31 protein-coding genes, 1 tRNA gene and 4 pseudogenes are annotated in these 47,947 nt (G+C 65.7%); 16 read left to right on the top strand and 20 right to left on the bottom strand.

Annotated elements, in window-relative coordinates; all coding sequences use genetic code 11:
* Window positions 1-148, top strand: a pseudogene (locus tag A7D16_RS22550) (IS110 family transposase); the annotation flags it as partial.
* Window positions 149-394: 246 nt separating this feature from the next.
* Here A7D16_RS22550 and hppD read toward each other — a convergent pair.
* Complete coding sequence (gene hppD, locus A7D16_RS12505; protein WP_064633174.1) at window positions 395-1,510, bottom strand: 4-hydroxyphenylpyruvate dioxygenase; 1,116 nt, start codon at window positions 1,508-1,510, stop codon at window positions 395-397.
* Window positions 1,511-1,632: 122 nt separating this feature from the next.
* On the opposite strand from hppD, the gene A7D16_RS12500 reads away from it, so the two are divergent.
* Window positions 1,633-2,121, top strand: coding sequence for a MarR family winged helix-turn-helix transcriptional regulator (locus A7D16_RS12500; RefSeq protein ID WP_064633172.1), 489 nt, complete (start codon window positions 1,633-1,635; stop codon window positions 2,119-2,121).
* Window positions 2,122-2,410: 289 nt separating this feature from the next.
* Here A7D16_RS12500 and A7D16_RS12495 read toward each other — a convergent pair whose 3' ends face one another.
* The 3 genes from A7D16_RS12495 to A7D16_RS12485 all read right to left on the bottom strand — a co-directional run bounded on the left by A7D16_RS12495 (window position 2,411) and on the right by A7D16_RS12485 (window position 5,982).
* Window positions 2,411-3,001, bottom strand: coding sequence for a thioredoxin family protein (locus tag A7D16_RS12495; RefSeq protein ID WP_064633171.1), 591 nt, complete (start codon window positions 2,999-3,001; stop codon window positions 2,411-2,413).
* An 11-nt stretch (window positions 3,002-3,012) separates the two neighbouring features.
* Entirely contained in the window at window positions 3,013-4,533 is a 1,521-nt protein-coding gene (locus tag A7D16_RS12490; RefSeq protein WP_064633168.1) for a peptide MFS transporter, read from the bottom strand.
* 552 nt (window positions 4,534-5,085) lie between these two features.
* On the bottom strand, window positions 5,086-5,982 hold the full coding sequence (locus tag A7D16_RS12485; RefSeq protein WP_064633166.1) for a tryptophan 2,3-dioxygenase: 897 nt from the start codon (window positions 5,980-5,982) through the stop codon (window positions 5,086-5,088).
* Window positions 5,983-6,469: 487 nt separating this feature from the next.
* On the opposite strand from A7D16_RS12485, the pseudogene A7D16_RS12480 reads away from it, so the two are divergent.
* From A7D16_RS12480 to A7D16_RS12455, 6 genes and pseudogenes are all read left to right on the top strand, one after another.
* A pseudogene (locus tag A7D16_RS12480) lies at window positions 6,470-10,056 on the top strand (lamin tail domain-containing protein).
* A 176-nt stretch (window positions 10,057-10,232) separates the two neighbouring features.
* On the top strand, window positions 10,233-11,321 hold the full coding sequence (pdhA, locus tag A7D16_RS12475; RefSeq protein WP_064633164.1) for a pyruvate dehydrogenase (acetyl-transferring) E1 component subunit alpha: 1,089 nt from the start codon (window positions 10,233-10,235) through the stop codon (window positions 11,319-11,321).
* A complete protein-coding gene (locus A7D16_RS12470) occupies window positions 11,314-12,384 on the top strand; it encodes an alpha-ketoacid dehydrogenase subunit beta (protein WP_064633163.1) in 1,071 nt (356 codons plus the stop codon). Before pdhA ends, A7D16_RS12470 begins: the two co-directional genes overlap by 8 nt.
* Window position 12,385: 1 nt before the next feature.
* Window positions 12,386-12,769: an SH3 domain-containing protein gene (locus A7D16_RS12465; protein ID WP_064633161.1), complete on the top strand. Its 384-nt coding sequence runs from the start codon at window positions 12,386-12,388 to the stop codon at window positions 12,767-12,769.
* Window positions 12,766-14,292, top strand: coding sequence for a dihydrolipoamide acetyltransferase family protein (locus A7D16_RS12460; RefSeq protein ID WP_064633159.1), 1,527 nt, complete (start codon window positions 12,766-12,768; stop codon window positions 14,290-14,292). Before A7D16_RS12465 ends, A7D16_RS12460 begins: the two co-directional genes overlap by 4 nt.
* A 240-nt stretch (window positions 14,293-14,532) precedes the next feature.
* The gene (locus A7D16_RS12455) at window positions 14,533-15,516 is read left to right on the top strand and encodes an IS5 family transposase (protein ID WP_064633156.1); all 984 of its coding nucleotides are present in this window, start codon (window positions 14,533-14,535) and stop codon (window positions 15,514-15,516) included.
* Between the two features lie 389 nt (window positions 15,517-15,905).
* Here A7D16_RS12455 and xopJ read toward each other — a convergent pair whose 3' ends face one another.
* The gene (gene xopJ, locus A7D16_RS21605) at window positions 15,906-17,015 is read right to left on the bottom strand and encodes a YopJ family type III secretion system effector XopJ (protein WP_116905867.1); all 1,110 of its coding nucleotides are present in this window, start codon (window positions 17,013-17,015) and stop codon (window positions 15,906-15,908) included.
* Between the two features lie 346 nt (window positions 17,016-17,361).
* Between xopJ and A7D16_RS12445 the strand changes: the two genes are divergently transcribed.
* Window positions 17,362-18,663, top strand: a complete 1,302-nt coding sequence (locus tag A7D16_RS12445) for a DEAD/DEAH box helicase (protein WP_064633152.1) — start codon at window positions 17,362-17,364, stop codon at window positions 18,661-18,663.
* Between the two features lie 134 nt (window positions 18,664-18,797).
* On the opposite strand, the gene A7D16_RS12440 is transcribed toward A7D16_RS12445, so the two are convergent.
* Together A7D16_RS12440 and A7D16_RS12435 are read right to left on the bottom strand one after the other, a co-directional pair.
* On the bottom strand, window positions 18,798-19,133 hold the full coding sequence (locus A7D16_RS12440; protein WP_064633151.1) for a DUF6172 family protein: 336 nt from the start codon (window positions 19,131-19,133) through the stop codon (window positions 18,798-18,800).
* A gap of 78 nt (window positions 19,134-19,211) precedes the next feature.
* A complete protein-coding gene (locus A7D16_RS12435) occupies window positions 19,212-19,733 on the bottom strand; it encodes a winged helix-turn-helix transcriptional regulator (RefSeq protein WP_239686995.1) in 522 nt (173 codons plus the stop codon).
* A gap of 156 nt (window positions 19,734-19,889) precedes the next feature.
* On the opposite strand from A7D16_RS12435, the gene A7D16_RS12430 reads away from it, so the two are divergent.
* On the top strand, window positions 19,890-20,165 hold the full coding sequence (locus A7D16_RS12430; protein WP_239686994.1) for an SDR family oxidoreductase: 276 nt from the start codon (window positions 19,890-19,892) through the stop codon (window positions 20,163-20,165).
* A 180-nt stretch (window positions 20,166-20,345) separates the two neighbouring features.
* Here A7D16_RS12430 and A7D16_RS21595 read toward each other — a convergent pair.
* A pseudogene (locus tag A7D16_RS21595) lies at window positions 20,346-20,676 on the bottom strand (VirK family protein); the annotation flags it as partial.
* A 623-nt stretch (window positions 20,677-21,299) separates the two neighbouring features.
* Here A7D16_RS21595 and A7D16_RS12415 point away from each other — a divergent pair.
* Window positions 21,300-22,058: an SDR family NAD(P)-dependent oxidoreductase gene (locus A7D16_RS12415; RefSeq protein ID WP_064633144.1), complete on the top strand. Its 759-nt coding sequence runs from the start codon at window positions 21,300-21,302 to the stop codon at window positions 22,056-22,058.
* 113 nt (window positions 22,059-22,171) lie between these two features.
* Here A7D16_RS12415 and A7D16_RS12410 read toward each other — a convergent pair whose 3' ends face one another.
* The 8 genes from A7D16_RS12410 to glgA all read right to left on the bottom strand — a co-directional run bounded on the left by A7D16_RS12410 (window position 22,172) and on the right by glgA (window position 35,420).
* Complete coding sequence (locus A7D16_RS12410; protein ID WP_064633177.1) at window positions 22,172-22,801, bottom strand: NAD(P)H-binding protein; 630 nt, start codon at window positions 22,799-22,801, stop codon at window positions 22,172-22,174.
* 16 nt (window positions 22,802-22,817) lie between these two features.
* Window positions 22,818-24,980, bottom strand: coding sequence for a glycogen debranching protein GlgX (glgX, locus tag A7D16_RS12405; protein WP_064633142.1), 2,163 nt, complete (start codon window positions 24,978-24,980; stop codon window positions 22,818-22,820).
* Between the two features lie 110 nt (window positions 24,981-25,090).
* Complete coding sequence (locus A7D16_RS12400; RefSeq protein WP_064633140.1) at window positions 25,091-25,276, bottom strand: DUF2934 domain-containing protein; 186 nt, start codon at window positions 25,274-25,276, stop codon at window positions 25,091-25,093.
* Window positions 25,277-25,302: 26 nt separating this feature from the next.
* Entirely contained in the window at window positions 25,303-27,906 is a 2,604-nt protein-coding gene (gene treY / locus A7D16_RS12395; RefSeq protein WP_064633138.1) for a malto-oligosyltrehalose synthase, read from the bottom strand.
* The gene (locus A7D16_RS12390; protein ID WP_064633136.1) at window positions 27,903-29,852 is read right to left on the bottom strand and encodes a 4-alpha-glucanotransferase; all 1,950 of its coding nucleotides are present in this window, start codon (window positions 29,850-29,852) and stop codon (window positions 27,903-27,905) included. The genes treY and A7D16_RS12390 overlap by 4 nt, the downstream gene beginning before the upstream one ends.
* On the bottom strand, window positions 29,849-31,606 hold the full coding sequence (gene treZ, locus A7D16_RS12385) for a malto-oligosyltrehalose trehalohydrolase (protein WP_064633134.1): 1,758 nt from the start codon (window positions 31,604-31,606) through the stop codon (window positions 29,849-29,851). Before treZ ends, A7D16_RS12390 begins: the two co-directional genes overlap by 4 nt.
* Window positions 31,607-31,608: 2 nt before the next feature.
* Window positions 31,609-33,840, bottom strand: a complete 2,232-nt coding sequence (locus tag A7D16_RS12380; RefSeq protein WP_064633132.1) for a 1,4-alpha-glucan branching enzyme — start codon at window positions 33,838-33,840, stop codon at window positions 31,609-31,611.
* Complete coding sequence (gene glgA, locus A7D16_RS12375) at window positions 33,837-35,420, bottom strand: glycogen synthase GlgA (RefSeq protein WP_064633131.1); 1,584 nt, start codon at window positions 35,418-35,420, stop codon at window positions 33,837-33,839. The genes A7D16_RS12380 and glgA overlap by 4 nt, the downstream gene beginning before the upstream one ends.
* Before the next feature lie 488 nt (window positions 35,421-35,908).
* Between glgA and A7D16_RS12370 the strand changes: the two genes are divergently transcribed.
* On the top strand, window positions 35,909-37,537 hold the full coding sequence (locus A7D16_RS12370) for a GGDEF domain-containing protein (RefSeq protein ID WP_064633129.1): 1,629 nt from the start codon (window positions 35,909-35,911) through the stop codon (window positions 37,535-37,537).
* A 135-nt stretch (window positions 37,538-37,672) separates the two neighbouring features.
* Here A7D16_RS12370 and A7D16_RS12365 read toward each other — a convergent pair whose 3' ends face one another.
* Window positions 37,673-38,614, bottom strand: coding sequence for a DUF808 domain-containing protein (locus A7D16_RS12365; protein ID WP_064633127.1), 942 nt, complete (start codon window positions 38,612-38,614; stop codon window positions 37,673-37,675).
* 321 nt (window positions 38,615-38,935) lie between these two features.
* On the opposite strand from A7D16_RS12365, the gene A7D16_RS12360 reads away from it, so the two are divergent.
* Window positions 38,936-40,582, top strand: coding sequence for an ABC1 kinase family protein (locus A7D16_RS12360; protein WP_239686996.1), 1,647 nt, complete (start codon window positions 38,936-38,938; stop codon window positions 40,580-40,582).
* 380 nt (window positions 40,583-40,962) lie between these two features.
* A complete protein-coding gene (locus A7D16_RS12355) occupies window positions 40,963-43,071 on the top strand; it encodes a phosphoglycerol transferase I (RefSeq protein ID WP_064633123.1) in 2,109 nt (702 codons plus the stop codon).
* 127 nt (window positions 43,072-43,198) lie between these two features.
* On the opposite strand, the gene A7D16_RS12350 is transcribed toward A7D16_RS12355, so the two are convergent.
* Window positions 43,199-45,646: a DUF3772 domain-containing protein gene (locus tag A7D16_RS12350; RefSeq protein WP_239686993.1), complete on the bottom strand. Its 2,448-nt coding sequence runs from the start codon at window positions 45,644-45,646 to the stop codon at window positions 43,199-43,201.
* Between the two features lie 263 nt (window positions 45,647-45,909).
* Between A7D16_RS12350 and A7D16_RS12345 the strand changes: the two genes are divergently transcribed.
* A complete protein-coding gene (locus tag A7D16_RS12345) occupies window positions 45,910-46,251 on the top strand; it encodes an HPF/RaiA family ribosome-associated protein (RefSeq protein WP_064633121.1) in 342 nt (113 codons plus the stop codon).
* Window positions 46,252-46,416: 165 nt separating this feature from the next.
* On the opposite strand, the gene A7D16_RS12340 is transcribed toward A7D16_RS12345, so the two are convergent.
* A tRNA-Arg gene (locus A7D16_RS12340) sits at window positions 46,417-46,493 on the bottom strand.
* A gap of 170 nt (window positions 46,494-46,663) precedes the next feature.
* Between A7D16_RS12340 and ubiA the strand changes: the two genes are divergently transcribed.
* Window positions 46,664-47,563: a 4-hydroxybenzoate octaprenyltransferase gene (gene ubiA, locus A7D16_RS12335; RefSeq protein ID WP_064633120.1), complete on the top strand. Its 900-nt coding sequence runs from the start codon at window positions 46,664-46,666 to the stop codon at window positions 47,561-47,563.
* 236 nt (window positions 47,564-47,799) lie between these two features.
* Here ubiA and A7D16_RS22545 read toward each other — a convergent pair.
* Window positions 47,800-47,947 (bottom strand): annotated as a pseudogene (locus A7D16_RS22545) (IS110 family transposase); the annotation flags it as partial.

The raw sequence follows: 47,947 nt of genomic DNA, 5'->3' as shown, positions 1-47,947 counted from the left end.
CTTCAACCCGGCCCTGCGCGAGTTTTACCAGCGGCTACGCACGCAGGGCAAAGCGGGCAAGGTCGCCCTCGTGGCGGCGATGCGCAAATTATTGGTCATCCTCAACGCCAAGATGCGAGATCAACTGGCGGCTAGCGCCGCCAGTTGATCAAGACAGTTGCTCTCCCATCGGGAGAGGGGCTTAAACACCTGCATTTTTGTCCCGCCGCGCTGTCAGAAAACTAGGTACTTGGTGCGTACTTGGCGATGCTCTCTCACTTCGCTTGATCGGGAGCGTCGCCACATCTGACCTTCCGGGAGCAGCGCTCGGTATCGCGGCGAAACGCACCACTCGCATACGTAACAACGCGGTTACTGACCCGAATCCCGAATCACCAATATCCAATCCCAGCCCTCAAAGCACCCCACGCTTGATCTGGTCGCGCTCGATGCTTTCGAACAACGCCTGGAAATTGCCTTCGCCAAAGCCTTCATTGCCCTTGCGCTGGATGATCTCGAAGAAGATCGGGCCGATGCAGTTGGTGGTGAAGATCTGCAGCAGCTTGCGCTGTTTGGTGTCCACGTCGGCGTCGATCAGGATCTTGTTGCGACGCAGGCGCTCGACGTCTTCGCCGTGGTCGGGGATGCGCAGGTCCACCACGTCGAAATAGGTGTCCGGCGTATCCAGGAAGCTCACGCCGGCAGCGCGCATCTTTTCCACGCTGGCGTAGATGTCGTCGGTGAAGCAGGCGATGTGCTGAATGCCTTCGCCCTGATAGGCGTCCAGATACTCGTTGATCTGGCTCTTGGGGTCGGACGATTCGTTGAGCGGGATGCGCACGATGCCGTCCGGGGCGGTCATCGCCTTGGACACCAGGCCGGTCTTGGCGCCCTTGATGTCGAAGTAGCGGATCTCGCGGAAGTTGAACAAGCGCTCGTAGTAATCCGACCAGCGCTGCATGTTGCCGAAATACAGGTTGTGGGTAAGGTGGTCGATGAAGGTCAGCCCGAACCCGGCCGGGTGCTGGTCGGCGCCTTCGATCGGCTCGAAGTCGGCATCGTAGATGCTGCCCGCATCGCCGTAGCGGTCCACCAGGTACAGCATGCAGTCGCCGATGCCCTTGACCACCGGCGCCGGCACAGCGCGGGTGTCGGCCTTGTCCTGCACCGCTGCGCCGCCATTGCCCAGCACCGTCTGCAGCACGGTCTCGGCCGGGGTACGGAAGCGGATCGCGAAGCCGCAGGCGCAGGGGCCGTGCGCGGCGGCGAAATCGGCAGCGAACGCATCGGGGTCTTCGTTGAGCAGGAAGTTGACCCCGCCCTGGCGATAGACGGTAATGGGGCGGCTGCGGTGACGCAGCACCGCGCTGAAGCCCATCTTGCGGAAATAATCGTGCAGTTGCGCCGCCTGGCCGGCCGGTGCGGCGAACTCGACGAATTCGAAGCCGTCGATGCCCATCGGATTGTCGAAGGTGGTGACCTGCATACCCGGATCCGGGCGCGCTGCGGTGGTGTTCGGTTGTGCACTCATCGTCGTTTCTCCACGCTGGGGGGGCCGCAGGGCTATGCGGAGTAGCAGAAGACCCGCGAGAATGCGCAGGCCACCCTCGGTTTGTAGTTGCAAATGAAACCAAAATCAAGACACAGTGCAACATGAGCGATCTCGACGCCCCCCATCCGCCGCAACATCCCGTGCTGCTCAACCTTGAGCAGTTCCTGCCGTATCGCCTCAGCGTGCTGTCCAACCGCATCAGCAGCAACATCGCCAAGGTCTACGGCGATCGTTACGGCATGGCGATTCCCGAGTGGCGGGTGATCACCATCCTGGCGCTGTATCCGGGTTCTTCGGCCAGTGAGGTGTCCGACCGCACCGCGATGGACAAGGTTGCCGTCAGCCGTGCGGTTGCGCGGCTGCTGGAGCGCGGCTTCATCCGCCGCGAAACCCATGGCGACGACCGCCGCCGTTCGATGCTGGCGCTGTCGCCGGCCGGGCGCCAGGTCTACGAGACCGTCGCCCCGCTGGTCAACGAGATGGAACAACGGCTGATGTCGGTGTTCAGCGCCGAAGAACAGCAGATCCTGGAAAAGCTGATCGACCGGCTGGCCAAGGACGGACTGCCGCGCATGGCGGGTAAGGACTGAGCAGCGCTGCGCGGTGAGCTGCTGCGTGCAGCCTTTGCAATGCGCGGTGGCTGATCCAGGTGCAGAGGTGTGAGACGCCGGCACAACGCTGGCGTCGATGCTGGACCCGCGGCGCCGTGGCAGCAGCACGTCTGCTGCCGTTTACGCTGCCACCGCCAGCGATGCGTCATCGGGTGATGTGGAAGCCAGCGCGCGTGGCAGCCCCTGCGCATGTGCAATGTGCGCCGGCACTCTGCAAACAAAACCCCCGCAGCAGTGCGGGGGTTTTGTTTGAGGCGTCCGCGGGACGTCAGGCCTGCGGCGGCGCCCACTGCTTGAGGAAGTCGAACAGCTTCCTGCGGTCGAAGCCCTCGCCCTTGCGCAGCTCAGGACCGGCCTGGGTGGTCAGCAGCTTGCCGTCGCTGTCCAGCACCAACAGCGACGGATAGTCGTTGAGCTGGGCGAACGCCGACAGGAATGCGGCATTTTCATTGGCCGCATCGCGGTTGACCTTGACCACCACGAAGTGCGCGTCGCGGAAGCTGCGCAGCTCGGCATCGCCGCCCATCAGCTCGTCCAGCGCCTTGCATGGCTCGCAGGCCGCGTTGCCCACGTTGAGCACGATGCGCTTGCCACCGCGCTTGGCCTCGACCTTGGCGGTCTCCAGATCGGCGGCCGGATCGCGCGAAGGGTCGTATTGCGCATTGAGCGCGGCAGCCGCGGCAATGTCCGCAGCGGTGGGCGTGTTGCCCGAGGACACCGGCTGGCTGGGATCGGCGCTGGGCGGCTTCTGCATCGACGTATCCAACGGCCGTGGCGCTTCCTGCTGGCTGCTGGTCTGCCCGCAGGCACTCAGCACGCCGGTCAGCAACAGGCCGCAGACAAGGGGTTTGATCGACATCGCTGTTCTCCTCACTTCACACCATGCATCAATTTGTTGATCAGCGGCGCGATCAGGAACAGCAACGCGCCGGCGCCCATCAGCGCCCAGAATCCGAAGGTATATCCGCCCAGCGCCGAGGACACGCTCATGCCTTCGTTCCCGCTGACATGGCCGGCGAAAATGCCCGACAGGTTGTTGCCGATGCCGGTGGACAAAAACCAGCCACCCATGCCGAAGCCGACCAGCCGCACCGGGGCCAGCTTGGTCACCATCGACAAGCCGATCGGCGACAGGCACAGCTCGCCGATCGACTGGATGACGTAGACCATGAACAAGGTCCAGAACGGGATCTTGCCGGCGTCGTTGACCAGGCTGGACAGCGCGAACATCAGCAGCAGGAACGCCAGGCCGTTGAACAGCAGGCCCAGGCCGAACTTGCGCGGAATCGACGGATTGAAGCGGCCGGACTTGACCCAGATCCAGGCGATGATCGGTGCCAGCGCGATGATGGCGATGGAGTTCACCGACTGGAACCACGCAGTCGGGAAGGTCCAGCTGCCGAAGTTGCGGTTGACGATATTGTCGGCCAGGAAGGTGAACGAGCTGCCGGCCTGTTCGAAGAACATCCAGAACAGCACGTTGAAGGCAAAGATGATCAGCATCGCGATCACCTTGTCGCGCTGCACCTTGCCCTCGCGGATGCCTTCGACCAGCAACATCACCGACAGGCCGACGAACAGCACGGTCAGCACGATCTGCAGCACGTCCGCACCCACGGCGAGCAGGAAGTACACCACCGGAATCGCCAGCACGCAGCCCACCAGCACCATCAGCACGCGGCCGATGCCTTGCGCATGCGGTGCCGGTGCGCCGATGCCCTTGAGCTGGGCGCGGCCGATCCAGAACCACACCAGGCTGATCAGCATGCCCACGCCGGAAGCCATGAACACCATCTTGTAGGACGGCATGGCCTCGGTGCCGAACACCTTTTCGGCCAGCAACTGCGTCAATACCGGCGAGATCATCGCGCCCAGGTTGATGCCCATGTAGAAGATGGTGAAGCCGCTGTCGCGGCGCGGATCAGCCACCGAATACAGCTTGCCGACCATGGTGGAGATGTTCGGCTTGAACAGCCCGTTGCCCACCACCACGGTGGCCAGGCCGATCTCGAACATGGTGTGGTCGGGAATGGCGATCAGGAACAGGCCGGTGGCCATCACCGCTGCGCCCACCAGGATCGAGCGTTGGTAGCCGAGCACCCGGTCGGCCACGTAGCCGCCGAAGATCGCCGCCGCGTAGACCAGCGCCAGATAGGCGCCGTAGGTGCGCCCCGCTGGCGCCTGGCCGGTGGCATCGCCATTGAAGAACTGCGCCACGATGTACAGCACCAGCGCCCAGCGAATGCCGTAGAACGCAAAGCGTTCCCAGAATTCGGTCATGAACAGCATCCACAGCGGCCGGGGGTGGCCGAGCAACGTGGGGAACTCGGGAGGCGCCGGCGGCTGCGGCGGAGTGGAAGCGGATGTCGGCGCAGTTGCGTCAACGCTCATGTGGTGTCCCTTGCGTATTCAGTAATGGCTGGGTGCACCAGGGCCGAACCCTGGGCGACGCGCGAGGATCACTTAGACGTCATGTTCGCGTCAAATTCGTCGGCGTCGGCAGCCTGATGGCGCAGGGTGGGAGGTGCAGGATCGAATAGGTACGCCAGTGGTCGTCATGTTGCTCAGATGCGCACGCCTCCCCTTCTCCCACCGGGAGAAGGTGCCCGCAGGGCGGATGAGGGTGCGGTGCCGCTGAGTGGTGGCGATTGCGGGACTCGCCTCGGCTCTGGCTATCCATAGGGATGAAGCCCGTACCCTCACCCCAACCCCTCTCCCGAGGGGAGAGGGGCTTTCAGAACCATGGCGGCCATGCCCGCCTCCCTTCTCCCACCGGGAGAAGGGAGGCGGGCATGGCGGATGAGGGTGAGGTGCCGCTGGGTGGTGGCGATTGCGGGACTCGCCTAGGCTCTGGCTGATCCATAGGGATGAAGCCCGTACCCTCACCCCAACCCCTCTCACGAGGGGAGAGGGGCTTCAGCGCGCTCCAACTTACCTCCCTGCTCAGTCGTTCCCAGCGTCCGCACTGCCCTGCGGTGGGCGGCTGTCCACGCCCACCGACGTGCGCACATCGAACAGTTCCGGGAAGAACGTCAGTGCCAAGGCCTGCTGCAGAAATCCCACGCCGCTGGAACCACCGGTGCCGCGCTTGAAGCCGATGATGCGCATCACCGTGCGCATGTGGCGGAAGCGCCACAGCTGGAATTGGGTTTCCACATCCACCAGGTCTTCGCACAGCGAATACTCGCGCCAGTAGCGGTCGGTGTTTTCGTAGATGCGCTCGAACACCGGGCGCAGGCTGTCGTCGACCACGTGCGCGGCGGTCCAGTCGCGGGCCTGGTACTGCTGCGGAATTGCGTGCCCGAAGCGCGCCAGATAGCGCAGGAATTCTTCGTACAGACTCGGCGCTCCCAGCACTTCGCGCAGCCGCGCCTGGCCCTGCGGGTCGTAGGCGAATACCTGCAGCATCTGCGGGTTCTTGTTGCCCAGCAGGAACTCGATGTAGCGGTATTGCAGCGATTGAAAGCCCGACGACGGGCCAAGCACATCGCGGAAGCCCATGTATTCGCTAGGCGTGAGCGTCTCCAGCACCGACCACTGTTCGGTGAGCTGGCGCAGCACCTGTTTGCTGCGCGCCAGCACCTTGCGGCATTGCCAGACCTCGTCGCGCTGCAGATGCACGATGGCCGCGCGCAGTTCGTGCGCCAGCAGCTTCAGCCACAGCTCGGAGGTCTGGTGCTGGATGATGAACAGCATTTCGTCGTGATGCGCCGGCTCGGACAGGGGCTGCTGCGCAGATAGCAACTGGTCCAGCCGCAGATAACCACCGTAGGTCAGCCGCCCCTCCAGATCGGTGTGGATGCCGGGTTCCAGGTCACGCAGGTTCTTGTCGACGGGCATGGCGCAGCGCTGAAGATCGGGCCACGCAGGGTAGCGCAGCGGCCGGGATTCGGGATTCGGGATTCGGGATTCGGGATTCGGGATTCGGGATTCGGGAATGACGGATGGCGGATGGCGGATGGCGGATGGCGGATGGCGGATGGCGGATGGCGAAGCGTATTCGGCCACGGCCATGGCCGGCCTTGGCTGGCTGCTTGCAGCCCCGGCGGGATTCTTTGAGGTGATCGGGCCAGCGCTACCTGCGCAGGTGCCTTGCAGGCAGCCCATACGCACGATTCACACACCCAGCCCTCCGCGTCGAGACCGCTTCTTTTCACCTTTGAACCACCCAGCACGGGTCCGGCGCGGTCGCAGCCACTGCGCCGCTGTCACCGTATCGTCAACCTAGGTCTGCAAATTCATGCAGAATCGAACGGCGCTGCCGGCCAGGGACGTGGCCGGACCAGGGGAGCGTTTCACGTCTCAAGGATCAGGGGACTCTCATCTCATGCATGTGTTGCAGCGTCGTGCAGCCGTAGTTTTGTGTGCGCTGGCCTTTGCCGGCCACGCCAATGCCCAGGTCGTCATCAGCCAGGTTTACGGCGGTGGCGGCAATAGCGGCGCCACCCTCCGCAGCGATTTCATCGAGCTTCACAATATCGGCAGCACCACGGTCAGCCTGGATGGCTGGTCGGTGCAGTACGCCTCGGCTGCCGGCAGCAGCTGGCAGGTCACCCCGTTGGCCGGCACGGTGCCGGCCGGCGGCTATTACCTGATCAAGCAGGCCGATGGCAGCGGCGGCAGCGTGGCGCTGCCCACCCCCGATGCCACCGGCACGCTGGCCATGAGCGGCACCGCCGGCAAGGTGGCGCTGAGCAATAGCGCCTCCGCGCTGAGCGGCACCTGCCCCACCGGCAATGCCGATCTGGTCGGCTACGGCAGCACGGCCAGCTGCGCCGAAGGCAACGCGCCCACACCGGCCCCCAGCAACACGCTGGCGGTGCTGCGCGGCAATGAAGGGTGCACCGACACCGACAACAACGCGGCCGACTTCGCCACCGGCGCGCCGGTCCCGCGCAATGCCGCCAGCCCCGCGCGCCTGTGCAGCGGCGGCGGCCAACCGATCGCCACGCTGGCCGATGTCAGCCAGGCCGAAGGCAATACCGGCACCCGCAGCCTTGTGTTCACGCTGAGCCTGAGCCAGCCGGCCGGCGCGGGCGGGGTGAGCTTCACCGCCGCCACCGTCGATGGCACCGCCACCGCCGGCAGCGACTATGTCGCCCTGCCCGCCACTGCCCTGCGCATCGCCGCTGGCGAACGCACGGCCAGCATTGCGGTGGACGTGGTAGGCGACACCATCGCCGAGCCGGATGAGAGCTTCCGCTTGCAGATCAGCGGGGTCACCGGCGCGCTGCCAGCCACGCTCAGTGCCACCGGCACCATCGTCAACGACGATTTCAGCCTGCTGCCGATCCACGCCATCCAGGGCAAGGGCGCCCGCTCGCCGCTGGACGGCCAGGTCGTCGCCACCTCGGGCATCGTCACTGCACGCCGCAGCGCCGGGTTCTTCCTGCAGGTGCCGGATACCGAAGCCGACGCCGACCCGTCCACCTCCGAAGGCGTCTACGTCTACACCGGCAGCGCCCCGCCGGACGCGGCCGCCATCGGCAACCGGGTGCGCGTGCAGGGCACGGTGATCGAATACGTGCCCACCGCCGACCCGACCCAGCCACCGCTGACCGAGATCGGCGGCAGTGTCACCGTGCTGGCCGATTCCACCGGCAACCCGTTGCCATCGCCGGTGATGCTGCGTGCGGACTTCCCCAACCCCAACGGCGCCTATGACCAGCTCGAAGCGCTGGAAGGCATGCGCGTGGCCGCCGCCAGCCTCACCGTCAATGCGCCCACCGGCGGCAGCGTCAACGAGACCAATGCCACGGCCACCAGCAATGGCGTGTTCCATGCGGTGGTCACCGGCGTGCCGCGCGCCTTCCGCGAGCCGGGCGTGCAGTTGCCCGACCCGCTGCCGGCCGGCTCGCCAGCCGGGGTGCCGCGCTGGAATACCAACCCGGAAGTGATCGCGGTCGGCAGTGCCGGCGTGGGCGGCGAGCGGTTGGATCTGGCCTCCGGCTGCATGGTGTTCGATGTGGCCGGCCCGCTGGATTACAGCTTCCGCCGCTACACGCTGTACCCGGAACGTACCCCGCAGGTGAGTTGCAACGGTGCCGACCAACCGCGCCAGGCACCGCTGCCGCAGGCCGACGATGTGGCCGTGGCGACCTACAACATGGAGCGCTTCTTCGACGACCAGAACGACCCGGCGATCGGCGAACCGGTGCTCACCCCGGCCGCGTTCCAGGCTCGCCTCAACAAGGCCTCGCTGGCAATCCGAAACTATCTGCACACGCCCGACATCCTGGGCACGGTGGAAGTGGAAAACATCAGCGTGTTGCAGACCCTGGCCGCGCGCATCAATGCCGATGCGGTGGCCGGCGGGCAGCCCAACCCGCAGTACGTGGCGTATCTGCAGGAAGGCAACGACGTCGGCGGCATCGACGTCGGTTTCCTGGTCAAGACCGCCTGGGTCGCCGGCGGCGTGCCGCGGGTGGAAGTGCTCTCCATCGCCCAGGAAGGCAAGACCGCCACCTGGACCGAACCGGCCGGCGGCGTGAGCCTGCTCAATGACCGCCCGCCGTTGGTGCTCACCGCCAACGTGCGTCAGGCCGATGGCCGCACGCTGCCGCTGACCGCCATCGTGGTGCATCAGCGCTCGCTCAATGGCGCCGACACCGACGATGCCGCCGGCACCCGCATCCGCGCCAAACGCCAGGCCCAGGCCGAATATCTGGCGCGCCTGCTGCAGACGCGTCAGCAACTGAACCCCGACGAGAAAGTGCTGGTGATGGGCGACTTCAACGCCTTCGAGTTCAACGACGGCTACGTGGATGGGATGGGCACGGTCACCGGCCGGCCGGCGCCGGATGCGCAGACGGTGGTGGGCGGCGATGGCGCCGATCTGGTCAACCCGGACTACACCGACCTGACCTGGTTCAACACGCCCGACCAGAGCTACTCGTACGCCTTCGACGGCAACGTGCAGTCGCTGGATCACATCCTGGCCAACGAGGCGCTGATGCGCGCACCCGGCATCGCCTCGCTCTCGGTCGGCCATGCACGCATCAATGCCGACTTCCCCGGCACCGCGCGCAACGAAGCCAATACGCCCACGCGCTTGTCCGATCACGATCCCACGGTGGTGCTGTTGCGCATGACCAAACAGGTCAATGCCGACCTGGGCGTGGCAGTCACGGCCGCAAGCGCGCAGGTCACCGAAGGCGAGCGCATCGACTACACCGTGGATGTGGAAACCGCGGGCCGGATCGGGCACCGTTCACCGCGCTGGCGCTGGTGTTCGACCTGCCGGTGCGGGCACGTGTCACAGCGCCGACGGGCTGGATCTGCCAGAACCAGACCAATGCCACGCAGACCACGTTTACCTGCAATCTGCCCGCATTGAATCCTGGCGCCATGCAGAGCTTTGCGGTGCAACTGGATACTGGCTCGGAACTGGCAGGCCGCACCTTGACCCTGGCTGCATCCGTGGCCTCGCAATCGCCTGATCCGCAACCCGACAACAACACCGACACTGCGGCCGTTACGGTGCAGGCACGGCCGCAACCCCGCAGCGACCTGGCGGTGCGTTTCGACGGCCCTACCAGCCTGCCGACCACCGCCTTCAATGCGAGCTACCGCGTGCTGGTGAGCAACATCGGCGCCGCACCGGCCACCGGTGCCAGCCTGGTGATCGAAGGCAACACGGTGTCGGCGTTGTCGCAGCTAGCGGCCCCGCAGGGCTGGCGTTGCGACAAGCAGGTGCAGTCGCTGCGCAGCGCCCGCTTCGTGTGCAGCACGGCAACGGTGGTATTGCCCGGCGCCCAGGCAGCCTTCCAGCTCACCGTCGCGGCCAAGCCGATCCCGGCCGAACGCGCGGTGCGGGTGCAGGCCACTGCCACTTCCAGCTCGCCCGATGCCAATCCGACCAACAACGCTGCGCTGATCGTCACCCCGATCAGCGGAGGTGACGGGCGTCGCTGATCGCAGTGCAACACGTCGCAGTTCTCAACTGCGACAAAGGCGCGGCCTGGTCCGCGCCCTTTTTTTTGTGCAAGCCAGCATCATTGTGTGCTGCGGTGCAGGACAGCGTTTTGCTTCGCCGTCCTTAACATGGCAACTCATATCATTTGAAACTTCTTGGTGAAGGTGTCGTCGCAATGAGCGTAGCCGCGCAGTTCGAGATCGACTATCTGCAATACATGGACGCGGACGGCCACTGGGTCCGCGACGACCTTCCGGCCGACGCCGCCAACCCGCAAACCCTGCTCGCCCTGTTCAAGCGCATGTTGTTCGTGCGTACCTTCGACACCAAGTCGGTGGCCCTGCAGCGCACCGGCAAGCTGGGCACCTACGCCGCCTGCATCGGCCATGAGGCCACGCACGTGGGCATTGGCGCATCGATGCGCAGCGGCGATGTGTTCGCGCCCAGCTACCGCGAGTACGGCACCATGTTCGAACGTGGCGTGCGCCCGCGCGATGTGCTGCTGTACTGGGGCGGCGACGAGCGCGGCAGCGATTATCCGCGCGATGCCGATGCGGCAATCGACTTCCCGATCTGCGTGCCGATCTCCACCCAGTGCCTGCACGCAGCCGGCTCGGCGCTGTCGTTCAAATTGCAGAACAAGCCGCACGTCGCGGTGGCCTGTTGCGGCGACGGCGGCAGCTCCAAGACCGACTTCTACGCCGCGCTCAATTCGGCCGGCGCCTACAAGCTGCCGCTGATCCTGTGCGTGATCAACAACGGCTGGGCGATTTCGGTGCCGCGTTCGGCGCAGACCGGCGCGCAGACGCTTGCGCAGAAGGGCCTGGCCGGCGGGCTGCATTGCCTGCAGGTGGACGGCAACGACCTGGTTGCCGTACTCGAAGCGATGCGTCAGGCACGCGTGCGTGCACTGGCCGGCGATGGCGGCACGGTGATCGAATTCCTCACCTATCGCCTCTCCGACCACACCACCGCCGACGATGCGCGGCGCTACCGCGGCGAAGAAGAGGTCAAGCAGGGCTGGGCGCGCGAGCCGCTGCTGCGCCTGCGCCGTTATCTCACCGCGCAGGGCCTGTGGGACGAGGCGCAGGAAACCGCCTGGAAGGCCGAATGCGGCGCGCGCGTGGATGAAGAGGTCAACGCCTACCTCAACACGCCGGTACAGCCGGTGGAAGCGATGTTCGATTACCTCTACGGCGACCCGCCGGCCGAGTTGCTGGCACAGCGCGCCGAAGTGATGGCGCTGGAGACGCGTCATGGATGAACTCACCCATGTGCACGCAGAAACCTCCCAGCACGCCAGTGCCCCTTACAACGCTGCAGCAACGCGCGGAGAGAGTGCCATGAGTTCGCCCATCACCCTGATCGAAGCCATCACCCAGGCGCTGGCCTGGGAGCTGGAACACGACCCCGCGGTGCTGGTGCTGGGCGAGGATGTCGGCGTCAACGGCGGCGTATTCCGCGCCACCGCCGGCCTGCAACAACGCTTCGGCAGCGCGCGCGTGCTGGATACCCCGCTGGACGAAACCACCATTGCCGGCCTGAGCGTCGGGCTGGCTGCGCAAGGCATGAAGCCGGTGGCCGAAGCGCAGTTCGACGGCTTCGTGTATCCCATGGTCGATCACCTGATCTGCCATGCCGCACGCCTGCGCAACCGCACCCGCGGCCGCCTGCACTGCCCGATGGTGCTGCGCGTGCCGTGGGGCGGCGGCATCCGCGCACCGGAACATCACAGCGAAGCCAACGAAGCCATCTTCACCAACGTGCCCGGTTTGCGCGTGGTGTTGCCGTCGTCGCCGCAGCGTGCGTACGGCCTGTTGCTGGCGGCGATCCGCGACCCGGACCCGGTGATCTACATGGAGCCCAAGCGCATCTATCGCCAGTACAAGGAAGTGGTCGCCAACGATGGCGAAGCGCTGCCGCTGGATGTGTGCTTCGTGCTGCGCGACGGCACCGATGTCACCCTGGTCACCTGGGGCGCGCAGGTCAAGGAAGCGCTGGAAGCGGCCGACAAACTCGCCGGCGAAGGCATCAGTGCCGAAGTCATCGACGTGGCCACGCTGCGCCCGCTGGACTTCGACACCATTGCCGAATCGGTTGCAAAGACCGGCCGCTGCGTGATCGTGCAGGAAGCCCCGCGCACTGCCGGCTTCGGCGCGGAAATCGCTGCGCAGCTAGCTGAAAAATCCATGTACGACCTGGTGGCTCCGGTGGAACGCGTCACCGGTTACGACACGCATATCCCGCTGTTCCGGCTGGAAATGAAATACCTGCCGAGCGTGGAGCGCATCGTGACCGCGGCGCGGCGCGCGGTGGCTGCCGGCTGACATGCGCGCCCGTCTGCTTTGCCAGCACCGCGCCGCTTACGCCAACCCGGTCCGCTTCCAGGCAGGCCAGCAGGTGAGCGTCGGCGTACGCGACGAAGAATGGCCGGCGTTTGCCTGGGTCACCACCGACGGTGGCCGTGCCGGCTGGGCGCCGCTGGCCTGGCTGCGCCCGCTGGGCGACGGCCTGGCCGAAGCCCTGCGCGATTACGACGCACGCGAACTCGATGCCCAGGCAGGCGAGGACGTGTTGCTGCATCACGAACACGGTGGCTGGTGGTGGTCCGAGCGTGCCGACAGCACGCAGGGCTGGCTGCCGGCCGCCGACCTCGAACTCCTCGACGACACCACGCCGCAGCTGCCTGCCGCGCAAGAGAATCTGCCATGAGCGACAACAAGAATTTTCACCTGCCCGACCTGGGCGAAGGCCTGCCCGACGCCACTATCGTCGAATGGTTCGTCAAGGAAGGCGACAACGTGCGCCTGGACGACCCGCTGGTCTCGATGGAGACCGCCAAGGCGGTGGTCGAGGTGCCCTCGCCGTTCTCCGGCACGGTGGTCAAGCTGGCCGGTGCGGCCGGCGACATCATCGTCACCGGTGCGGTGCTGGCGCAGTTCGCGCTGGACCCCTCGCAGCCGCAACGGGCCGATGGCCAGGACACCGGGCACGGACATGGTCACGGCGGCAGCGCGCAGGCGGCAACGCCGAGCACCGGCCAGAGCGCGGCCGGTCCCACCGCGCGGGTGGTTGCCTCCGACAACGGCGGCGAAATTGCCGATGCGGATGCCGATGCCGCTGCGGATCCCGGCGCTGGCGAGCGCGACGACGCCGGCACCGTGGTGGGTGCCATGCAGAGCTCCAACACCGTGCAGAGCGAACAGGCGATCGCCGTCGGCGGCGTGCGCGCGATGCCGGTGGTGCGGGCGCTCGCACGCAAGCTGCGCGTGGATCTGGCGCAGGTGCGTGCCACCGGACCGGACGGCACGGTCACGCTTGCAGACGTAAAGCAGGCAGCGGCCGCCGGCACCGCGCAGCCCTCACCGGGCGCGCATGGCGCGCCGACCTTTCCCGCAAGCGGGAGAGGTGGTCCGATCGGTGGCGGTGGGAGAGCCGCTGCGATCATTGTCGACGGCAGGGATCGACCAGCAACGGCGACCCTTCTCCCGCCCGCGGGAGAAGGTGCCCGCAGGGCGGATGAGGGCAGCACTACCCGCTCGCCGCTCTCAGCCAGCGGCAAGCCGATGCGCACCCAATCGCCCGGCATCAGCGCCAAGGGCCAGCCGGAGCAGCTCAAGGGCGTGCGCCGCAACATGGCGCGCGTGATGGCCGATGCGCATACCAAGGTGGTGCCGACCACGCTCAACGACGATGCCGACCTGCACGCCTGGCAGCCCGGCAACGATGTCACCGTGCGCCTGGTGCGCGGCATCGTGCGCGCCTGCCAGGCGGTGCCTGCGCTCAACGCCTGGTTCGACGGCGACGCACTCAGCCGCACCCTGCACCACCAGGTCGATATCGGCATTGCCGTGGATACCGAAGAAGGCTTGTTCGTGCCGGCATTGCGCAACGCCGACATGCTGGACGCACACGGCATCCGCGAAGGCGTCAACCGGCTGCGCCAGCAGGTGGAAACCCGCAGCATTGCCGCCTCCGAGTTGAGCGGCTACACCATCTCGCTGTCCAACTTCGGCATGTTCGCCGGCCGCTACGCCACCCCGGTGGTGGTGCCGCCGTGCGTGGCGATCGTGGCTGCCGGCCGCGCGCGCTACCAGCTCGTGCCGGTGATGGGCGGTGTGGAGACCCACAAGGTGATGCCGCTGTCGCTGACCTTCGACCACCGCGCCGCCACTGGCGGCGACGCCGCACGTTTCCTGCGCGCGCTGCTGGACGATCTGGCGTTGGCCAACTGAGCACGTGCGCGGCGGGCCTTGCCGGCTCGCCGCGCAGGATTGAAGACGCTCTGTCAGAAACCACGAACGTAGGTACAAGCAGGCGCGCGCGCACGTGCCGGGTGAACGAGCGCAATGCAGCCGCTGACTCCCAACATCAATGGCGCCTGTAGCCGTGCAACGTTTCGGTGTGCTAAGGAAGCTCTGAACAAAGCAGCATGATCTGCGACAATCGATCAACGAACCGAGCGGACGATTTCGATGCAGCTGAGCTTCGGCGATGCGGAGTACAACGGCAAGCGCAAGCAGACGCGGCGCGAGGTATTTCTGGCCGAGATGGATCAGGTGGTGCCGTGGAAAGACCTGCTGGCGCTGATCGAGCCGCATTATCCAAAGTCGGGGCAGCCGGGGCGACAGCCGTATCGGCTGGAGACGATGCTGCGCATCCACTTTTTGCAGCAGTGGTACGCATTGAGCGATCCATCGGCGGAAGAAGCCCTGTACGACACGGTGTCGATGCGGCGTTTTGCAAAGATCGGCGGCCTGGATGAGGTGCCGGACGAGACGACGATACTCAACTTCCGCCACTTGCTGGAGCAACACGATGTGGCGCGCAAGCTGTTCAACCGGGTCAACGCGCACCTGTCGCGCAAGGGGCAGAGCCTGCGCGGCGGGACGATCGTAGACGCCACGATCATTTCAGCGCCCAGTTCGACCAAGAACCAGGACGGCAAGCGCGACCCGCAGATGCACCAGACCAAGAAGGGCAATCAGTATTACTTCGGGATGAAAGCGCACATTGGGGTAGACGATGTGTCCGGCTTGGTGCACCACGTGGAATGCACGGCAGCCAACGTCGCCGATATCACGCAGGCGCACAAGCTGATGCATGTCAAGGAAGACATGCTCAGCGGGGATAGCGGTTACACGGGGCTGGACAAGCGCGCGGAGATGGCACGCAAGCGCATGTTGCGCTACCTGATTGCAGCCAAGCCGTCCAAGCTCAAGCAGATCAAGAGTGCGCGCCAGCTGCAGTGGACCAAGCGCTGGGAGCACACCAAGGCCAGCCTGCGGGCGAAGGTGGAACATCCGTTTCGGGTGATCAAGCGCCAGTTTAGTTACGTCAAGGTGCGCTATCGCGGCCTGGCGAAGAATACCGCGCAGGTGCTGACGCTGTTTGCACTGTCGAACCTTTGGCTGAAGCGAAAGCAGTTGATGCCTGTCGTGGGGACGGTGTGCCTGTAACCCGGGCAACACCCCGCAAACGCGGCGGAAACGGCAAAAAATCGAGGGTCTGAGCGCTATCAGAGTGGCTGATGCGGTTTAGATCATCCTCCGACGTCGTTGATCAGACCATCCCTAAAGAACCTCGATCAAACGCTAGTTCGGTTACACCCTGGTCCGATAGGTGGCATGGCCAAGAACAGGGCGCAATAGATGACATTGCTTGCGCTTTCATATCTGTGATGGTGCGCCCGCAGCTTCTACCACAAGGGGAATAGGTCTGCTTGGCGAAGCTACAGGCCGGCCTTTACGCTTTCCGTCAGGCTCGCCGCTGCAGCATCCCAGGAAAAAGCCCGCCGAGAAGGCGGGCTTTGTATGCCAAGCAGCATAAATAATATTTAATAATTGTCTCAGGACTCTAAAGCATGGCGGATCTTTCTGGCTCTGGATGCTTCGATTGACATGCTGTAACTTTTATCGCGCTCGACCCGGAACTCCTCCAGTCTACGGCTCAGCGACTCCTTGTACACGGCGGCTCTGCCGGACCTCACATCAGTGGCCGATGCACCAGGCTGATACGCCTCGAGCTCGTCGATGCTGCGCCTGGAATGCGCATGTTTATAAAAATTTGCAGGCAACAATCTGGTTCCTCTAAGCAAATAGACGCCAAGATCGTCAAGGTACTCACTTTCCGGAGTCATTCCCATGATATTTCCCTTCTTTCGCAGATCTTTATGCCACCGGTCGAAAGTGCTTCTTTCTTGGTATGCCGCCAGGGCATAGTCAAGAGAAAATATGACGCATCCACCTATTGACTTAAGCGCTTCCGCTTCGATCACCGAAAAAGAAATTTTCTTTCCGAACTGAGACGTAAGATTTTCTCTAATCTTTACGAAACCGGGCATGTGGTCCGGATTATAAGCAGACGCAGGTTCCAGCGCGATAATCGTCGTGTGACCATTCTCGTGATTGCGCACGTCGAATGCGACGCGATGCCACCTTCGCGGATCTTCGTCCAGTCGCACTACCGCCCTTAATGGCAATCCTGTTTTATGCCAGCGACCCAGTTCATGCAAGAACTCCCCGGGTGTATCGAAGCTGCGCAAATTTAGATTTTTCAATCTATTATCGTATGAGCGAACTAGATGGGGGAGGTTCTCAATATCCATTAGCCGAAGTGACTCGCTGATAGGTTCGTTTCGCCTCAGCTGATCGAGAGTTGCGTTGGCATAAGACACCAAGCTTGATGGAGCTGAATGTCCACGCGACTGCACCGCATCCGACAAGGCCTCGGCCTTCTTGCGAGGTCTGGCTGGGAGAGCGGAAAATGCAGAGTTACTAGGCGGGGAGTCCGGAGGCGGAGAGGACGGAGGCGTAGACGCCTTACTACTGGGTGCTGAGTCAGCCTCTGGAATATGAGGCTGAAAACGACTGCTGCTCGAACCACCCACTCCCAATGATCTGAAAAACTTCTTCATTTTACCACCATCGCTTGTATGGATCTGAATTTGCACTCTCATGGAGTCGCATCTATATTAGAGCGCGTTAATCGTAAACCTTGTTTCCGTTGCGCGAAGATCTAGGCGATAATGCGAACAGCTGAAAATCGCTGAACGACGCATCGCAGATAAGCGGTAATAATCCATGCTGAAGCGTGATCTGTACAACTGATCTCCGGCGATTAACCATCCGCACAAAACCGGGCCACGGCCGAGGGCAAATCGCATTGGATGCATCAGACCTGGGACCGACACAACGATTTTTTGTTGCCGCCGCTTGGCGGCACCATGGATCGGTCTGTGCTGCAAGCGCACCTGCACTTCGTTTCGGCATGCACGTCGTCGACAATGCGTGGATAATCGCGCGATGTCACTGAAAGCAGATTTGCTGTCGCTACAGCTACCGCCCTCGTTCGAGTCCGCGCTCGCCAGGGCCGGTGTGCGCACGCTCACGCCGATCCAGGTCGCCATGATTTCGCCGATGCTGGCCGGACGCGATCTGATTGCGATGGCGCAGACCGGTTCGGGCAAGACCCTGGCCTATGCGTTGCCGTTGCTGCAGCAACGCATGCTGGCACCGGAGACCGCGCCACGCGTGCTGGGTGCGTTGGTGCTGGTGCCCACCCGCGAACTTGCCGCACAGGTGGAGGCCACGTTGCGCCAGCTGGCTGCGCACCTGCCGCGACGGCTCAAGATCGTTGCCGCCACCGGCGGCAGTTCGATCAACCCGCAGCTGCTGGCGCTGCGCGGTGGCGCCGACATCGTGGTGGCCACACCGGGCCGGCTGCTGGATCTGGTCGATCACAACGCACTGCGCCTGAGCGAGGTGGCCACGCTGGTGCTGGACGAAGCCGACCGCCTGCTGGAACTGGGCTTCGGTACCGAACTCGATCGCATCCTTGCGCTATTGCCGGCGCAGCGGCAGAGCGTGCTGGTGTCGGCCACGTTTCCGCCCACCATCGCGTCGCTGGCCAAGCGACGTCTGCGCGATCCCTTGCGCATCACCATCGAGGCCACGCCCGAACAGGCACCGGCGATCGTGCAACAGGCGATCGCGGTGGATACCGCCCAGCGCACCGCGCTGCTGCGTCATCTGCTGCAGGAACACGCATGGCCGCAGCTGCTGGTCTTCGTCGCCAGCCGCCACACCGCCGAGAAGGTCGCCGAAAAATTGAGCAAGACCGGCATCGAGGCGATGCCGCTGCATGGCGAATTGAGCCAGGGCCGCCGCGAACGCACGTTGCGGGCCTTCAAACAGGCGCAAGTGCAGGTGCTGGTGGCCACCGATCTGGCCGGGCGCGGCATCGATATAGACGCCTTGCCTGCGGTACTCAATTACGACCTGCCCCGCTCCACCGTCGACTACACCCACCGCATCGGCCGCACCGCACGCGCCGGTGCCCGCGGCGTGGCGATCAGCTTCGTCACGGCCGAAAGCGCGCAGCAATGGCGGCTGATCGAAAAACGCCAGGGCCTGCGGGTCGCCACGCGCGTTGTCGCCGGGTTCGAACCGACGGCGACGACAGAAACGCCTGCAAACGCCAGGCCTGCGAGTGAAGCACAAGGCGTGGATGCGGCCGCGCCGGAGAACAACGGCGGCATCAAGGGCAAGCGGCCCAGCAAGAAAGACAAGCTGCGCGCGGCGGCGGCGTCCGCAAAACCCGACTGAGCGCGGCGATGTGGTGCTCCCTGGCGCAGCGGCCCTGACGGACCTGCGCACGCATCGCGGCTAGCGATCTGTCGCGATGCTCAACGACGGTAATGCCGCGGTGCGCAGTGAAACTGCCGACGCAGGGTGCGGCCTCAATCCTGCTCGAAATCCAGCTCGCCATCACCGAAGCCGTGGTCGCTCCCTGCGCGCGGCGTGCGCTTGCCCGGCTTGCGCAGGATTTCCACGAAAAACTGCTCGCCACCCTCGCTGGTGAGCGCATTGATCGAACGGATCAGCTCGGCCGGCGGCAACGGCTGCGCGCTGGCCTCATCCACGCCGAAGCGCATGTCGAAGTCCCAGTAATCCGCGCCCTCCGGCAGGTCCTTGCGGCGCTCGCGGCGGATGTACTTGCGGATCTCGTTCTTGCTGGACTCCAGCAGACGATCGCGGTTCTTGCCTTCGAGGTTGAGCTGGTAGGTCTTGCGCATGGCGACATCGGTTGGGAACTGGCCGCCTATTGTGAGGCCACACAGCCGTTGTGGGTGAATCGTCGGCGTTCCGGTGGATCAATCAGCAGGCTCGCAGACTGATCGGGGCAATGAGTCGCCGGGCCGACGCCCCCCATCCAGCAGCACTCCACGTATGGCGCACGACTGAAAATACCGGCCGCTTCCAGGTCGCCGCAGAACTGCAGATGCCGGTTCCAAGGCCGCAGCGGGGGGACTGGCTGCAAACGCCTGCTCGGCTGCAATCACCTCATTGGCGCGGTCCTGGCACCCGTGCAGCAGCGCGATCAGCGGCGCTTCCAGGGTGTCGCCCAACGGCGTGCGCCGGTATTGCACGGCCACCGGCGACGAAGAAATCACTTCCCTGCTGATCAACCCGATCCGTTGCAGCCGCCGCAGCGCTTCGGTCAGCGATTTGTGCGTCACGCCATCCAGTTGCCGTTTGATCCGGTTGAAGCGCATTGGCCCGTTGCATAGCACCGTCATGATCATGACCGACCACTTGTTGGCGATCGGCTCCAGCACCGTGCGGATGTCCGCAAGGCGATAGAGGTCGCAGGGGGCAGCGGTTTCCTCGGCCATATCGAGTTACCCCCAGGTGCGTAATTGAAACCAGGTATAGGATGGACATCATCTCGCTGATACTGACAACCGATTCGACGGGGCCTGGCCGCGTCCAATCCCGTATCGACAACCGACGAGAGACTGTCCAAATCAACGAATGAGTTCCACGGCAAAGTGGCCTTGATTACCGGCGCCTCCAGCGGCATCGGCAACGCAACGGCAAAGAAACCCGCAGCGGCAGGCATGAAGGTCGGCCTTGCGGCGCGGCGCACCGACCGACTGCAGGCGTTGAAGTCGGACATCGAGCAGGCGGGCGGCCAAGCGCTGGTGCTGGAAATGGATGTCGCCAACAAGGACTCGGTCAACGCCGGCGTGGCAGCACTGATCGCGGCGTATGGCGCAATCGATGGGCTGGTCAACAACGCCGGCATCATGCATCTAATGCCATGACCTACAACGCCGCCGATTTCCAGCGTTCGTGCAGGTGATGCTTACATGTTTCTGTTTCTGACCACCAACCGCCACGCGTGGCTACGCCCCGTACCCTCACCCCTCTCCCGCAGGAGAGGGGCTACGGCCGCGCGCACTCCCCTGCACAGCGAAAAGACGTCCCTTCTCCCGCCGGGAGAAGGTGCCCCGCAGGGGCGGATGAGGGTACGTGCGAAGCCTGGATTGCTTGCGCACCTTGTCATTACTGGCCACGGTGAAGTGCGAGCCGGAGAACGCGACCGTGCCGTCCTCGGTGATGCGGTAGGCATCGATGGCCGCCGCCGCGGGTCTGGCTGGCCGGCGTGCCCTGTTCGGGCGTGCAGCGACTGAGATCGGTGGTCAGGCTGACGTCGTAGCCGGCGTCCAGTGCGGCGATGACGTCGGCACGCGAATTGAGCGATGTGCTGGCCATGGCAGGCACGGCACAGGCACACAGCGCAGCGGCAAAGACAGCGGGAGCAAGCCGGGGCAGGGCGAACTCCAGGCAGAGGAGGGAATCAAGCGCTCTGGACATCAGATTGTCCGGGACGATCACCATGACCCAGCCCAGCTCGATGCCGCGCGCCGCACTACGCATCGCGCCGCATGTTTGCGCTGTTCGGCAAAGCGCGTGCTCGGGTGCACAGTTCTGCATATGCCTATCGGCCGTCTGTGCCAGCGCACGCACCAGCGCGGTGCCGCAGAAGCCGGCGCCGATGACGGTGATATGGGTTTCCATGTGCAAATCCCACTGAATGACTCGCACGTTGTGCCCGCAGCGGGGCGCCGGTATGTAAACCTTTGGTTAGCGCCGGGCAAGCAAAAACGGCATGAGCTGATTGCCAGCGGTGATGAGGCGTGTGGCGCAGGCAACGCCGATCGCACATGGCAGCGAGCTGGCAGCGGTCGCCACCGTACGTGGTGGTGTCGCGTGCGTTTGCGCATGCCGGTTTTTGCAGCGCTGCGCAATGCGGCGATGCAGACCGCTGCAATCAACGTGCCGGTGCCACGCAAGCGTGCACAGCGATGGTGGTCCGTGCCTCACTGGCGATACGCGTGGCAACCCGGTCGCGCGCGGCTGTCGGATAATGCCGGTTTCCGAATCGGGCAGTCGCCATGTCAAACACCGCTGTTCGCCCGCAACGCGTGTTGATCGCCGGCGGCAGCCGTGGCATCGGCCTGGCAATCGCCCAGGCATTCGTGCGTCACGGCGCGCAGGTCTCGATCTGCGCACGCAATGCCGCCGGCCTTGCACAGGCTGCGAGCGCATTGGCAACGCATGGCGCGCCGGTGCACACACTGCCCTGCGACCTGGCCGACGCCACCCAGATCGATGCCTATGTACAGGCCGCCGCGCAGGCGCTGGATGGCCTGGACGTGGTGATCAACAACGCCTCCGGCTACGGACATGGCAACGACGATGCAAGTTGGCAGGCCGGACTGGATGTCGACCTGATGGCCGCGGTGCGCTGCAATCGCGCCGCCTTGCCGTATCTACGCAGCAGCGATGCAGCCGTGATCCTCAACATCAGCTCGATCAACGCACAACGCCCAACCCCACGCGCGATCGCCTATTCCACCGCCAAGGCGGCGCTGAATTACTACACCACCACCCTGGCTGCAGAGTTGGCGCGCGAGCGTATCCGCGTCAATGCCATCGCACCGGGGTCCATCGAGTTCCCCGGTGGACTGTGGGACACGCGCAGCCGCGAGGAACCAGAGTTATATGCACGCATCCGCGACAGCATTCCGTTCGGTGGCTTCGGGCAGGTACAACACATTGCCGACGCCGCGTTGTTCCTTGCCTCACCACAGGCGCGCTGGATCACCGGCCAAGTGCTGGCGGTGGATGGTGGGCAGTCGTTGGGCGTGTGAGCAGGTAGCACAATAGCTCTGTCGGAGCGCGCTTGCGCGCGTTGAAGCGTTCCCGATGATGCCTCATCGCGCGCAAGCGCGCTCCTATACAAGCCAAGCAATCGACGCAGCTGCTACACCAGCTCCGCCGCCTCGACACTATGCTCGCCACGCGCCGGGGCCAGCGCTGCAGCCACCATCGCCGCAGCAATCCGTTCGGCCGGATTGATCCGGAAGCGGCGCGGCAGGATCGGGCCGAGCGCGCCCAGCACCAGGCTGCCGAAATGTTCGCCGGTACGGCGCTCCTCGCGTTCGCCGCCGATAAGGCCGGGGCGCACGAAAGTCAGCGAGGGGAAGCCGATGTCGCGCAGATCGCGTTCCAGTTCGCCCTTGACGCGGCTATAGAAGATGCGCGATTGCGCATTGGCACCGGCCGCCGAGTTCAGCACGAAGACCGAGGTGCCTTGCGCACAGGCTGCGCGTGCGATGGCCATCGGGTAATCGTGGTCGATGCGGTAGAACGCCTCGCGCGAGCCGGCCTGTTTCATGGTGCTGCCCAGGGCGCAGATTGCCGCTTCCATGCGCGGTGCCGTCCAGTGATCGAGCCGTTCGAAGTCGATTACCTGATTGCGCAGCTTGGGGTGAATCTGCGTGAGCGGCCGCCGCGTGATCGCCACCACGCCCGTACAGCGCGCGTCGGCCAGCAATTGCTGCAACACCTGCTTGCCGACCAGGCCGGTCGCCCCTGCCAACAAGACATCCATCAGGCCGTCCTCGCCATCAGCGCGCTCCTTCGGAAACGATGCGCGCACTGCTGATGATGCGGTCGCGTTCCACCGCCAACAGTGTCAGCGAGTGCGCCGGCGCCTTCCATTCGCTGCCACCGGCCACCACGCGGCCGCCGTGGCGCGCGGTGTCCACCAGCACGCGCCAATGCTCGTCGTGCATCGATGGCAGGGTAAACGCCACGCTGGTGGAGGCGGCATTGATCAACATCAGCAAGGTCACGTTGGCGGCGATCTCGCGCAGGCCGGTGGTCGGCGAGCGGCCGTCCAGGCGCAGCATCAGCGCGCGCGCTTCCGGGTCGTGCCAGCCGGCTTCGTCCATCTCGTGGCCATCCGGTGCGAGCCAGGTCAAATCCTTCAGGCCCAGCGCTTCGTCGAACTTGCCATCGAAGAAACGCGCGCGATGCAGCAAGGGGTAACGCTGGCGGATGCGGATCAGGCGGCGCACGAACGCGGCTTGATCGGCGGCGGCGGCCTTGGTGGCCGCCGTCCAATCGATCCAGGTCAGCTCGTTGTCCTGGCAATACGCGTTGTTGTTGCCGTTCTGGCTGTGGCCGAATTCATCGCCGGCCAGCAGCATCGGCGTGCCTTGCGATAACAGCAACGTCGCGAGCAGGTTGCGCATCTGCTGGCGACGCAGCTGCTTGATCGCCGCGTCGTTGGTGTCGCCTTCGACGCCGTAATTGGCCGAGATGTTGTGGTCGCTGCCGTCACGGCCATCCTCGCCGTTGGCCATGTTGTGCTTGCCTTCGTAACTGACCAGGTCGCGCAAGGTGAAGCCGTCGTGGGCAGTGACGAAATTGACCGAAGCGGTCGGCCGGCGGCCGCTGTGATTGAACAGATCGGCAGAGCCGGTCAGGCGCGTGGCCAACTCGGCCAATTGACCGCCATCGCCGCGCCAGAACGCGCGTACGTTGTCGCGGAACTTGTCGTTCCACTCCACCCAACCGGGCGGGAAGTTGCCGACCTGGTAGCCACCGGGGCCGATATCCCACGGTTCGGCAATCAGCTTGGTCTGGCTCAGCACCGGGTCCTGGCGCACCGCATCCAGGAAGCTGCCGGAGGGATCGAAGCCATAGCGTTCGCGGCCGAGGATGCTGGCCAGGTCGAAACGGAAGCCGTCCACGTGCATTTCCTGCACCCAGTAACGCAGCGAATCCATCACCATGCGCAGCGCGCCGACGTTGGTCAGGTCGAAGGTGTTACCGGTGCCGGTGTCGTTGATGTAGAAGCGGCGATCGTCGGCCAGGCGGTAGTAGCTGGCGTTGTCGATGCCCTTGAACGAGAGCGTGGGCCCCAGCTCGTTGCCTTCGGCGGTGTGGTTGTAGACCACGTCGAGCAGCACTTCCAGGCCGGCGTGATGCAGCCGCGCCACCATCTGCTTGAACTCGGCCACGGTGCGCGTGGACATGTAACGCGCCTGCGGCGCAAAAAAGCCCAGCGTGTTGTAGCCCCAGTAGTTGCGCAGGCCTTTTTCCAGCAGATATTGGTCGTCGACGAACGCATGCACGGGGAGCAGTTCCACCGCGGTGACGCCGAGCGAGCTGATGTGGTCGATCAATTCGTCGGTCTTCAGCGCCGAGAATGTGCCGCGCTCTTCCGGCGGCACTGCCGGGTGCAGCATGCTCAGGCCGCGCACATGCGCCTCATAGATCACCGTGCGGTTCCACGGCGTCTGCGGCGGGCGGTCCTGGCCCCAGGTGAAGGCCGGGTCGATCACGGCAGACTTGGGCATGAACGCGGCGCTGTCGCGGCGATCGAAGCTCAGGTCCTTGTCGCGGTGGCCGATGGTGTAACCGAACAGGTGCGGTGCCCATTTGAGCTCGCCGACGATCTGCTTGGCATACGGGTCCAGCAGCAATTTATTGTGGTTGAAGCGGTGCCCGGCCTCGGGCGCGTAGGGGCCATGCACGCGGTAGCCGTAGAGCTGGCCCGGGCGGGCATCCGGCAGGTAGCCGTGCCAGACCTCGTCGGTGTATTCGGGCAGTGCGATGCGTTCCTGCTCGCGGCCACGCTCGTCGAACAGGCACAGCTCCACGCGGGTGGCATTGCGCGAGTACAGCGCGAAGTTGACGCCCAAGCCATCCCAGGTGGCACCGAGCGGATTGGGACGGCCTTCGCGGATGCGCGAGCGCTGAGTGAACTTGCGAGTGGCCATCGGTAACTCCTTAGAACGGTGAACTCAAGACGGTGTGCGATTGCGTTTGCAGCGGCAGGTCATCCTGCACGGGCGTGGTACTGCGCCCGTGCAAGGTGACAAAGGCCGCGTTACTGGCGTGCAGTGATGGGCGTGACCGTATGCTCGGCGGCCTGCTCGGCGGCGCGCTCTTCGGCATCCACCAGGCGCTCGGCCATGGCCCAGTGGCGGTCCGCGTGCCCGTCCGGGCGGCCTTCCGCTTCCCAGATCTCCTGTGCCAACTGGGCAAGCCGGGCTTGCCGTTCCATGTCGTTCATTGCGTACGTTTCTCTCGGGGGGTCACTTATTGGGACAACAACACAGCCACCGGCGCGCGTGCAAACACCATCGATAGCGCCAGGCGGCCGCGCTGCGGCTGCAGCGTGCTGCCGTCGAGCACATTACGGTATGTGCCCTCCGCCAAGGCTAACGTTGCCTGACCCCAGGTGGCCGGCGGCACCAGCAACGGCAGGTCGCCCTCGTCCTGCGCGCCGGCACCCAAGCGGATGACTGCAACCACCAACGCCTGCCCGCGGTACTGGCGACGAAACGCCAGCACCTGCGCATCGCCACTGACAGCCACGTTCAACGGCTGATAGTCGCCCTTCGCAAACAGCGCCGGATGTTCGCCACGCAGCTGCAGCAGCAGCGCGGTGAGCCGCGCCTTGACCGCGCCATCGCGCCAGCCGCGCAGCAGGGTATTGAAGTCGCGCGCCTGCGCCAGCCACTGCTGGCGTTGCGCGTAATCGACCGGGCGGCGGTTGTCCGGGTCCACCAGCGACAGATCCCAACCTTCGGTGCCCTGGTATAGATCGGGCACGCCGGGCACGGTCAGGCGCAGCGTGGTTTGCACCAGCCCGTTGCGCGCGCCGGCGGCGGCGATGTGGTTGCTGGCGCGCAGCAAGGCGCGACGCAGCGGCAACCCGGCGCGGCTGCTCAGCACCTGCTCCACCGTTGCCTGCACGGCCTGTTCGTAGGCGGCCGAGCCATCGGTCCAGCTGGTATGCAGCTTGGCTTCGCGCACCGCCTTGAGCAGCCACTGCGCCACGCGCTCGGCGTAGGCGGCCAGCGGCTCGGCCTGGTCGGCGCCCAACCCGACCGGCCATGCGGCCACCAGGGTCTGCCACAGCATCTGCTGGTCGCCACCGGCCAGGGCGGGCGATTCCAGCGCTTCGGCCAGGGCATCGAACTGGGCACTCTGCTCGACCCACCACCGCGGCTGTTCGGACAGCACCGCCAGCCGCATGCGCAGGTCTTCGCCACGCTTGTGATCGTGCGTGGCGGTGGCCAGCAGCGCGCGCGGGTAATGCTTGGCGCGCTCGGCATTCTGCGCGTGGAACTCGGCGGCCTCGTTGGCGAAATGGGTCGGATGGCTACCGACCTCGTTACGCGAGAGCAGCACGCCATGCCGGTAGAACGCGGTGTCTTCCACCGCCTTGGCATTGAGCGGTGCAGACAGCTGCTCCACACGCCGGCGCAGGATGCGGCGCAAGGCGATCTGCGCGCGGTCGGCGCCGGCATCGTCGAGCAGCCAGCGCTCGATGGCATCCACGGCTGCGACGATCGATTCGGGCATGCCGTCGCGTGCCTGCGCAGCGGTGGCGCGCAGGCGCTCGGCTTCGCTGCCGGTCACGCCCTTGGCGCCGGCGTAGGTGCGGTACACCGGGAACCAGCGCAGCAGCACGCATAAACCACGCGCCAGCATCTGCGGGCTGAACTCGCGCGTAGGCGGGTCCAGCCGTGCCAGTGCCGACAGCGCACCGACAGCGCGGTTGAATTCGGTCTGCAGCGGGCCACGCAAAATCTCGTCGCGTGCAGCGCGTTCTTCCTGCGCGAAATCGCCACTGCGTCCGCTCACCCGCTGCCAGGCCCGCGCCAACGGCTTGAAGCCGGCCGCGTCGTGCAGCACGCCGCCCACCTGGTCCATGAAGTCGTAACCGGTGGTGCCATCGCAGGGCCAGTCGGCCGGCAGGTGCTCGCCGGGAGCGAGAATCTTTTCCAGATACAGCCCCAGCGTGCCGGGCTTGAGCCCGCGCGTGCGGCCGGCCGCATCCAGCCGGCTGCGCAGCTTGCGCACATAGCCGGTGGGGTCGGTGAGCCCATCCACGTGGTCGATGCGCAGGCCGTCCAGATGGCCTTCGGCCACCAGCCGCAGCGGCAGCGCATGCACCGCGTCGAACACGGCCGGCAGTTCCACCCGCAGCGCCACCAGCGAGGTGATGTCGAAGAAGCGGCGGTAGTTGAGCATGTCGTTGCCCACACGCCACCAGTTCAGGCGATACGGTTGGCGCTCGATCAACTTGTGCAGGCGGCCATCGCCGCGCTTGGCGCCGTCGTTGTAGTCGCGCAGCCACTGCGCGCGTGCCGCTTTGTCCGGCACCTCCAGCGTCTGCGCGCGGATCGGGTAGCGCTGGTCGTAATGCGCCAGTGCGGCACTGCCGTCGTCTTCGACCACCAGGGTGATCAGACCTTCGGCCAGCGCGGTGGCATACGGGCGGTCCAGCACGGCCAGCCACAACTTCCCATCGCGCCCAGGCGCGCGCCAATCGATGTCGAACCAATCGGCGTGCCTGGCGCTGCGGCCGTTGCGCAACACATCCCACCACCAGGCGTTTTGCGCATGCGTGGCCATGTGGTTGGGCACGATGTCGGCGATCAGGCCCATGCCGTGTTCGCGTGCGGCTTGCGACAACGCGACCAGTGCCTCTTCGCCACCGAGCTCGGGATTGACCACGGTCGGGTCGATATTGTCGTAGCCGTGCGTGGAGCCCGGCACCGCGGTGCCGATCGGCGACAGATATAGATGGCTGATGCCCAGGCCGGCGTAGTACGGCACCTGCGCGAGCGCGTCGTGCAGGGTGAAGCCGGCATGCAGCTGCAGGCGGGCGGTGGCGCGAAGATCGATCATGGGTGCGGTTCCGTAACGGCCGCGACGCGACGCGCCTCGGCAAAGCCCTGCAGCGCCGTGCTCAGGCGCGCATGCGGCAAGGGATCGGGCAGGCGTCGACGCCAGTTTGGATGGACCTCGACGGTACCCGGCAGATTGGGTTGTTCTTCCAGCGCCAGCGCGTCTTCCGCCGGCAGCAAGGCCAGGGGCGACACGCTGGTGGCGGTGAAGCGCAGCGCGCCCAGCAGCGGGTCGCCCGCAGCGGCCAAGCCGGCGTGTTCAACCGCCGCATCCAGCCGCGCGACATCCTTGCTGCGGTCTTTGGTGTCGCCGTCTGCCTGCGCAGGCGCGATCAACTCCAGCTTGCGCCGCCAGGCGATGTCGCGGCCTGCACGCCAACCGGTGAGCGTGGGCAGATCGTGCGTGGTGGTGGTGGCGATGGCATCGGGCCGCCACAACGCCGGCGCGACAAACGCGCCGTCTTCGTCGCGGGTGAACATCAAGACATCGATACCCATGACGCCGCGGCGCGAGAGTTCTTCGCGGATGCCCGGCGGCACCACACCCAGGTCTTCGCCGATGACAATCGCGCGATGCCGCCACGATTCCAGCGCCAGCAGATTGAGCAGATCGTGCAGCGGGTAGGCCAGATACGCGCCCTCGTTGGAGCCGGCGCCATCGGGTACTACCCACAGCCGCATCAGGCCAAGAATATGATCGATGCGGATCCCGCCGCGGTCGCGCAGCACCGCGCGCAGCAGCGCGATATACGGTGCAAAACCACTGCGCCGCAGCGCAGTAGGCGAATACGCACCGATGCCCCAATGCTGGCCATCGGCATTGAAGGCATCCGGCGGCGCGCCCAGCACCAGGCCACGCAACACGGTATCTGCAGCGGCCGCGGCTTCGGCGCCGTTGGGGTCGAAGCCCACCGCCAGATCGGCGATCAAGCCGATCTTCATGCCACGCTCGTGCGCCTCGCGTTGCGCATCGGACCAACTGCGCGCGGCCAGCCACTGGGTAAATACATGCAGCTGCGGGTCGTTGTCGCCGAAATCGCGCGCAGCAAAGCGTGCGAAGCCGTCCAATGCGTCGCCGCCCGCATTGCGGAAGGCGACCAGATCGGCATGGTCCGGTGCCACGCGCGCGTGCAGATGGCGCAGCAATGTCCACTTGGCCTGCGCCGAAGCCGGCCAGTCGATCAAGGTGTTGCCGTGCAGCGTGTCGAAGCGCTGACGCAGGCCGTCGACCTCGGCGATCGCCTCCAGTGCCAGCTCGCCCAGCACGCGCACCGGCGCGGCATGCAAGGGATCGAAGAAGCGCCGGTCGCTGGGCGAATACGGGCTGTAGCCGCCGGTGACCGGGCGCGAGGCATGCACCGGACTCAGTGCCAGTGCATCGGCGCCGGCCAGTGCCGCATACCGCAACCATTCCACCGTGCCGGCGGCATCGCCGATGCCGCCGTCATCGAGACTGCAGGCCGCATACACCTGCAAGGCCATGCCCCAGGCACGCGGCGCCGGCTGGCCACAGGCGTCGGCCACGCTGAAGCAGCATTGCGGCGCGACCGCCACCTGCTGGGTCAACGCGCCGATCTGCAGCGTCCAGTAACCGAAGCGCTGCGGTGCGCGCAGCTGCCCTTGCGCATCGGCACGTGCGTCTTCGCTGGCACCCGCCTCATCGGTCCAGCGGCCGCTCGCGTCGGCGGCAACCCGCAACGCAAGCAGCTCGCCCACCTGCGCCGTGAGCAGCGGCGCCGGCTCGTCGGCCTGCGCCTTGCAGCGGCGCAGGCTGTCTTCGCGCTGCGCTGCGGTAGCGGCGGGCAACTCCAACGCGGTCAGCACCGCATGCACCGATTGCTCGGACACCTGCCGTGGCTGGTCGCTGGCATCCACCCAATCCACCATCACTCCGGCCGCCTCAGCCAGTGTGTGCAGGTCATTGCCGCCCGGCGCGCGCGTACTCACGATTGCGCCTCGTGCCAGGCGATGAAGCCATCCACCGGCAGTTCCTGCGCGTCGGCAGCGACATTTTCAACATGCGCCACGCGTCCGCGCACCGGCGGCAACGGCACCGCCTGGGTTCCGACATTGAAGGCGATATGCCACAGCCCGCCGGGCAACTCCCAACTGGCTGTCAGCGCGCCATCGGCAAGCACACTGGCACGCACGGTGCGCGCCTGCGCCAACCCCGGCACCAACCACTGGCGACGCGCCTGCAGCAGCGCGGTGAACCAGGTTGCCCAGTGCGCGCCCTCGCCTTGCGCTGCGTCCTCGATCGGCGAACGCGACGCCTCGAAGGTGGCATGGCTATTGGGGTCGGGAATGGTGGCGCGCTGCGCCTCGTCGGCGAACGCGGCGAAATGGGCGAACTCCTTGCGGCGGCCTTCGCGCACCGCATCGTCCAGCGGCGGGCCGAAGTCGGTGAAGAACAGGAACGGCTGCGTCGCGCCCCACGGCTCGCCCATGAAGAACAGCGGAATCATCGGCGTCAACGCGGTCAGCGCCAAGGCGGCACGCAACCGTTGTGGCGACACCAGCACGCTCAGCCGTTCGCCGCGGGCGCGGTTGCCGATCTGGTCGTGGTTCTGCGCAAACACCACAAATTTATGCGGCGGCAGCGCACCGCTGGGCTCGCCACGCACATGCCCACGCGGGTCCGGCTCGCCCTGGTAGGCGAAGCCTTCGCCCAGCACGCGCGCAAGATGCGCGGTGGGCTTGTCGGCGAACGCGGCGTAATAGCCTTCTTCTTCGCCAGTCAGCAGCACATGCAAGGCGTTATGGAAGTCGTCGTCCCATTGCGCGGTGTAGCCGCGTTGCAGCTGCGAGGCTTGGTTGGCCTCGTTTTCCAGCACCAGATGCACGTGGCGGCCGGCCGGCAGGCTGGTCTCCACGGTTTCGCGCAAGGTGTCCAGGAATGCGTTCGGCGTGATCGCGTGCACCGCATCCAGGCGCAGTCCGTCGAAGCCGTATTCGTGCAGCCACATCAGTGCGTTGTCGAGGAAGTAGCGCTGCACCTGCGGCTTGCGGAAGTCGATCGCCGCGCCCCACGGGGTGGGCTTGTCTTCGTTGAAGAACGGGCCGGCGTAGCTGTGCAGATAATTGCCGTCCGGGCCGAAGTGGTTGTAGACCACATCCAGCAGCACCATCAGGCCATGCCCGTGCGCGGCATCGATCAGCGCCTTCAGCGCGTCGGGGGTGCCATAGGCCTCGGCAGGTGCGTACGGCAGCACGCCGTCGTAGCCCCAGTTGTGCGCACCGGGGAACGCGCTCACCGGCATCAGCTCGATGGCGGTGATGCCCATTGCCGCCAGCTGCGGCAACTGCGCCTGCACCCCGGCATAGCCACCGCAGGTGCCCACGTGCAACTCATAGATCACCGCTTCGTCCCACCGCCGCCCCTGCCACTGGGTGTTCTGCCAGGCGTAGCCATCGGTTGGCTGGACCGCGCTGGGGCCGTGCACGCCCTCGGGCTGCCAGCGCGAGGCAGGGTCCGGCACCGGCTCGCCGCCGTCGACGCTGTAGCGGTAGCGCGCATCGGGGGCGCAGTCGATCACGGCGCTGAAGAAGCCATCCTGCGCCGCCTGCAGCGCGCCGCGCGTGCCGTCGTCGAAGACCACCTCCACGGTGTTGGCCTGCGGTGCCCAGAGTGCGAAGCGCACCTGTCCCTCACCCGCCGGCCAGGCGCCCCAGGCCGGGGTGATGTCGTTGCGCTGGTTCATGGTTATTTCTCCGCTTGCAGATAGATCGTGGCTAGCGGCGGCAGCGTCAGGCGCAGACGTTGCGCATGCCCGTGCATGCCCATCGGCTCGGTCGCAAGACGACCGCTGTTGCCGAGGTTGCTGCCGCCGTAATGGGCACCGTCGGTGTTGAGGATTTCGCGCCAGTGGCCGGCACGCGGTACCCCCACGCGATAATGGTGAAGCGGTTGCGGGGTGAGGTTGCTCACCGCCAGCAACGGTGCACCGCCATCGGGATCGTGGCGGATGAATGCCAGCACGCTGTTGCGCGCATCGTCGGCCACGCTCCAGTCGAAGCCTTCGGCGCGATGGGTGCCGCGATACAGCGCCGGGGTGCGGCGCAGCGCAGCGTTGAGGTCGCCCACCAGGTGCTGCACGCCACGATGCGGCGCGCCGTCGAGCAGGTGCCAGTCCAGCGACTGATCGTGATTCCAGTCGGCCCATTGGCCGAATTCGGCGCCCATGAACAGCAGTTTGTCGCCCGGGTGCGCCCACATCAGCGCCAGATACGCGCGCAGGTTGGCGAAGCGGCGCCAGTCGTCGCCCGGCATCTGCCCAAGCAGCCCACCGGTGCCGTGCACCACTTCATCGTGCGAGATGGGCAGCACGAAGCGCTCGTCGAACGCGTACACCAGCCCGAAGGTGAGCTGGCTGTGGTGCTGCGCACGTTCGGCCGGATCGCGCTGCATGTAGCTCAGCGTGTCGTGCATCCAGCCCATGTTCCACTTGTGTGTGAAGCCCAGGCCACCATCGCTGATCGCGGCGGTGACGCCCGGCCAGGCGGTGGATTCTTCGGCAATGCTGAGCACGCCGGGAAACTGCGTGGCGATCTCGCGATTGAGCTGGCGCAGGAACGCCACCGCTTCCAGGTTCTCGCGGCCGCCATGCGCATTGGGCACCCACTCGCCTTCGGCACGGCCGTAGTCGCGATACAGCATCGAGGCCACCGCATCCACGCGCAGGCCGTCGAGGTGGTAGTGGTCGATCCACTCCAGCGCGCTGCCGAGCAGGTAGGCGGTCACTTCCGGCCGGCCGTAGTTGTAGATCAGCGTATTCCAGTCGCGATGCATGCCTTCGCGTGGGTCGGCATGCTCGTACAGCGCGGCGCCGTCGAACTGCGCCAGGCCGTGCGCATCGTCGGGGAAGTGTGCGCTGACCCAGTCCAGGATCACGCCGATGCCGGCGCGGTGGCAGGCATCCACAAACTGCGCAAACCCGTCCGGGCTGCCGTGACGCGCGGTGGGCGCATACAGGCCCAGCGGCTGATACCCCCAGGAACCGCCGAAGGGGTGCTCGGTGATCGGCAGCAATTCGATATGGGTGAAGCCGAGCTGCTGCACGTAAGGAATCAGCTGCTCGGCCAGCGTTGGCCAATCCAGCGGCTGGTTGTGGCCATCGCGGCGCCAGGAGGCGGCGTGCACTTCGTAGATCGACAGCGGCGCCGGCACGGCGCTGGGGTCGCGCTTGGCCATCCACGCCGCGTCGGTCCACGCAAAGGTGCCGGTGCCAGGCACCACCGACGCAGTGGCCGGGGGCAATTCGGTCTGCCGCGCGACCGGGTCGGCCTTGAGCAGCACCCGCGCATCGGCCGCAGTGACGGCGTATTTGTAGCGCGTGCCGGCTTCCACGCGCGGCAGGAACAGTTCCCAGAAGCCGCCGGTACGCTGCCGCATCGGGTGGCGCCGCACGTCCCAGCCATTGAAGTCGCCAACCACCGCCACGCGTTGCGCATGCGGCGCCCACACGGCAAAGCGCACGCCCGGCACATCACCGCACTGCACGTGCTGCGCGCCCAGCGCACGGCGCAAGGCCTGGCCGTCGCCGGCAGCGATCTGCAGCAACAACGATTCGTCCAGCGTGGCCGCGAACGCGTAAGGGTCTTCGATCTCCTGCACCACGTCCGGCCACACGATCCGCAGCCGGTATGGCCCTTCGAGGGCAAGCGTGCCTTCGAATACGCCGTCGATCGGGCTGACCTGCATGCGCGCCAGCAACTTGCCGCGCGGATCGATCAACCCCATCGCCTCGGCGCTCGGCGCCAACACGCGCACCTGACGGCGGCCATCGGCCAGCGGGTGCGGCCCAAGCAACGCAAATGCGTCGGCCGGCAATCCATCGGCCAGCGCCTGCAGGGTCTGCGACATTTCAGAGAGCCCTTCCGTGGTCACGCCGTCTGCTTCCGTATCCTGCTCCTGCACGCCCTGCCGTTCGCTCATGACACCGTCGCAAGCGCGGGCGCGGTTGCAGCGGTGCGTTCGTAGAGAGACAGGTATTTCTTGCCGGCCACGTCCCAACCACTGGGCCGCAGCATGGCCGCGCGGCGCATCGCCGACAGCAGGCTGGGCAAGCGGAAGGTGCGGAAGGCGCGCTCCAGGCAGCGGCGCAATGCTTCCACGCTGGCGTGCTGGAACAGGAAGCCGGTGACGCCATCGTCCACGGTGTCGATCAGCCCGCCGGTGGCGTGCGCAATCGGCAGGCAGCCAAAGCGCTGCGCGTACATCTGGCTCAGGCCGCAGGGCTCGAAGCGCGAGGGCATGAGCAGGAAGTCGGCACCGGCGAACATGCGCCGCGCCAGCCCTTCCTCGAAGCCGATGAAAGCGCCGATCTGGCCGGGATAGCGCCGGGTCAGCTCGGCCACCTGGCGCTCGATCTCCGGCTCGCCGCCGCCGATCACTGCGATCTGGCCGCCGGCGGCCACGATCTGCGGGGCAACCTCGCAGATCAGGTCCAGGCCCTTCTGGTGCACCAACCGCGACACCACCGCAAACAGCGGGCCGGTGCTCTCGCGCAGCCCGAACGCCTTGCGCACCTGCGTGGCGTTGGCCTGGCGGCCCTGCCACTGGTTCACGCTGAAGTGCGAATCCAGGTATTCGTCGGTGCGCGGGTCCCAGCTGGCGTCGATGCCGTTGACGATGCCGGTCAGCGCGCCCTTGGCGGCGCGACCGGCCAGCAGCCGGTCCAGGCCGCAGCCCTGGGCCGGGCCGGTGATCTGCTTGGCGTAGCTGACGCTGACGGTGTTGACGTGGTCGGCATTCACAATGCCGCCGCGCAGGAACGACATCTGCCCGTAGAACTCCAGCTCGGCCACGCGCTCGGCGGGGATGCCCAGCGCAGCCGCCATCGAATACGGCACCAGCCCCTGGTAGGCCAGGTTATGGATGGTCAGCAGGCACGGCGTGGTGCCGCCGGACCAGCGCACGTAGCCGGCGGCCAGCGCACACGGCCAGTCGTTCAGGTGCAGCAGGCGCGGCTTCCAGCCCAGCCCGGCATGGCCGGCGGCAATTTCCGCGGCGGCATGCGACAGGGTGGCGAAGCGGATTGCGTTGTCTTCGAACTCCGAACCGCTGGCGCTCACATACGGCGAGCCGTCGCGTTCGAACAGTTCCTTGGACAGCAGGATATAGATGGGCAGCCCGTCGGACTGCACGATGCGGCCGATGTCGCAGGCCGGTAGCGCGGCATGCGCCAACACGCGGCCGACGATTTCCACCTTGCCGGCGCGCTCGAGCACCGCGCGGTAGCCCGGGATCAGTACGCGCACGTCGTAGCGATGGCGCAACGCGCGCGGCAGTGCGGCCGCTACATCGCCCAGACCGCCGGCCTTGATGAAGTCCGCCATCTCCGACACCACGAACAAGGCCCCGCGCGTGTCCGCCAGCGACACCGGCAGGCGCTCGTGGTGACGGATGAAGCGGCCGCGCGCATCACGCGGTCGCCCGCTCTTCTTCAGAGTAGGGAGCATCGTGCTGCGCTCTAAGCGTGCGGTGGTAGCGTGAAGCGGCATCATAGCAACCATCTAAACATCCGTCGTAATGTGGGGTGAGACGGAAAAACGGCGAAGCGGAAACCACCGTCTGCCGATTCAGCCAGACGACTTGCTACGAATGAGGAGCGGGGCCAACGCGCGTACTCCACGGTGTCCTTGCCGACGAATTTACACCCCGACCAAATAAAATATGCGTGAACACGTGCTGACTTTTCTGCGACAGGCTACATTTCTTTGCGCACAGCTGCGCATACGCGCAGGCATAAGCACGTCATTGCAGTGCGATGACATCCCCGTATCGGTGCATACGCAGTGAGATGCACCCGGTGCGGGAGAACTCTGCCGCGTTCGTCGTCACCTGGATAACTTGTTCATCGACGCGTCCGCGTCACTTGTCGCGACGGCGCTTCGCGCATTGCCTGCATGCTGTTGCTGCGCGCTACGGCCCGGCTTGCTCAAGCGGCCCGTGCCCGCGCCGATAACGAGCGTTAGTAAAAGACCTTTCGAGACCCCGGCGCATGGCAGACCAGCCCGACCCCTCAAGCCGCCCGCGTGGCGGGCTGCGCCGTCTGTTGCCCTGGGGCGGCGCTGATACTGCGCGCCCCGCCGCTGCCTTGCCCGCAGTGATCAACGGCGAGCGCGGCGGGCAGGGCCTGTCCGCACATCAGCTGGTGCCGGCCAAGGCCAAGTCCGGCGCGCACGACCCCGCCGCCGCCACTGCCTTGCTGATGCGGCTGTTCTCGCATGCCGCGCATCCAGAGGCGCTGCTGCTCGCGTTCGCCGAAGGCATCGCCAGCCTGCATGGCGAACTCGGCGACATGGGCGTGCGCCTGAGCGCGGCGTATGCGGCCGGCGATTGGCCCGGCTACGGCCGCACGCTGCGCCAGCTGATCGACAAATACATCCGCACCATCGATATCGGCGATTCGCTGGCCGAAGGCCGCACCGAAGCCGAACAGCTGCGCGACCTGCTGCGGCATGCGCTGGGCAATGCCCTGGCCACCCTATTGCAACGCAGCCCCGAGCTGGCCGAAGAGGCCCAGACATTAGCCTCGGCGCTGCGTCACTGGCGCCCGGGGCATGAACTGATCACGCTGGAACAGCGCCTGCGCGAACTGAGCCACCAGATCGGCCTGCGCGCCGACGATGCCAGCGAGCAGCAGAACCTGTTGTTGGGCTTGTTTGACCTATTGCTGGAGAACGTCGGCGAACTCCTCGACGATCGCAGCTGGTTGCAGGGCCAGATCTCGGTGGTGCGGCAGCTGCTGGCCGGGCCGCTGGACGTGGAATCGATCGAGCAGGCGCGCGGCACCCTGCGCGAGGTGATCTACAAGCAGGGCCTGCTCAAACAGGGCATCGCCGATTCCAAGACCGCCATGCGCGAGATGATGGTGTCCTTCGTCGACCAGCTCGACGGCATGGCCACCAGCACCGGCGAGTACCATGACCGCGTTGCCGGCTATTCGCAGGCGATCGGCGACGCTCGCAGCATTCCAGATCTTAATCGCCTGCTGCAGGACGTGCTGCAGGACACCGCCGGGGTGCAGGCGCAGGCGCTGGCCGCGCGCGACGAGCTACTGTCCGCACGCCGCCAGGTCGAAGACGCCGAACAACGCATCGCCTCGCTCGAACAGGAGCTCAACGCCGTCGCCGGGCTGGTACGCGAAGACCAACTGACCGGCGCGCTCAACCGGCGCGGCTTTGAAGAACTGTTCCAGCGCGAGGCGGCGCGCACCCAACGCAGCGGCCAGCCGCTGTGCGTGGCGATGCTGGATCTGGACGACTTCCGCCGGCTCAACGAGGCACACGGCCACGCCGGCGGCGACGCCGCGCTGCGCCACACCGTGGACGTGGCCAAGGCAGTGTTGCGCACCACCGATGCCATTGCCCGCTTCGGCGGCGAAGAATTCGTGCTGCTGCTGCCGGACTCGACCATTTTCGAAGCCAGCGCCGCGGTCATCCGCCTGCAACGCGCCCTGGCGCAACGCTCCTTGCTGCATGAAGACGTGCGGATCTTCATCAGCTTCAGCGCAGGCGTGGCGCTGCGCCACACCGACGAAACCCAGGACGATGTGATCCGCCGCGCCGACCGCGCCATGTACGACGCCAAGGCGGCCGGCAAGAACCGGGTGATCAGCGCGGACTAGCCGCCAACGTCGGCCTACCGCACCCCGATTAGCGGCGCAGACGTGCAAGGCTGCCGTCGCGGCTGCCGGGTTTCACCTAGCTGCGCATTACTGCGGGGGCCAGCGTCGCCAGCTGGCCGCCGCAACCGCGCACTCTCAATGCGCCGGCTTGGTGCCGCGCAGCTTCTGGAACAGCATGACCGCGCCCAGCACGACTGCACCGGCAACCACGCCGACCAGCATGTTGCCCAGCGCATCGACCAGCCAGCCCAGACCGCCGGCCGACTTGGTCAGATCCTGCACGATGTGATGCAGCGCCGGGATGTTGTGCACCAGGATGCCGCCGCCGACCAGGAACATCGCCAGCGTGCCGGCCACCGACAGGAATTTCATCAGCCAGGGTGCCGCGACCAGGATGCCGCAACCGAGCGCGGCCAGTGCGGCGCCCTTCTTGGTGAGGTGCAGGCCCAGGTCGTCCAGCTTCACGATCGCCGCCACCAGGCCGTACACGCCGATGGTCATCGCCAGCGCAATCGCCACCAGCACCGCCACCTGCTGCCCGAACGACACACCCGCCACCACCCCCAGCGACAGCACGATGATTTCGGCCGAGAGGATGAAGTCGGTGCGGATCGCGCCCTTGACCTTGTCCTTCTCCAGCGCCACCACATCGACCTTCTCATCGGCCAGCGCGCGAGTGCGCTCGGCGTGCCGCTGCGCTTCTTCCGCTTCGTCGTGCAGGAACTTGTGCGCCAGCTTTTCCACGCCCTCGAAGCACAGGTAGGCACCGCCGATCATCATCAGCGGCATCACCAGCGGGATGTTGTAGCCGCGCCCGCGCAGCCAGGCCTCCAACGCACTGATCGCCAGCGCTGCCGGCACCAGGATCACCTTGTTGACCAGCGAGCCCTTGGCCACCGCCCACACCACCGGCAGTTCGCGGTCGGCGGTGACGCCGGTCACCTGCTGCGCGTTGAGCGCCAGGTCGTCGCCCAGCACGCCGGCGGTCTTCTTGGCCGCGACCTTGGTCAGGATGGAAACGTCGTCCAGCAGCGTGGCGATGTCGTCGAGCAGGGTGAACAGGCTGGCACCGGCCATGCGCAAGGTCCTTCGTGGTGGTCATGCGTGATTGGGCGTGAATTCTCGCCGATCCCGCCGCCGCGTGGGGTGATGGCAGACGGTTGCGCGGTCATTGCGGGCCGATGCCGGCACTACGGCTGCATCGTCAGCCTGCGCCGCGCCTGGGCCCGGCAGCGCGCGCACCACGGCCATGGCGTGCCTGGATTCACCAGGCGACGACCCGGCGCTGGCCACACTCGCCGCCTGCATGACGCCCGGAGATGGCCTTTGAGTCCCAACGATCCGCACCGCACATCGGCCTCTGCCGCGACCCCGGCCGACCACGCCGTGGTGGGCGGCATGAGCCGGCGCACGCAGATCCTGCGGCTGCTGCTGCGCTATCGCGGGTCGGGCGTGTTTGCCGGCATGAACCTGGACCCGGCCGCCATCAACGAGTACGAAGTGCCTGCCGAAGGCACCCCGGACCAGTTTGTCTCGGACCTGGAATCGCTCGGCCCCACCTTCGTCAAACTGGGCCAGATGCTGTCCACGCGCCCGGACATCGTGCCGCCGGAGTTCGCCACCGCGCTGGAGCGCATGCAGGAGAACACCAGCTCGGTGCCGGTGGAGCGCATCCGCCAGATCATCGAGGAAGAACTCGGGGTCTCGGTCAACAAGGCGTTCTCGTTTTTCGACCCGGTGCCGCTGGGCTGCGCCTCGCTGGCACAGGTGCACCGTGCCGCGTTGCGCGACGGCACCCCGGTCGCAATCAAGGTGCAAAAGCCCGAAGTCGCCGCGCAGGTGCGCTCGGACCTGGACGTGCTCAAGAGCTTTGCCACCGCCGCCGACCGGCTGACCGGCATCGGCCGCCGCGTGCGCTTTGCCGACTGGCTGGGCGAATTCGGCAAGACCCTGCGCGCCGAGCTCAATTACGAAGACGAGGCCGAAACCCTGGTGCGCTTCGGCAAGCATCTCAAGCCGTTCCCGCTGCTGTGGATCCCGCAGCCGGTGTGGGACCTGAGCAGCCGCAAGGTGCTGACCATGCAGCTGGCCGAAGGCGTGCGCGTGGACAAGATCTCCGGCCTGCGCCGCACCGAACAGCCGATGGACAACCTGGCCGCCGAGCTGGTGAAGGGTTATCTGGACCAGATGTTCGTGCATGGCGAGATCCATGCCGACCCGCATCCGGGCAACCTGCGCGTGCTGCAGGACGGGCGCCTGGCCATCTTCGACCTGGGCATGGTCGCGCACGTGCCGCCGCGCCTGCGCGAGCGCCTGCTCAAGCTGTTGTTTGCCGCTGTCGATGGGCGTGGCGAGGAAGTGGCCGAAGAGACCATCGCGCTCAGCACGCGCCTGGAGGATTACGACGAGGACCGCTATCAGCGCGAAACCGGGCAGATGATCGCCCGCTACGCCGCGCACGACACCACCTCCGAAGGCCGCGTGGTGCTGGATCTGGTGCGCATCGCCACAGCGAACGGCCTGCGCACGCCGCCGGAACTGAGCCTGCTCGGCAAGACGCTGCTGAATCTGGAAGGCGTGTGCCGCGCGCTGTCGCCCAACCTGGATACACGCCGCATCGTCGAGCGCCATCTGCAGCACGTGATGCGGGCGCGGCTGAAAAAGTCCCTCTCTGCAGCCAACCTGGCCAGCGAGGCGATGGAACTGCAGCATCTGGTGCGCGAAGGCCCGCGCCGCATGTCCGAAATTCTGTCGCTGGCCGCGGAAAACCGCCTGCAGATGCGCGTCACCGGGCTGGAGGAATCGCATCTGATGGAAAGCCTGCAGAAGATCGCCAACCGCGTTGCGGCCGGCATCGTGACTGCCGCGCTCATCATGGCCTCGGCGCAGATGATGCGCATCGAAACCGGCCTGAAGCTGTGGGGCTACCCGGCCATTGCGATGGTGCTGTTCCTGCTCGGCGTCTTCTTGGGCCTGGGCATCGTGCTCAGCGCGTTGTTCTTCGACCGCCGCGTGCGTGCGCGCGAAGAGCGCGGGCATCGCTAGCGCGCGGTCGATCACGTCGCGCTGCTGCGTGTCTTTAGCAACGTTGGTCCATCCGCGTGCGCTAGATGCACACCCACATAGAGAAACAAGCAGCCAACAAGCCCCTCTCCCCGCGGGAGAGGGGTTGGGGTGAGGGTACGAGGCGGAGCCACTCATCCGTGCATCGACCGCACGACGCAACACGATCTCAAGTGGCCCCGGCGCGTGCACACCCGCATCGACCAACGCATCAACCCCATACCCCACAACGCAACAAACATTTCAGTCAGCTTCAGCGCGGCATAGTCCGTCATCCGGGTGTCATGATTCAGGTGACAAACAGGACATGGCGAGCAAGGCGTCCGGCACGCGCTCGCATCATTCTCCCACGGACGCTGCGCATGCATTGGATGTTGTTGGTTTCGTTGTTGCTGTTGCTGTGGCTGTTGGTCGCCTCGCCGCGTCTGGCGTGGCTCAAGGCTGGCCTGCTGTCGCTGCTGTTGCTAGTGCTCAGCGCCTGGGGATTGGTCGACCGGCTCAGTGGCGACGGCATCAATGCCGCAACGCTCTATCACCTGCGTGCGGACATGGACGGCGCCGGCGTCAGCGATTTCTCCGGCTACATCGCGGTCTTCATCGGCATGCTGCTGCTCTCGCTTAGCCCGCTGATACTGGTACGGGTACGACGCTTTCGGCGCCCGCGCGGTGGCGGTGCGGTGTTTGCGGCGTTCGTGGGCATGTTGCTCATCAGCATTGCAGTCAGCCCGCTGTATCGCGATGGCAAGCGTCTCTACTACCAGTTGCGCCCGGTCGATTACGCCACCGTGGTGCCGAAATACCAGGTGCCGCAGCAACCGCTGCAGAAACGCAAGAACATCGTCTGGATCTACGGCGAAAGCCTGGAACGCACCTACTTCGACGAAGACGTGTTCCCTGGCCTGACGCCCAACTTGCGTGCGCTGGCCACCGAAGCGGTGGATGTGCGCAACATCACCTCCACCGAAGGCAGCGGCTGGACCATCGCCGGCATGGTGGCCTCGATGTGCGGCGTGCCGCTCACCACCGCGCCGGGCGATGAAAACAGCATGGACCGCATGGGCATGTTCCTGCCCGAAGCACGCTGCCTGGGCGATTACCTCAAGGACCAGGGCTACCGCAATCACTACGTGGGCGGTGCCGATGCCAGCTTCGCCGGCAAAGGCCGTTTTCTGTCCAGCCACGGCTTCGATGTGGTACATGACGTGCACTATTTCCAGGACAAGGGCGTCGCGCCGAAGCACTTTTCCGCCTGGGGCGTGCACGACGACGTGTTGCTGGACGATGCCTGGGACAGTTTTCAGACGTTATCGCGGGCCGGCCAACCGTTCATGCTGACCACGCTGACCATGGACACCCATCACCCGGCCGGACACCTGCCGCTGGCGTGCAAGGGCCAGCACTACGACAGCGCCCTGGGCGACATCGGTCTGTTGCATGCGATCAAGTGCAGCGACCGGCTGATCGGCGAGCTGGTTGCACGCATTCGCAACAGCCGCTACGGCAACAACACCATCATCGTGATCGCCTCCGATCATCTGGCCATGCCGAACGATCTGAGCGATGTGCTCGCCAAGCAGAAGCGCGAAAACCTGCTGTTGTTCCTCGGCAAGGGCATCGCGCCACAACAGGTCGTCACGCATGCAGGCAGCACGCTCGATTCCGGTGCCACGCTGCTGCAATTGCTGGAACCAGGGATGCGCACGCTGGGCTTCGGCCGCTCGCTGCTGGCCAGCGATGCACCGCCCAGCGCCAGCGTTGCCGCCAGCCGCGACAGCGGCAAGGAGTACCCGCGCTACCTCGCCTTCGCGCGCACGCTGTGGACCGGGCAAAGCACCCGCATGCTGCGCGTCAATGGCAATGGCGACTTAGTGGTAGGCGTACAACAGGTGCGCCCACCGGTGCTGCTCGAATACGACGAAGACACCAATCTGAAAACGGTGTATCTGGAAAACACTTCGCGCCAGTTCGACCGCACCCATTCCGACGGCCCGTTGGCCTACGTGGACCGCTGCACCGCGTTCGAAGACGGCTCAGCCGATGGCGACTGGTGCGCGTTGGTGGTCGATCGCCAGCGGAACATGAAGCTGTATCGCGACCCGGACCTGACCCGCGGCATTGCCGTCGATGCGCCGTTGGACGCTACCCCGCAAGCCCCGCGCCCGCGCGTGCGCCAGCCCATCATGCTCACCCAGGCCGCGCGCAAGACCGATGCGGGCAGCTACATGCTCGAGCTCTACGCCAAGCGCCGGCCCACGCGCGCGTTCTGGGTCGAAGCGGTGTCCTCCGAGCGCAAGGTGGTTTTGGCACAGCAATGGGTGGTGCCCGACGCCGCTGGACGCATCCGCATGCCGGTGGGCCTGGAGCATGCGGTGGAAGACCTGGAGATCCGCGCCTGGCTGGATTACACCGAAGACGTCAGCGTGGACGATCTGGCCTTGGTCAAGGACACCCCGGTGGCTGATCGCTCCTGATGTGGGCCGCTGCACCGCCATGAGGTCTGGCGCTGCTACTGCATCAACGGGGACGGCCGAAGATGGCCGCGTCGGCAGCACGCTCACGTTCTATCCAGCGCTACACAGCCACGCCAAATTCGCCGCCTCAATCTTCCGAAGCAGGCGTGCCATCCCCGGTCTCGCGCGCCACCGCTGCACCTGCACGGCTGAAGCGGATTTCCTGCGGCGATTGCAGCGCAATACCTACCGTTTCCATGCGCTGCAGCAGCGCGAAGAACAGCTCACTGCGCACGCCATAGGAATCGCGCGGACTGCTGACGTAGGCAAACGAATTGAAATTGACATGCCCGCCCGCCAGCGAATCGATGAAGACCGATGGCGCCGGCTCGGCCAATACCTTGGCATGCTCGGCGAACAAGGCCAGCAGCATGTCGCGCACCTTCGCCACGTCGGTTTCCAGCGGCACCGAGAACTGCAATTGCACACGGCCCATTGGATTGGACAGCGTCATGTTGCGCACGCTCTTGGTGATCAACTCCGAGTTGGGCACGATCAAGGTGGAGCAGTCGCCTACCTGGATTTCGGTGGCGCGCACGCTGATCTTGCGCACATCGCCCTCCTGGTCGCCAATGCGCACCCAGTCGCCGATCTTCACCGGCCGCTCGGCCAGCAGGATCAGCCCGGACACGAAGTTCTGCGTGATCGCCTGCAGACCGAAACCGATACCCACCGACAAGGCACTCAACACCAGCGCCAAGCGTTTCAAGTCCAGACCCAGGGCAGTCAGCCCCCATACCACCACCACCAACCAGCCCAAATAACGCGCCACCGTGCTGATCGAATTGCGCGCGCCGGCATCGAGCTCGGTATTGGGCAAGTAGGTGTTGAGCAGCCACTGCTGCACCACGTGCACCACACCCAGGCCCAGCACGAACACCAGCAACGCACGCACGACCGCAACCGGTGTGATGGTGAGCTCGTCGCTGAGATAGAGGCCGTGCGAGACGTTCTCGGCCCAGCCGGTGACCGCAGAGAGATTGGCGCCATACGGCGTGATCAGCGCCGCGATTCCCAGCAGGATCAACACGACACGGACGACGGCTGACAGCAGCAGACCCAGTTGCACAAGACGTCCGCTGCCTATGCCCGAAGCATGCGACAACGCACGGTTGAAGCGCCCCTCTGGATTGAAGATCCAGGTCAGCAGGTCGTCGGCAAATACCACCAACAAACCGAGCAGGCTGCAGATCAGCGTGATCCAGATGATCTGACGTGCGATAAACAGCGACAGATTGATATAGCCAAACAACGCCGCCAGCAGCGATACGATCACCGCCACATGCCCCAGCAGGCGGATCAGCACGATGACTCCGCCGCCACGCGACACCACCGGCGGCGGCTCGCTGCTATCGGCACTGGCGGCCCCGGCGCTTGCGGCACGCGCGCGCAACGACAGGCTCAGGCCGGCCAGTGCAGAAAGGATCAACCCGGCATACAACAACGCAGCCACCGCATCGGTCGCGGTGGTAGCGACGGCACTGGTGCGCGCCACTTCGTTGAGCTTCATCGCCATGCCGCTGAGCCAGCTCACCGCGGCGGTGGCCAGGCAATGCACGCGCAGCCGATCGACGGTGGCGTCGTCCAGCGGGAACAGCCGCCAGGTGGGTTGGTGCTTCATCAGCAGGCTGGCACTGAGCGAGCCGACAAAGGCGGCGATGAAGCTGATGAAGACGAACGCACCCAGCAACTCGTCCAGATCGGCCGGCACCTTGACAGTCGCACGCATGCTTTCGGCCAGCACCCAGGCAGCCATCCCAAGACTGAGCGTGCCGACCAGCAGGAACCACAGCGCCAAGCCGGAGCGTCGCAACCGCCCGCCCGGGGCACGCGACGCTGCATAACGCCGCCCCAGATGACGCAGAAAAATGCGTAGCGGGAAGGCCAGCAGCAGCGCGATGGCCACACCCGTCACCAGGCGGCCAACGCCGTTGGCCGCCGTGCCGGCGCGCACCGCCTGGACAGCATCGTCGTACAAGCCGCGCAGACGGGTGCGATCATCCGGCCATTGCTGCGCAATCTGGTTCCAGAGCGCCGGCGATAGCGGCGAGGCGACCCGCGTGGACAGCTGCACGCTGAAAAGCTGCGCGCGCTTTTGTTCCAGGCGATCGGCGAGCTCACGGGCTTGCGAGTCCAGCAGATTGGCGCGCTTGAATTCTGCATCCAAGGCGTTTTTTTCTTTCTTTAACGCTTCGCGCTGCTTTTTGAGATCGGCCGCCTCGCCTAGCTGCGCATCACCCAAGCCGGCTAGCTGCGAACTGATTTGCTTGAGCGGTGGATCCAGCTGTCGCGCCAGATCTTGCGCCTGCCGCTGCGCCAGCGTTACCTGGTCTGTCAAAGAGCGCAGCAGTTCGGTATCGGCCTTCTCCAGCCCGGCCTCCCCCTGATCCAGTACCTTTTGCGCACTGTCCAACTGTGTTTGCGCGGTCTCCAGCAAGCTGTCCTCATCCTGGGCGAGCACCGCGCCTGCACAGACCAGCCATAGGCCGCAGCACAGCAGCACGCGCAACACCTTGCTCGAACGGGCAGACGACATAGAACGAAATCGGGACACAGGCAGGCATCGGACGGGCGCAGGACCGCGCGGTGCCGGCATCTTAAGCCACCGCCCCCACCCTGCCGCCCACCGCTAGGGCGGCGATTCATGCGGACGAAAGCGCAGCGTCCGGGGGAATGCGACGGGCCAGCCAACCACTGCATGAACATGCAGTGGCTTGTCACCTTGCGGCAACACCGAGCTGACGCAGAATCAAGCCACCGCTACGCAGACGTAGCGGATGACCGCGAAGGAGACACTCTATGCAGATTCAGATCCAGACCGACAAGCACGTGCCGCACGATCCGTCTGTTGTGGCGCATGTCGAAAAGACCTGCACCGCCCAGTTGGCGCATTTCGCCAGCGACATCACCCGCGTGGAAGTGCATCTGCGCGATGAGAACGGTCAGCGCGGCGGCGCGGCGGATCGAACCTGCAGCATCGAAGCGCATGTCGCCGGCCTGCCACCGATTGCGGCCACCAACAGCGCCGAAACCACCGCCTCCGCCGTCACCGGTGCCGCGCGCAAGCTGCGCACCGCCATCGAGCACGCACGCGGCAAACAGCAGTCCAAGGCCACCGCTCCGCCGCCGGAAATGCTGTGACCTGAGATGCGCCTGGCAGGATGGCCTCGGCCACCCTGCCAACCGGCGCAGCGATGGTGTCGCAGTGCCACCAGGTCGCAACACTCGAAGCGCCGGCCACATGCTGATCCAGAAACGACATCGGCCCGCTGCAGTGACACTGCGGCGGGCCGACTGGTTTGGATCTGGTGCGCCCGGAGGGATTCGAACCCCCGACCAATGGCTTCGGAAGCCACTACTCTATCCGGCTGAGCTACGAGCGCCTGGCCGCGCATTATGCCAGAACAGCCGCCTCGCGCGTGACGGGGCCTGGCAAGACGTGACCTGCCGCTATGCCAGGCCGCAACCAATCGACACTCTGACCGGGTGGATGGAGGGCATGCCTTGCGCGCCCGCATGACCACGGCCAAGCCGCGCTGCTACCCTTCGCAACATGAGCAAGCACGGTGTCGAACAACTGCCGGCAGCGCGCGCGCTGACGTGGCCGCAGCGACTGGGGCAGTACTGGAAACTGGTCCGTGGCGATCGCCCGATCGGCAGCCTGTTGCTGCTGTGGCCTGCCTGGTGGGCGTTGTGGCTGGCCGCCGACGGCCTGCCGCCGCTGTGGACGCTGTGCGTGTTCACCGCCGGGGTGTGGCTGACCCGCTCGGCCGGCTGCGTGATCAACGACTACGCCGACCGCTGGCTGGACCCGCACGTCGAGCGCACCAAGTCGCGCCCGCTGGCCACCGGTGCGGTCTCCGGCCGCGATGCGCTGTGGGTGTTCGTGGTGCTGATGCTGGTGGCGTTCGGGCTGGTGCTCACGCTGAACTGGCTCACCGTGGCGCTGAGCGTGCCTGGTGTGTTCCTGGCCGCCAGCTACCCCTACCTCAAGCGCCACACCCATCTGCCCCAGGTCTATCTGGGCATGGCGTTCGGCTGGGGCATCCCGATGGCCTTCGCCGCCGTGCAAGGCAGCGTGCCGCTGCTGGGCTGGCTGCTGTACGCAGCCAACATCCTGTGGGCCACCGCCTACGACACCTGGTACGCCATGGTCGACCGCGACGACGACATCCGCATGGGCAGCAAGTCCACCGCCATCCTGTTCGGCACGTACGATCTGCTGGCGCAAGGCGCGCTCTATGCGCTGATGTTCGCCACCCTGGCGGCGGTCGGCCTGCGGGCCGATCTCGGCACGGCCTACTGGGCAGGCCTGGGCGTGGCGGCTCTGCTGGTCATCTACCAATTCCGCATCGCCCGCCACCGCGAACGCGGCCCCTGCTTCCGGGCCTTCCTGCACAACAACTGGGTAGGTCTGGCGATCTTTGTCGGCATCGCAGTGGCAGTGCGTTAGGGGCGGGATTCGGGATTCGGGAATTGGGAATTGGGATTTGGGAATTAGGGTCCGTGGATCCGGGATCTGGCATTTGGGATCCGGGGTTGGCAGGCGGCAGCGTTCGACAGACAAGGTCCTGTTGAAACATTTGCTCCCTCGCAACAAGCGTTGGCCTCTCCAACGTAAAGCCTGCGCCACAGAGAACCACTCCGCAGGCAACAAGCCCCTCTCCTACGGGAGAGCAACTGTCTTGATCAACTGGCGGCGCTAGCCGCCAGTTGATCTCGCATCTTGGCGTTGAGGATGACCAATAATTTGCGCATCGCCGCCACGAGGGCGACCTTGCCCGCTTTGCCCTGCGTGCGTAGCCGCTGGTAAAACTCGCGCAGGGCCGGGTTGAAG

The sequence above is a fragment of the Xanthomonas nasturtii genome (assembly GCF_001660815.1).
GTDB classification, from domain to species: Bacteria; Pseudomonadota; Gammaproteobacteria; order Xanthomonadales; family Xanthomonadaceae; genus Xanthomonas; species Xanthomonas nasturtii.
This window is presented reverse-complemented; position numbering and strand designations above follow the sequence as displayed.

What these genes read in the sequence shown, in the direction of transcription:
- glgX (WP_064633142.1), bottom strand. Translation starts at nt 24,980, where the DNA reads ATGGCCACTCGCAAGTTCACTCAGCGCTCGCGCATCCGCGAAGGCCGT.
- A7D16_RS12445 (WP_064633152.1), top strand. Translation starts at nt 17,362, where the DNA reads ATGTCACTGAAAGCAGATTTGCTGTCGCTACAGCTACCGCCCTCGTTC.
- A7D16_RS12490 (WP_064633168.1), bottom strand. Translation starts at nt 4,533, where the DNA reads ATGAGCGTTGACGCAACTGCGCCGACATCCGCTTCCACTCCGCCGCAG.
- A7D16_RS12440 (WP_064633151.1), bottom strand. Translation starts at nt 19,133, where the DNA reads ATGCGCAAGACCTACCAGCTCAACCTCGAAGGCAAGAACCGCGATCGT.
- pdhA (WP_064633164.1), top strand. Translation starts at nt 10,233, where the DNA reads ATGAGCGTAGCCGCGCAGTTCGAGATCGACTATCTGCAATACATGGAC.
- treZ (WP_064633134.1), bottom strand. Translation starts at nt 31,606, where the DNA reads ATGAACCAGCGCAACGACATCACCCCGGCCTGGGGCGCCTGGCCGGCG.
- xopJ (WP_116905867.1), bottom strand. Translation starts at nt 17,015, where the DNA reads ATGAGAGTGCAAATTCAGATCCATACAAGCGATGGTGGTAAAATGAAG.
- hppD (WP_064633174.1), bottom strand. Translation starts at nt 1,510, where the DNA reads ATGAGTGCACAACCGAACACCACCGCAGCGCGCCCGGATCCGGGTATG.
- A7D16_RS12415 (WP_064633144.1), top strand. Translation starts at nt 21,300, where the DNA reads ATGTCAAACACCGCTGTTCGCCCGCAACGCGTGTTGATCGCCGGCGGC.
- A7D16_RS12380 (WP_064633132.1), bottom strand. Translation starts at nt 33,840, where the DNA reads ATGAGCGAACGGCAGGGCGTGCAGGAGCAGGATACGGAAGCAGACGGC.
- A7D16_RS12460 (WP_064633159.1), top strand. Translation starts at nt 12,766, where the DNA reads ATGAGCGACAACAAGAATTTTCACCTGCCCGACCTGGGCGAAGGCCTG.
- A7D16_RS12350 (WP_239686993.1), bottom strand. Translation starts at nt 45,646, where the DNA reads ATGTCGTCTGCCCGTTCGAGCAAGGTGTTGCGCGTGCTGCTGTGCTGC.
- A7D16_RS12495 (WP_064633171.1), bottom strand. Translation starts at nt 3,001, where the DNA reads ATGTCGATCAAACCCCTTGTCTGCGGCCTGTTGCTGACCGGCGTGCTG.
- treY (WP_064633138.1), bottom strand. Translation starts at nt 27,906, where the DNA reads ATGATCGATCTTCGCGCCACCGCCCGCCTGCAGCTGCATGCCGGCTTC.
- A7D16_RS12470 (WP_064633163.1), top strand. Translation starts at nt 11,314, where the DNA reads ATGGATGAACTCACCCATGTGCACGCAGAAACCTCCCAGCACGCCAGT.
- A7D16_RS12345 (WP_064633121.1), top strand. Translation starts at nt 45,910, where the DNA reads ATGCAGATTCAGATCCAGACCGACAAGCACGTGCCGCACGATCCGTCT.
- glgA (WP_064633131.1), bottom strand. Translation starts at nt 35,420, where the DNA reads ATGGTTGCTATGATGCCGCTTCACGCTACCACCGCACGCTTAGAGCGC.
- A7D16_RS12485 (WP_064633166.1), bottom strand. Translation starts at nt 5,982, where the DNA reads ATGCCCGTCGACAAGAACCTGCGTGACCTGGAACCCGGCATCCACACC.
- A7D16_RS12410 (WP_064633177.1), bottom strand. Translation starts at nt 22,801, where the DNA reads ATGGATGTCTTGTTGGCAGGGGCGACCGGCCTGGTCGGCAAGCAGGTG.
- ubiA (WP_064633120.1), top strand. Translation starts at nt 46,664, where the DNA reads ATGAGCAAGCACGGTGTCGAACAACTGCCGGCAGCGCGCGCGCTGACG.
- A7D16_RS12355 (WP_064633123.1), top strand. Translation starts at nt 40,963, where the DNA reads ATGCATTGGATGTTGTTGGTTTCGTTGTTGCTGTTGCTGTGGCTGTTG.
- A7D16_RS12360 (WP_239686996.1), top strand. Translation starts at nt 38,936, where the DNA reads ATGAGCCGGCGCACGCAGATCCTGCGGCTGCTGCTGCGCTATCGCGGG.
- A7D16_RS12400 (WP_064633140.1), bottom strand. Translation starts at nt 25,276, where the DNA reads ATGAACGACATGGAACGGCAAGCCCGGCTTGCCCAGTTGGCACAGGAG.
- A7D16_RS12465 (WP_064633161.1), top strand. Translation starts at nt 12,386, where the DNA reads ATGCGCGCCCGTCTGCTTTGCCAGCACCGCGCCGCTTACGCCAACCCG.
- A7D16_RS12455 (WP_064633156.1), top strand. Translation starts at nt 14,533, where the DNA reads ATGCAGCTGAGCTTCGGCGATGCGGAGTACAACGGCAAGCGCAAGCAG.
- A7D16_RS12500 (WP_064633172.1), top strand. Translation starts at nt 1,633, where the DNA reads ATGAGCGATCTCGACGCCCCCCATCCGCCGCAACATCCCGTGCTGCTC.
- A7D16_RS12435 (WP_239686995.1), bottom strand. Translation starts at nt 19,733, where the DNA reads ATGGCCGAGGAAACCGCTGCCCCCTGCGACCTCTATCGCCTTGCGGAC.
- A7D16_RS12365 (WP_064633127.1), bottom strand. Translation starts at nt 38,614, where the DNA reads ATGGCCGGTGCCAGCCTGTTCACCCTGCTCGACGACATCGCCACGCTG.
- A7D16_RS12370 (WP_064633129.1), top strand. Translation starts at nt 35,909, where the DNA reads ATGGCAGACCAGCCCGACCCCTCAAGCCGCCCGCGTGGCGGGCTGCGC.